Source organism: Citrobacter sp. GW821-FHT02E08 (genome assembly GCF_059421685.1).
This window is the reverse complement of the sequence record NZ_JBWKVL010000013.1, coordinates 113528-155081: the sequence shown is the minus strand read 5'-3', so window position 1 is coordinate 155081 and position 41554 is coordinate 113528. Positions and strand designations below refer to the sequence as shown.

The following is a 41554-nucleotide window of genomic DNA, read 5'->3' as shown; positions in this document are numbered from 1 at the left end:
ACAACGGTGGGTTGACACCCACCGAGATGGAAAGACAAAGAACCTCTGGCTGTGTCCAAATTAAGTAGACCACTTCATGCCCGACCCGGTCGCCTGGAGGAATAAACGGAGGGGACCGCGAAGCGGCAATTTTCCTGCCGGGAGCCGGGATTGTTAAGGGGGCGGCGATAGCCCCCTTAACCCGTTCACGGGACATGAAATACCAGAGTAGCTAAGAACATAAGGTGAACGGAACCCTTCGCCAGAGTGACAGATTCTCCCTAATTTCTTAACCGACCATCATGACTAACCACACCTACCAGAATTAATACTCTTTGAACGCCAGCTCCAGACGGGCAAGCAATGGTTTAAACAGGTAGCTCAGAAAGGTGCGCTCACCGGTTTTAATCGTGACGCTGGCGGGCATCCCCGCTTTAATTTTGTAATTTCCCAACAGATGCACCCCTTCCGGGGAGACCCGGACTTCAGCGAGATAATAGGGCTGCTGAGTCACTTTATCGATAAGACGGTCGGCCGAAATGGTTAACACCTGCGCCGGCACCGAAGGCAATAACGCATGGTTGAGCGCCGGGAATAGCACATCGACGGTCAGTCCCGGCGTCATTTTATCAATGGCATGTACCGGAATTTTGGCGTCGATTTGCAGCGGTTGCTCTGCGGCGACAATATCCATCAAATGCTCACCCGGTTGAATGATCCCGCCGACGGTACTGACTTTTACGTCCAGAACGATCCCGTCGATCGGCGAGCGGATCTCCGTGTTATTCAGCTCGTGTCGGGTCGACGCTAACTCATCTTCCAGCATGGCGACCTCTTTTTGTTTGAGGGTCAGCTCCGATTCCACTTCCTGGAGAAACTGGTGCTGTACCTGATACGCCTTAATCTTCATTTCATTTTGCTGAGACTTGAGTTTGGCAATATTAAGAATATCTTCTGAGACATTACTGGATATTTCGGCGGCCTCCCGCTCAAGCACCAGTAACTGGGCCTTGGGATAGTAGTTTTTTTCGCTCAGTGCGCGAATGGCGCCCAGTTCTCTGCTAATCAGCGTAAATTGATGCTCGCGAAACCCTTTTATCTTGGTTAAATTTTCGGTTTGCCCGGTCAGACCGTCCAGGGTTTCCTGAATCATGGATAATTCATCCTGAATATTTTTTCTGCGGGTTTCAAACAGCTTTTCTTGTAATTGACGGACTTCGACAAGGCGCTTATTACTGGAAAATTGGCTTATCAATTCCTCGCTATAGACGATGGTATCGCGGCCGTCTCTTTCTGCCAGTAATCTGTCCTCATGGGTTTTTGCCGAGATATATTGTGCAATCAATGCGCTGTAACGCATATCAAGCTGCATTTTATCCAGGCGAACAAGGATTTGATCTTTCTTAACCCGATTGCCTTCCTTAATCAGAATATCGGTCACGCGTCCGCCGCTTAAATGTTGAATCGTTTTTCGATTACTGGAGACGGTAACCGTACCGTCAGCGACCACACCAGCGTCCAGTGGCGCACCTACCGCCCATAATATAAAACCACCGACCCCCAGAATAATCACAGCGATACCTCTGATTAAAGGCGGCCATATATTTGTATCGACACTCTCCGTCTTTGGCTCTGTCGTATTCTCTGTCTGCTTTTTCATGATAAAGCCTCTCGTTGTGGTTCATTATTCTGGGCAGGTGGTGGGGTGGTTGATGCGTTGGGAACCGATTTTAAAATATTTGCCTGACGCAAATTGGCAAACACCTGGTCGCGCGGACCGAATTCCTGAATCGCCCCTTCGTTGAGCAATAACACTTTATTGACGACGCCCAGCAGCGTCGGTCGGTGCGAGATAATGATCACCGTTTGTCCCTGTGTGCGTAGTGTATTGATGGCCTTGATGAGGGCCTGTTCACCCGCGTCGTCAAGGTTAGCGTTGGGTTCGTCCAGCACGATGAATGCCGGGTTGTCATAGACCGCCCGCGCCAGCCCGATACGCTGCCGCTGGCCGCCCGACAATTGATATCCCTCGGCACCGAGCGGGGTATCGTATCCCTGTGGCAGACGTAAAATCATGTCGTGTACCCCTGCAAGTTGCGCTGCCGCCACGATCAGTTCGCTGTTATTGGGGGTAAAGCGTGCGATATTCTGCGCGATGCTACCGTCAAACAATTCAACATCCTGCGGCAGGTAGCCGAGAGACGGACCAAGCAAGGCTTTGTCCCACTGGCAGATATCTGCGCCATCGATACGGACCTTACCGGAAAGCGGGCTCCAGACGCCGACCAGCAGTTTTGCCAGCGAGGTTTTTCCGGAGGCAGAGGGGCCGATTATCCCCAGGATTTCTCCCTGTTCGAGTTGAAACGTGATATTTCGCAGCGTTGGCGTTTTTTGGCCTGGAGGTGCCGCGAAGACGCCTTCTACGCTGATATTGCCTTTTGGACGCGGAAGCGTCAGCACATCTTTCTGTTCCGGAAATTCCCGTAACAGTGTGGTGGTCTGATGCCAGGCGTTGCGAAACTGCACAAACTGTTTCCAGCTACCGATGACCTGTTCGACCGGATTCAACACCCTGCCGAGGATAATGGAGGCGGCAATCATCAGGCCGGGGGTGATTTTCCCGTCGATCACCAGTAAGGCACCCGCACCCAGCGAAACAGATTGCAGTAAGATGCGAACAAAGCGGCTCAGACTGCTTAATGTGGCGGTTTTGTCCGCAATTTGTGTTTGCAGAACCAGCACTTTACTGTGCTGTTCCAGCCAGTGTTTTTTCAGCGTTGCCAGCATTCCCATCGCTTCAATGGTGTCGGAGTTTTGCAATTGCTTATTCAGTTTACTGGTATTGTTGATGGTTAATGCGTGCGCCTGCTGAATCGGTTTTTTGGTTGACAGTTCTGACACCAGCGTCAGGGTAAATAAGATGAGTATCCCGATAATGGAAAGATATCCCAGCAGCGGGTGGACAATAAACGCAATCAGTAAATAGAAGGGTGTCCACGGAATATCTAACAGGGCAAATAAACTGTTGCCTGCCAGAAACTGGCGGATTTGCGCCAGGTCGGCCAGCGCCTGCGCCGGGTTATTTTCACGGGTGGAAACCCGGCGTTTAAACGCGGCATTAAAAACTAATTGATTTAATTTCACATCCAGTCGGTTGCCAAATCGCGTCATCACGCTGGTGCGGGCATATTCAATCATTGAGATAACTGTATACAGACCGATTATCAGTAATGTCAGCATTAACAATGTGGTGGTGTTCTTACTGACCAACACGCGATCGTAGACTTGTAACATATAAATTGCCGGCGCCAGCATTAGCATATTAATCGTACTGCTAAAAAACAGTAACATCAGAAATGCAGGCTTACATCCTTTCAACGCATTTTGTAGCTCAGTTGGCTTTTGCTGGCGCGGCATAATAGGCTCCTTACTCGTTAATCAAATGTTCAACAGTTCGGCTTTTCTTATTCCAGACGTTTAAATAATAAAGTCAGTAGAGTTAACGGTATTGGCCGCAACACCCGTCAGCGTAATAATATCGCCGCCGATGGTGATGATCGTTTGGTTATTATTTCCCGAAATCAAAACCGTAGAGGTAAAGTTTGCGGTAGTCACTCCCATTCCAGAGATATTAATCAGATCCTGTCCGGCGGTAGCATTACTGTCGAAACCAGAAATGCTGTCCTGTCCGAACCCGCTTGAGAAGATGAAGCGGTCGTCACCGGTACCGCCGTCCATGGTGTCGTTACCTGTACCGCCCGTCAGCACGTCATTGCCGAGACCGCCAGAGAGCACATCGTTGCCTGCGCCACCCAGCAGGGTGTCAACGCCGTTTGCCCCTTGCAGGTTGTCGTTGCCGTCGCCACCGTCGAGAATGTCGTTGCCAACACCACCCAGCAACTGGTCATTCCCGCCCATCCCGGATAAGTTGTCATTGCCATTACCCCCGGTGATGGTGTTCGCCAGCGCGTTACCAGTGCCGGTGAAATTCCCTGTACCGGTGTATTCCAGGATTTCGACGTTGTCCGTCAGGACATAAGTGGCGAGGCTGGTCTCGACAGTATCAGTCCCCGCATTTGCCCCCTCGATCACCACGTCACCCGCGTTATCAACGATATAGAGGTCATTCCCGGCGCCACCGTCCATGGAGTCGGCATCCAGTCCACCATCCAGTTGATCGTTGCCGGCCTCGCCAATCAGCGTATCCCGACCACTGCCGCCTTCAATGTCATCATCACCGGCTCCGCCGTTCAGCAGATCGTCACCCGCCTGACCGAGCAGGGTGTCATTGCCGCCTTGCGCAAGGATGACGTCACTCCACGCTGTTCCCGAATGGGTGTTTGATGCGTTGGTGCCGACGATCATATCGCCAATCGGTTGAGTGGCGGCGGAGGTCAGGACGACGGATGGGTTCCCCTCATCATCGGTGACCGTTACCACGACCAGCAACGTACGACCAATCATGTTTGCTGGCGGGGTGTAGGTCGCTTGCGTCGCCCCGGCGATATTGGTGAAAGTGCCGTTTGGCTGGTTTACTCTCCATTGGTAGGTGAAGTTATTCCCGGTTAAACCGTCTGCATCCGCAATGCCGGAAACGAGGGCGGTCAGCGTGACGCTTTCCGTTGGCGTCAGATCGCTAATGACCGGCGAGCCGGTGGTGGGCTGGTCGCGTACCATCACGGCACTGGTTTGCGACGACACCAGTGTTTCAGCATCGCCCATGCGGTCGGTAAAGCTGGCAACAACCCGCAGCGGCGCGCCCAGAATATTCCCCGGAACCCTGAACTGCGTACCTGTCGCCTGATCGCGCCATTGACCGTTGACCAGCGCCTGCCAGGTCATGGTGATTGGTGTATCTGCGGCAATACCATTCCCGTCGAGCAGATTAGACAGATTGACCTGCAACAAATCGCCCACTTCCGGTGTTCCGTCGCTAATGGCCAGATTGCCGGTGGCTCTTTGCGCCGTCACCCAGAGCTGATCGCCGTTACCAAACTCCAGTTTTTCAATGTTGAGCAGGCGGTCTACGCCGTCATTGAACGCCAGTCCTGCCGCCGGAGTGGCATGATTGACGGTAAGACTGCCGTCGGCATTACGCTGGAATTGATAGTTGCTGCTGAGATCCCGGTAAACGGCAACGTCGGTTTCTGTGCCATTACCGTCGCGGAGGATTTCCCGCACAATCGACAGCTGGTTCGGTTTGAGCGTGCCAGCCTGCATGTAGGATTTGAGCTCATTCATGCTGTCTGCGCTGGTTAACCCTTGCATCCCGGAGACCGCGATACGCACGTTCAGCCACGCATCACCGTCGATGATGTCGTTGCCGGCCTTACCGGTGATGCGGTCGCTGCCGCCGCCGCCGAGCAAAATGTCGCCACCGTTGTCCGGATTAAACAAGACGGCATTGCCCGATGCTGCGCGTGGAACACCCAGAATCGACTGGAGTCCGGTGATTCTGTCTGCGCCCTCCTGGGTCAGGTTGTTGGAAAGCGGCGTGCCCTGAACCGGCGCGGTTCCGATAGGTTGCTCTGTGCCTACCAGCACATCGTTAAATTTCCAGCCCGAAAGGCCTTCCACCAGGTCAAAGCGATCGCGCAGGATAAACTCTTGCTGGTTGACGAAAATCGGGATGCCCAGATCCGAGTTGGCGGCGTTTGGGTCACCTTTGTGGATGGCCCAGTCAAAACCAGACATGCCGTTGTTGCGCTGAATGCCCGCGCCCTGAACCATAATGTCGTCACCGGCTTCGCCATCGTAGTCGGTGTCGTTACCCTGACCGTTCAACACGTCATGACCAATGATGGTACTGTTAAAGAACAGTTCGGAGTTATCGCCGGCCAGGGTATCGAAGCCGTCACCGCCTTCTAACCAGTCGTCGCCTTCGTTACCCATCAGGGTGTCACCGCCAGATCCCCCCAGCGCGAAGTCATTATCGCGTCCGGAAAAGACTTCCTGAGCATCTTCGCCGATCACCATGAAATCACTGCCGCTGCCGCCGAAGATCAGGTCGTTACCGTTACCGGAGAAAATGACGTCGTGTCCCGCATCGCCATGCAGGAAGTCAGCGCCGCCGATGGGGGTTCCGGTGTCTGTAATGATGTCGTTGCCATCACCACCGTGCACAACGTCGGCTTCATCGCCACCGTCGAGACGGTCGTCACCGGCATCACCCCACAGGCTGTCGATACCTTTGCCGCCAATTAAGGTGTCGTTGCCCGCCGAACCGCCGAGCACCACGTGGCCATCACCGGTATATTTCAGGTAGGCACCGTCAGCCGCGCCGTCATTATCGACATCCGCTCCCGCCGCGCGGCGCACCACCAGTGGGAAGAGGAGGTCTTTCAGCGCATTGTTCCATTTCGGATCGGCATGCGTCTGCAAGGACTGGTTGACTTCGAAGGTGTAATCCGGCGTCTGGAACAGGTGGGCTGGCAGGTGAGACGAACCCGGATCGCCCAGATCGCTGTTACGCATCACCAGGGCAGAGAAGGAGTTTGCCTCCAGTTCGTTCAGCATGTTGAGACCCTGAACGCGGCTCAGATAGTAGAACCGGTCACCGTCCTGCAACATCTCCATCTGGGTTTCAAAGACAAAGTTAAAGGTAGAGCCGAGCATGCCGCCGAACTCATTTTTGCGTTCCGCCAGCCCGCCAATCCAGAAATCAACCATATTGAGGCCGGTTTCTTTGTTGGCCCAGGCACCGGTTCCCATAAAGAAATCGAGCGCATCGGCACGTGCCGGGTCCTCTTCTGATCCAAACAGGAGGAAGTTCACCGCCGCGCGTTTCCCTTCCAGTGTGGTCGCGTTTTTAATCAAATCATGCTGACCGTAGGCCGCCATAAAGTTGATGATCGACGCCGGGTTTTTCAGGAAGGAGCCAAAATCGGCCCAACTGGTGTAAGGGCGCAGCTCGCTGTTGCCAGTTAATTCGTAGAATTGCTCACGCGCCTGATTGAGGGTGGGCATTAAGGTGTCGCGCCCGCGTGCGATGTTGAGTGCGCCCAAATCCAGCGGCAGCCCGACCAGGTTATTGCGCAGCGCCTCGGTAATGAACTCGTCAATTTCGTTTCCGACCTGACGGGTCATCCCGCGAACAATCGCGCCGACAGCCTGATCGCTGGAGATGGTTTGGCCGTTAAGCTCATGGAACGCGACAGGGTTAAGGAAAGCCTCAATCAGCCCGATGTCATCGTCTTGCATGTCGGCATCGGTACGGGCGACGGTTTCGGTCAGCATCGAGTGACCAAAGCGGTAAACCACGTGGGCAAATTCAGCAAAAATGGCCGGGTTGATGTCCGCCGTGTTGGAGAAGACGAACGGATCGACCGCCGGTTGCACGGCACGGGCGAACTCCTCAAACACCAGGTGCTGATATTGCATTTCCGTCGCGAAACGACCGGCCTGGAACAGATATTCCCCGTTCCATTGCAGGGCGTTGAGATCCTCTGGCAGTTCGGTAATCTGATGGTTTGGCATCAGCCATTGGTTGATCAGATCAATATCGTTAGTTTCAAGGATGGTGGTCTTGTACTGCTCGACCAGTCGGTTATGTTCACTGTGGAACACAGAGTGTACGGCGGTCAGACCGATGTTTTCGTTGCCGCGACCGTCGCCGGTAATGAAGTGTCTGTCGAGCAGTTCATCGTCATAGGTTCCTGCCCCCGGTGCATTACCCACTTCGCTATCACTATCGGCTACCAGATTGGCTTTCGGCACGGCTGTGTGGGCAATATCATCGAGGAAGGCGTGCCCGGTTCTCAACGTATCGGCAGGTAAGGCCTCGCCATTGGCTTCAACCAGTCCACCTTTGGTCACGATTTGGACTTTGCCATCCTCGCTTAAAATCAGGTTGCCGTAGCGGTCGGTCGCCAGCAGCGGTACGTTGAAAACGTCCTGATTGGTCAGCTTAATGCCCAGCAAGGTTTCGGCCTGATGTTTGATATCCGCCCAGGTTGCCAGCCCGCCGTTGCTCCCTTCCAGCAAATGACCGGTGGGCACCGGCTTACCATCCACCATCACATATTCACGGATAAAGATTTGATGAGAAGGGTGGGAGGTGTAGGTCTGGTTCTGATCAATCCACGGGGTGGTGGTGTTGATGGTTTCATGATTGGCATCGACTTTCGCGCGGGTGAGGATCATGAAGTTAGTATCAGGCTCCCCCTCTACCGGCTCTTTATACAGAGGATCGCCCGGCATCAGCGGAATAAAGACAATGCCATTGCCTTCCTTGGGGATCAGGTCCAGGCCGTGGTCGAAGAACTGGCCGAAAAAGGTCATCCAGCCATTAAACGCCGGTGATAAACCGATGTCAGGCGAGAGGTTCGGAATCGATAAACTGCCGTTGTCGGAAACCGCACCGCCGCCGGGTACGTCAGCCAGTCCGTCATGGGCATCCTGAGCCGCGGGGTTAGAGGCGGTTTGATCCGAAATCAGGTTACTGATAATACGCGGATCGGCATCGGTCACCATCTGATTTGGATTTAAGGTGAGGTACTTTGCCAGCGCCTCCATATCATTCAAATCCAGAGCGACCATTCTGGGCATCGCCTGGTCGGCAGAGCCGTACAGCTCCTGGCCGGGCAAAAGGTTGTTCCATGAGCCATCTACGGTACGCAGGCCGTAAGGTAAAAGAGGGCTGGAGACGAGCTCGCGAAGCAGATCGCCATTCACGCTACCATCCGGATTGGTTGCCGCTTCTGATATCTTGATTTGCTGAAGAATAAACGCCAGGTCGTGCAACGTTACTGTGAAGTCGTATTGTGTAGCCATAGATAATTGCCTCATTGCTTGAATAAGCATTCTCATTCGCATCTACCAAAATAAAGGCAGAAGAAATGCACTGAGTCCAACTTTCAAAATTATCTGATTAATAATTACGCATCTAAGTTCTTTTCTAATGGTAAATGACAATACCTTTTGACCTCCATTTTTTGCCGATACTTAAATTTACTTTGTCCGCTAAGTTTATTTTTATCTTGAAGAAATAATAAAACCAGCAATCAAAATTGAGATAATGCATTGAAAATATTGAATTTTATAAAATATTTCCATTTGTGAGATAAAAATACATTAGCGTTGTTTATAAATATTAAAGAGTATTTCAGTAGTGTTACAAATGCGTAATGTTCATAACTATGAAAGGTCATGGTTTTAGAACCATCATACTTTTTCATGAACCGAAATATTTTTTCTAAACTGTTACGCGGCTAATAAAAATGGCAGGGGAGATAAAAAGAATAAACATTCATCAAATGAATAAATAAAAGGCTTATTAAGATTGTGGTTTTGTGGTGAAGGTAAGGAATAAGTAATACAAAATACGATGGGGGGATTTTGGGATATAAAAGAAAGACAAAACCCTCTCACCTGGCGGTGAGAGGGTTAATTTTTAAGCGGCAACGACGCTGTCGATGGCCGCTTTGGCGTCGGATTGCGCTTTGGTCGCGACATCCGGACCGTAGGCAATCCCTTCGGCAAACACAAAGTTCACGTCGGTAATACCGATAAAGCCGAGGAAAACTTTCAGGTACGGCGCAATCAGATCAGTCGGGGTATCTTTGTGAATACCGCCACGGCTGGAGAGGATCACCGCGCGTTTACCGGTAACCAGACCTTCCGGACCTTTCTCGGTGTAGCGGAACGTGACGCCAGCACGCGCAATCAGGTCGAAGTAGTTTTTCAACTGCGTCGGGATGTTGAAGTTATACATGGGCGCAGCGATGACAATCACATCATGGGCTTTCAATTCCGCAATCAGTTCATCGGAGAGCGCCAGCGCTTCCTGTTGACGCGGCGTCAGCGCAGCATCGCTCGGACGCAGTGCGCCAACCAGTTCACCATCCAGTACCGGAATGGGGTTAGCCGCGAGGTCGCGAACGGTGATTTCGTCTGCGGCGTGTTTTTCACGCCATTGTTCAACAAAATAATCAGACAACTGACCAGACTGAGAGTACCCTGCCAGAATACTGGATTTGAGGACTAATACCTTGCTCATAGGTGTTTCCTTGTATGTGTTTGAAGGGGATGCCCCGTTGCTTGCAGACACTTTATTCACAATCCTGCCGCAGTGATAGCGCAATATATCGAAGCCTATGTTCGAAATTATTGAACAACACACGGTTAGCGCCGATGTGGTAATCTATACCTAACATCGAAATGAGATTTGATCAGGCAGAGCACTGCCCTCTAACGTTATGACAGAACAACAAAAATTGACTTTTCACACCCTACAGCAACAGCTGGAATCGCTGATGTTGCGTGACCGACAGCGCTTTGCTCGTCGTCTGCACGGTGTGAAGAAGGTTAAAAATCCTGATGCACAACAGGCCATTTACCAGGAGATGGCGAAGGAGATTGAACAGGCGGCAGGTAAAGTCCTGCTGCGTGAAGCGGCACGTCCTGACATCACCTACCCGGACAACCTGCCGGTGAGTCAGAAAAAACAGGACATCCTCGAAGCCGTTCGTGACCATCAGGTGGTGATTGTGGCGGGGGAAACCGGCTCCGGGAAAACCACGCAGTTACCCAAAATCTGTATGGAACTGGGGCGCGGCATTAAAGGATTGATTGGTCATACGCAGCCGCGTCGTCTGGCAGCGCGTACCGTCGCCAACCGTATTGCTGAGGAACTGCAAACGGAGCCGGGCGGCTGTATCGGCTATAAAGTTCGTTTTAGCGATCATGTCAGCGACAACACGATGGTCAAGCTGATGACCGACGGTATCCTGCTGGCCGAAATCCAGCAGGACCGTCTGCTGATGCAGTATGACACCATCATTATTGATGAAGCGCACGAACGCAGTCTGAACATCGATTTTCTGCTCGGCTATCTGAAAGAGCTGCTGCCGCGTCGCCCGGATTTGAAAATTATCATCACCTCCGCGACCATCGATCCGGAGCGTTTTTCTCGCCACTTTAATAATGCGCCGATTATCGAAGTGTCTGGCCGAACCTATCCGGTTGACGTGCGCTATCGCCCGATTGTCGAAGACGCGGACGATACCGAGCGCGATCAGCTGCAGGCGATTTTTGACGCGGTGGATGAACTGGGACGCGAGAGCCCCGGCGATATCCTGATCTTTATGAGCGGAGAACGTGAAATCCGCGACACCGCCGATGCGCTCAATAAACTCAATCTGCGCCATACCGAAGTGCTGCCGCTGTATGCCCGGCTTTCCAATAGCGAACAGAACCGGGTCTTCCAGTCGCACAGCGGGCGTCGTATTGTGCTGGCGACCAACGTGGCGGAAACCTCGCTGACAGTGCCGGGTATCAAGTACGTGATTGACCCGGGTACCGCGCGTATCAGTCGCTACAGTTTCCGTACCAAAGTCCAGCGGCTGCCGATTGAACCGGTGTCGCAGGCCTCCGCTAACCAGCGTAAAGGCCGCTGCGGACGTGTGTCGGAAGGGATCTGTATCCGCCTCTATTCGGAAGACGATTTCCTGTCGCGCCCGGAATTTACCGATCCGGAAATCCTGCGTACCAACCTGGCGTCCGTCATTCTGCAAATGACGGCGCTGGGGCTGGGCGATATTGCCGCGTTCCCGTTTGTTGAAGCGCCAGATAAACGCAACATCCAGGATGGCGTACGCCTGCTGGAGGAACTGGGCGCGATCGCGACCGATGAGCAGCAGACCGCGTATAAACTGACGCCGCTCGGTCGTCAGTTATCGCAGTTGCCGGTGGACCCGCGCCTGGCGCGGATGGTACTGGAAGCGCAAAAACATGGCTGCGTGCGCGAGGCGATGATCATCACCTCCGCGCTGTCCATCCAGGATCCGCGCGAGCGCCCGATGGACAAAAAGCAGGCGTCCGACGAAAAGCATCAGCGCTTCCACGATAAAGAGTCCGATTTCCTCGCCTTTGTGAATCTGTGGAATTACCTCGGCGAACAGCAGAAAGCGCTATCGTCGAATCAGTTCCGCCGTCAGTGCAAAGTCGACTTCCTTAACTATCTGCGCGTACGCGAGTGGCAGGATATCTACACTCAGCTGCGTCAGGTGGTGAAAGAGCTCGGTATTCCGGTGAACAGTGAACCTGCAGAGTATCGTGAGATTCATGTCGCGCTGCTCACCGGTTTGCTTTCCCATATCGGTATGAAAGATGCCGATAAGCAGGAGTTTACCGGCGCACGTAACGCTCGCTTCTCTATCTTCCCCGGTTCTGGCTTGTTTAAAAAACCGCCGAAGTGGACGATGGTTGCCGAGCTGGTGGAAACCAGCCGTCTGTGGGGACGCATTGCCGCGCGGATCGATCCCGAGTGGGTGGAGCCGGTTGCCCAGCATTTGATCAAACGCTCGTATAGCGAACCGCACTGGGAACGGGCGCAGGGCGCTGTGATGGCGACGGAAAAAGTCACCGTTTACGGCCTGCCGATTGTCGCTGCGCGTAAGGTCAACTACAGCCAGATCGATCCCGTGCTCTGCCGTGAGCTGTTTATCCGCCATGCGCTGGTGGAAGGCGACTGGCAGACGCGCCACGCGTTCTTCCGTGAGAACCTAAAACTGCGCGCCGAAGTGGAAGAGCTGGAGCACAAATCACGCCGCCGCGATATTCTGGTGGACGACGAGACGCTGTTCGAATTCTATGACCAGCGCATCAGCCATGATGTGATCTCCGCGCGCCACTTCGACAACTGGTGGAAGAAAGTCAGTCGCGAAACCCCGGATCTGCTCAACTTTGAAAAGAGCATGCTGATCAAAGAGGGGGCGGAAAACATCAGCAAGCTGGATTACCCGAACTTCTGGCATCAGGGCAATCTTAAGCTGCGCTTAAGCTATCAGTTTGAACCCGGCGCGGATGCCGACGGCGTCACCGTCCACATTCCGCTGCCGCTGTTAAATCAGGTGGACGAGAGCGGCTTTGAATGGCAAATCCCTGGCCTGCGTCGCGAACTGGTTATCGCACTGATTAAATCGTTACCGAAACCGGTACGACGTAACTTTGTCCCCGCGCCAAACTATGCCGAAGCGTTTTTAGGCCGCGTGACGCCGCTCGAGTTGCCGCTGCTGGATTCGCTGGAGCGTGAACTGCGCCGGATGACTGGCGTAACGGTTGACCGCGAAGCCTGGCAGTGGGATCAGGTGCCCGATCACCTGAAAATCACCTTCCGGGTGGTGGATGACAAAAACAAGAAGCTCCAGGAAGGGCGCTCTTTGCCCGATTTGAAAGATGCGCTGAAGAGCAAAGTGCAGGAAACGCTCTCCGCGGTTGCCGATGACGGTATCGAACAGAGCGGTCTGCACATCTGGAGTTTTGGTCAGCTACCGGAAAGCTATGAACAGAAACGCGGCAACTACAAGGTGAAAGCCTGGCCCGCGCTGGTGGATGAGCGCGACAGCGTCTCCATCCGGTTGTTCGACAATCCACTGGAGCAACAGCAGGCGATGTGGTGCGGGTTGCGCCGCCTGTTGCTGCTGAATATTCCGTCGCCGATCAAGTATCTGCACGAGAAGCTGCCGAACAAAGCCAAACTTGGCCTCTACTTTAACCCGTACGGCAAGGTACTGGATCTGATCGACGACTGCATCTCCTGCGGCGTAGACAAGCTGATTGATGCCAACGGCGGGCCGGTGTGGACGGAAGAGGGCTTTGCGGCGCTGCATGAGAAAGTTCGCGCCGAGTTGAATGAGACGGTTGTCGACATTGCAAAACAGGTCGAACAGATCCTGACGGCGGTTTTCAATATCAACAAACGCCTGAAAGGGCGGGTAGATATGACCATGGCGCTGGGGCTTTCCGATGTTAAAGCACAAATGGGCGGGCTGGTGTATCGCGGTTTCGTCACTGGCAACGGCTTTAAACGCCTCGGCGACACGCTTCGTTATCTGCAGGCGATTGAAAAACGGCTGGAGAAACTGGCTACCGATCCGCACCGCGACCGGGCGCAGATGTTGAAAGTCGAAAGTGTACAGCAAGCCTGGCAGCAGTGGATCAACAAACTGCCGCCAGCGCGTCGTGAAGATGAGGATGTCAAAGCGATCCGCTGGATGATTGAAGAACTGCGCGTCAGCTACTTTGCCCAACAGCTGGGAACACCGTATCCCATCTCGGATAAGCGTATTCTGCAAGCGATGGAGCAGATTAGCGGCTAGTGTTTGTCACGCCAGCCAGTGAATAAAACGGCCAGCATTTGCTGGCCGTTTTGCTGATTACAGGGTCGACGTTTGCGCGTCCATGACGGCTGTGCGGCGGCGTCGACTGGCGAAGAAAATCGCCGTCAGTGAAATGGCGACGGTGGTCATCAGATAGATAGCGACAGGTACCCAGTCGCCGTCGTATTTTGCCAACAGGCCGGTGGCGATCAGCGGGGCGGTTCCGCCCGCCAGCGCCGCGCCAATCTGGTAACCGAGGGTGATGCCAGTGTAACGTACGTTAGCGCTAAAGATTTCAGAGCACAGGGTGCCCAGAACGGCGGTCACCGGCGCCCACAAGATGCCAAACATGATGACCGTGGCGACCACAATTCCCCAGGTGGTGCCGGTATTGAGTAACAGGAACCACGGAACAATAAACAGCCCCAGCGCAAACACGCTGATAGCGTACATTTTTTGGCGTCCCACCTTATCTGAAAGCAGCCCCATGAGCGGGATCATCACCGTCGCAACAAGCGCGCCCAGCGTGACCGCTTCCAACACCTGGGATTTTTGGTAGGTCAGGGTGGTGGTGGCGTAGCTGACGACAAAGGTCGAGAAAATATAGAAAGGTGCAGTTTCAACCACTTTCAACCCGGCTGCGATCAGTACTTCACGCCAGTGATGCGTCAGTGTATCGCGCAGCGGCGCTTTGGCGACCTGGCCGGACTGTTTTACTTTCTTAAACTCCGGCGTTTCATCGATATCTTTGCGGATCCACAGTCCTAACAGCACCAGTACAGAACTTAACAGGAACGGGATGCGCCAGCCCCAGGAGAGGAAGTCTTCTTCACTGAACAACGTCATCAGCGAAACAATAAAGGTGGCCATCAGCATACCGATGGTGACGCCTGCCTGCGGGATGCTGCCAAAAAAGCCTTTTCGTTTTTCGGGCGCATATTCATACGCCAGTAACAGGGCGCCGCCCCATTCGCCGCCGATGCCCATCCCCTGAATGACACGCATCAGAATCAATAAAATCGGTGCCCAGATACCGATCATTTCATAGGTCGGCAGCAGGCCAATCATCACGGTTGCGCCCCCCATCAGCGACAGGGTCAGCACCAGCGTTTTCTTACGCCCGATACGATCGCCAATGTGGGCAAACAACACCCCGCCGATGGGACGAATGAAAAAGGTGAGCGAGAAAGAAAGATAAGAGAGAATCAGCCCAATGACCGGATCAACCATCGGGAAGAAGATTTTGTTAAACACCAGGGCGGCGGCGGTGCCATATAAAAAATAATCAAACCACTCTATCGCGCTGCCGGTCAGACTGGCGATGAGTACTTTTTTGTTTTTCTTCAAAATAGCCGTGCTGCTTTCATGCGTTGTCATTACTGGGAACCTCGCCACAGAGAGTGTGAGTCAGGTGATACCCGAAACGGTGTGGGTGCAACCTGCTGCGTTACAAAAGTTGTTAAATTGTTAATCAAACTAGAATTGTTTGTAATGTTTAACAAGTAACAAGACCAGTAAAAGGGCTAAACAGGTAACATTTTTGCAGCATTATTCACTGCTATTCATTGTAATAACAAGTAAATGCTTTATCGGAAGCGAAAGTGACAGGATAATCTCCAGGTGCAACCGCAGCTTTTTTAGTTATTTCGTGTTATTTCACCGAGATGATAAAAAAGTGCTGAAATTCAACAGGCCGTCTTTCAGAGTGATCCGCTATTTTCGCGAAGTGAGTTCGGTACCCTGCAGTGAACAATGAGGAGGAATCATGAACATGCGTCAATTTCCGCCACTGTCCGAAGTGACGTTACAGGCAGTGAACACCGTTGGCCAATGGCTGGCGCAAAACGATTTCTCAGCAGAGGAACCCTTTCAGGCTGACTGCGTCGTACTGGCGGGAAATGCCGTCATCCCGACCATCGATGCGGCTTGCAAAATCGCGAAAGAGCAGCGTATTCCGTTGCTGATAAGCGGTGGGATTGGTCATTCGACGACGTTCCTCTATTCGGCGATCGCAGAGCACCCGCGCTATAACACGATACGTACCACCGGGCGGGCGGAAGCCGCGATTCTGGCCGACATTGCCAATCAGTTTTGGCAAATACCCGGCGAATCCATTTGGGTGGAAGATCAGTCAACAAACTGCGGCGAGAACGCCCGTTTTAGCTGCGCATTACTCCGTCAGGCGCCGGTGACCATTAACACGGCGATCGTGGTGCAGGACCCCACCATGCAGCGACGTACGCTGGCGACCTTCCGGCGTGTGACGCGCGATGATCCGGACGCCCCGCGTTGGCTCAGTTTCCCGGGTTTTACGCCGGAGCTGCGTCATCAGGAAGAGGGGGTTGATTTTACGAATGCGGGACAAGGAGTGTGGCCTGTTGATCGTTACCTGTCATTAATTGCGGGAGAACTCCCACGGGTGCGTGACAATGAGGGCGGTTACGGACCGCGTGGACGTGATTATATTGTCCACATCGACATTCCCGATGAGGTTGAAGCGGCCTGGCAGATCCTGCAAAACGATGATGTTCTGAATGAGGCAATCGATAGCCGTTCCCTGCGTTAACCGATTATTTTTGCCCGTTTGTGACGATCTACGCTCAAACGGGCATGATTTTTCGTCTTCGTTGTCCTTCCTGCGCCCCTTTCGGGGCCTCTTTTATGAACTGCTTCACAAAGTTGCTAACCTGACGGCAGTATCTGCTTCACGATTGATATTAATTAACAATGATTTTACTTGTTAAAAACAAATCAATTACAGGAGCAGCGCATGTCAGCACCCGTACAACACCCGATGTATATCAATGGCCAGTTTGTGAGCTGGCAGGGAACGTCATGGATTGATGTGGTTAATCCTGCAACGGAAGAACTGATTTCACGCATTCCTGATGGCAGCGCAGAAGAGGCGCGTCAGGCCATTGATGCGGCGGTACGCGCCCAGCCTGGCTGGGAGGCATTGCCCGCCATACAACGGGCGGGATGGCTGCGAAAAATTGCGGCGGGTATTCGCGAGCGTGCAGAAGAAATCAGCGCCTTGATCGTGGAAGAAGGCGGAAAAATTCAGCAACTGGCGCAGGTGGAAGTCGCTTTCACCGCCGATTACATCGACTACATGGCGGAGTGGGCGCGCCGCTACGAAGGCGAAATTTTGCAAAGCGACCGTCCGGGTGAAAATATTCTGCTGTTCAAACGCGCGCTGGGTGTGACCACCGGGATCCTCCCGTGGAATTTCCCGTTCTTTTTGATTGCCCGTAAGCTGGCACCGGCGCTGCTGACCGGGAATACCATCGTAATTAAACCCAGTGAATTCACGCCCAATAATGCCATCGCCTTTGCGCAGATTGTGCATGAAGTCGGTTTGCCAGCCGGAGTCTTTAACCTGGTGTTAGGGCGTGGAGAAACCGTGGGGCAGGAGCTGGCGGGCAACCCGAAAGTGGCGATGGTGAGTATGACCGGCAGCGTGGCGGCGGGTGAGAAAATCATGACGGCGGCGGCGAAAAACATCACCAAAGTATGCCTTGAGCTGGGTGGCAAAGCGCCTGCGATTGTGATGGACGATGCGGATTTGGAACTGGCCGTGAAAGCGATTGTTGATTCACGGGTGATCAACACCGGGCAGGTATGTAACTGCGCAGAACGCGTCTATGTGCAAAAAGGGATCTACGATCGCTTTGTTAATCGACTGGGCGAGTCGATGAAAGCGGTACAGTTTGGCGATCCGGCACAGCGGGATGATATCGCCATGGGACCATTGATTAACGCCGCAGCGCTGGCGCGGGTAGAGCAAAAAGTGGCGAAAGCGGTACAGGAAGGGGCCAGAGTGGTGCTGGGCGGCAAAGCGGTTGAGGGGAAAGGCTACTATTATCCGCCAACCCTGCTGCTGGATGTCCGTCAGGAGATGGCGATCATGCACGAAGAAACATTCGGACCGGTACTGCCTGTCGTGGCGTTTGACACGCTGGAAGAGGCGTTACAGATGGCAAATGACAGCGAGTATGGTCTCACGTCTTCTATTTATACCCAGACTCTGAGCGTTGCAATGCAGGCTATCAAAGGGCTGAAGTTTGGTGAAACCTACATCAACCGTGAAAACTTTGAAGCGATGCAGGGCTTTCACGCCGGTTGGCGAAAATCGGGGATTGGCGGTGCCGACGGCAAGCACGGGCTGAATGAGTATCTGCAAACGCAGGTCGTCTATTTGCAGTCCTGACAGGCGAGTAGAAACAAGCAGGCCGGGTGAGCGTGAACGCGACCCGGCCACACCCTCATCGTTTAAAGTTTGACGAATTTCTCCAGGGTACGAATCAGTTGGGTGACGAATCCGTACTCGTTATCGTACCAGGCGACCGTTTTCACCAGTTGCAGATCGCCGACCTCAGTAATCTCTGTTTGCGTGGCGTCAAACACCGAACCAAAGTGAGAGCCGATGACGTCGGAAGAGACGATTTCTTCATCGGTGTAGCCAAAGGATTCATTATTTTCCGTCGCCTTTTTCAGCGCGTTGTTGATCTCTTCAGCGGACACTTTTTTACCCAAAATCGAGACCAGTTCCGTTACCGAGCCTGTTTTTACCGGAACTCGCTGAGCATGACCTTTGAGTTTGCCGCTCAATTCCGGTATCACCAGGCCAATCGCTTTTGCGGCTCCGGTGGTATGAGGGATGATATTTTCCGCCGCCGCCCGCGATGCGCGCAGATCCTTGCCACGCGGACCATCGACCAGCGACTGCGTACCGGTATAGGCGTGAATGGTGGTCATGGTGCCGACCTGAATACCGAAGTTGTCATGCAGCGCTTTGGCCATCGGTGCGAGGCAGTTAGTGGTGCAGGAGGCGACAGAGACAATCTGGTCGCTGGCATTCAGCGTCTCATCATTGACGTTAAAGACAATGGTTTTCATCTCGCCCGCCGGTGCTGAGATCAGCACTTTTTTCGCACCGGCGTCGAGATGTGCGCGGGCTTTTTCTGCGGAGGTATAGAAGCCTGTGCATTCGATGATGAACTCCGCGCCGGGGGTTTTCCAGGGGATATTTTTCGCCTCTTTTTCTGCGTAAACGGCAATTTTCTTGCCATCGACAATCAGCGCATCCTCAGTGAAATCAACGCTCCAGGGGAACGGGCCGTAGTTAGAGTCATGCTTTAACAGATAGGCGAGTATTTTGGGGGAGGTGAGATCGTTAATCGCCACCACATCCACATTGCTCTTCACTTCCAGCAGACGTCGCAGCACCAGGCGACCGATACGACCAAAACCGTTAATGCCAATTTTACTCATGATTTTCTCCTGTCAGGGTAGGGCAATACGCCACATTTTTTCCCTACCAGGCTTAGTCCACTCCGCCGTTGCGGGCAATGACCATTGTTGCGACTTACCGTAACCGATTGAAAACGGGGGAACAAAAGTTAATGAATTTTTAACAAAAGACCGCTATGTTGGCGCTTTATTGTTTTTATTCAGGAATTGTTATGGGCAATAAGTATTCAAGCCTGCAAATTGGTATTCACTGGCTGGTTTTTTTACTGGTGATAGGCGCCTACTGCGCCATGGAGTTACGCGGGTTTGCACCGCGCAGCTATCGTCCGTGGTTCAATGTGGTCCACGTTTCATGCGGTATCTCGATTCTGGTATTGATGGTGGCGCGTCTGTTAGTCCGGCTTAAGTATCCCGCGCCGCCGATCGTACCAAAACCGAAGCCGATGCTGACCGGTCTTGCCCATCTTGGGCATCTGGTTATCTACCTGCTGTTTATTGTTCTGCCGGTCATTGGCCTGCTGATGATTTACAACCGGGGAAATCCCTGGGTTGCCTTCGGGATTGTGATGCCACATGCCGCCGAAGCCAATTTTGACCTGGCGGATACGCTGAAATCCTGGCATGTCACGCTGGCAAACCTGGGCTACTTTGTGATTGCTCTGCATGCTGCCGCCGCGCTGATGCATCACTATTTCTGGAAAGATAATACGCTGTTGCGCATGATGCCGCGAAAACGTTCCTGACGTCACACATCGCCCCGCATCTGCGGGGTTTTTCTTTGAATGGGGGAGAGAAAGCACCTGCGTCTAACCAGACCCGTACGCAGGTGAAAACAACGGGTCTACATCGGAAGCGACTATTATATTCATTTGTATGACAAATATAAACCGGTTTGTTATCCCGCTGGCAGGTGCGCCCACACGGGATCTCTGCACCTCTTTATCCTTAAAGTGAACATGGATAAAGCCCGTTCTGCGAACTACGCTTAAAAGGATATAGATATCGGGAGGGATTATGCTGACTCACTCTGAAGCCCGACGCTGGGCGACGCTCATGCTGAAATCGGCGCTGTGTGATGGTATGAAGGGGGATGAGATCTGCAGACAAGTGCATCTGGTTTGCGACAAACACGGAAAAGAGTGCCTTGAAGAGCTTATCGAAGAGATATTGATTGAAGCAGGACGCATTGGTCCTCAACACAGTACCGGAGAATACCGGCATCATTAAACCACCGCCAGGCGATACGCTGCCTGCGTGAAAGAAACCCCGAAACCATAACACCTGACGGTTCGGGGTTTTGTATACGTTCCCCGTTGTATCATTCACATGAATTATCCATTCACGACATCATCGTTTTACAGCTGCTATCAAACGTTGTTACTATACCCCCCTATAGTATGGAGGGCATATGCCGCATTCCCCTGAAGATAAAAAACGTATTTTGACTCGCGTTCGTCGCATTCGCGGGCAGGTTGATGCGCTGGAGCGGGCGCTGGAGTCCGGCGAGCCTTGCCTGGCTATCCTGCAACAAATCGCGGCGGTGCGTGGGGCATCTAATGGCCTGATGGGCGAGATGGTCGAGATCCACCTGAAAGATGAGCTGGTCAGTGGGGAAACCACGCCGGACCAGCGTGCGGTGCGCATGGCTGAAATCGGCCACCTTCTTCGTGCTTATCTAAAATAAATACATCACCTGACTATAAAGGGAAGAGACAAATGAAATCACGTGCAGCAGTTGCATTTGGCCCCGGCCAGCCGCTAAAAATTGTTGAGATTGACGTCGCACCGCCAAAGAAGGGTGAAGTGCTGGTGAAAATCACCCACACCGGGGTTTGCCATACTGATGCGTTTACGCTTTCTGGCGATGATCCGGAAGGGGTGTTCCCAGCGGTGCTGGGGCACGAAGGCGGCGGGATCGTCGTTGAGGTTGGCGAAGGGGTGACCAGTCTGAAGCCTGGCGACCACGTTATCCCGCTGTACACGGCAGAATGCGGCGAGTGTAAGTTCTGTAAGTCGGGTAAAACCAACCTGTGCCAGGCCGTTCGCGCCACCCAGGGGAAAGGTCTGATGCCGGACGGTACCACCCGTTTCTCTTACAACGGTGAACCCATTTATCACTACATGGGCACCAGTACCTTCAGTGAGTATACGGTTTGCGCAGAGATCTCTCTGGCGAAAGTGAACCCGCAGGCACCGCTGGATAAAGTGTGTCTGCTGGGCTGTGGCGTAACGACCGGTATCGGTGCGGTGCATAACACGGCAAAAGTGAAAGAGGGCGACACTGTTGCCGTATTTGGTTTGGGCGGTATTGGTCTGGCGGTTATTCAGGGAGCGGTACAGGCGAAAGCCGGACGCATTCTGGCTATCGATACCAATCCAGAAAAATTCAAACTCGCCGCTGACATGGGTGCGACTGACTTTATCAACCCGAACGATCATGACAAGCCGGTTCAGGATGTGATTGTTGAACTGACCGACGGCGGCGTCGATTTTAGCTTCGAGTGCATCGGTAACGTCAATGTGATGCGCGCCGCGCTTGAGTGCTGCCACAAGGGATGGGGCGAAAGCATTATTATCGGCGTGGCGGGAGCGGGTCAGGAGATCAAAACCCGTCCATTCCAGCTGGTGACCGGGCGTGTCTGGCGTGGTTCGGCCTTTGGCGGCGTCAAAGGGCGTTCACAGCTTCCGGGGATGGTGGAAGAGGCCATGAGCGGGAAAATTCAACTGGATCCGTTTATTACCCACCGCTTGCCGCTGGAACAGATCAATGAGGCGTTCGATCTCATGCATCAGGGCAAATCTATCCGCACCGTTATCCATTTCGGCGATAACTAAGTATTCCGCCAGCGGTATCCGCCGCTGGCACTTTCCTGAATTTTCCGGAATGAATTGTTCTGAAATGTGACGAGTATGGCGCTTTTCAGGGTAAGCCATTGTCGGGAAATGCCGATGATCCTCTTACGGGCGTTTTTTGCGCATTCACCTACAAGAGAGTCGACGGTCATGGACAACACATCATCGATGCAAGCACCGCATAAGCTGGGCTTTTTGCATCATATCCGGCTGGTTCCGCTGTTTTCCTCCATTCTTGGTGGCATCCTGCTTTTGTTCGCGCTCAGTTCGGGGCTGGCAGGCTATTTTCTGTTGCAAGCCGACCGCGATCAACGCGATGTGACGGATGAAATCCAGGTGCGTATGGGGCTATCCAATAGTTCTGACCACCTGCGTACCGCACGTATCAGTCTGATCCATGCCGGTGCTGCCAGCCGTATTGCCGAAATGGCAGACATGAAAGCCAATATCGCCGAGGCGGAAAAACGTATCAAACTGGCGCAGGAGGGGTTTAACGCCTGGATGGCGCGCGCCGTGAAAACGCCTGCGGATGAAGCGCTGGACGATACGCTACGCACCCGCTTTAACGCCTATGTTGACGGTTTGCAGCCGATGGTTAAATACGCCAAAAACGGCATGTTCGAAGCCATTATCAACCATGAAAATGAACAGGCGCGGCAGCTGGACAGCATGTATAACGCCACGTTGCTGAACGCGGTAGAGTTGCGAACGGAACGCGCAAACCAGCTGAGTGGTCAGGCGCACCAGCGTAGCCAACTGGGGCTGATGTTTATGATTGGTGCATTTGCGCTGGCGCTGGTATTGACCCTGATGACGTTTATCGTGCTACGCCGCACCGTGATTCAGCCATTGCAACGTACCGCCCGACGAATTGAACAGATCGCCTCTGGCGATTTGACCCTACAGGATGAACCCGCCGGAGGCAGTGAAATTGGTCGACTGAGCCGTCATCTGCAAAAAATGCAGCACGCGCTGGTCCAGACCGTCGGCACGGTTCGTCAGGGCACGGAAGAGATCTATCGCGGCACCAGTGAAATTTCGGCGGGCAATACCGATCTCTCTTCCCGCACAGAACAGCAGGCGGCGGCGATCGAACAGACTGCCGCCAGCATGGAACAGTTAACCGCGACGGTGAAACAAAATGCGGATAACGCACATCACGCCAGCAAACTGGCGGAAGACGCGTCCGACAAAGCCAGCCGGGGCGGTCAGATGGTTTCTGGCGTGGTGAAAACGATGGGCAATATCTCCTCCAGTTCGAAGAAGATTTCCGAAATCACGGCGGTGATTAATAGCATTGCGTTCCAGACCAATATCCTGGCGTTGAATGCCGCCGTGGAAGCCGCACGCGCGGGCGAACAGGGGCGCGGATTTGCCGTTGTCGCCAGTGAAGTTCGCACCCTTGCCAGTCGCAGTGCGCAAGCGGCGAAAGAGATTGAAGGACTGATCGGCGAATCCGTCAGATTAATCGATCAAGGGTCGGGTGAAGTGGTGGCCGCGGGCGACACAATGACGGAGATAGTTGATGCGGTTAAACGGGTGACCGATATTATGCTGAACATCGCTGCAGCCTCTGATGAACAGAGCCGCGGCATTGTGCAGGTCAGTCAGGCCATTTCAGAGATGGATAAAGTGACGCAGCAAAACGCGTCGCTGGTTGAAGAGGCGTCTGCTGCGGCCGCCTCTCTGGAAGCGCAGGCCGCCCGATTAACCGACGCCGTAGGGACGTTTCGTTTACAGGGCAGAAGCCGGGTGAAAAGTGTTCCGGATGCGTTTTCACCGCGAGCCGCCACAACCCATAGCGATAATTGGGAAACGTTCTGAGCAACAGGCCGGGGTTACCCGGCCTTACTTTCGGTGAATGTCCAGCCGGGTGTCTAAAACGGGATTACAACGCGAGGCGTCAGAGCGGCATGGATTTGCGAATCGTTGAAATCAACGTTTGTGCTGCACTGGAAAGGGTTGTATCGACCCGAGTGAGGATCCCGATAGGTTCACCGGCTCCCTGAGACGGAATCGGCAGCGACACCAGCGTCGCCTGACGTAAATCATCCCTGACGGCGCCGGAAGGCACAAACCAAACGTAGTCATAATCGACGGTAAGCTGACGCGAGAGGGACGCTGAAAGCGTTTCGATACAGCCGGAAGGCATTTTGCAGCCCTGGCTTTGCAGTAAGGCTTCTGCGTTCTGCCGGGGGACGGTTCCCTTGGGGGAGACAACGACCGGCCAGTCCGTGACGCGACTCAGCGTCACCGTCTCCTGCAACAACGGGTGATTGGGGCGCACAACCAGTTTCAGGGATTCGAGAAACAACAGCTCATAATTGAGTCCGCTCATCAGTTCGGGGTCGGACATTCGGCCAATCCCCAGATCGATCTCACCCGACTTCAGGCCTGCCAGCAGCATGGGATTGTTCATGGTCGCCACTTGCAGGGTCGTCTCTTTTTGTTGCTGATGAAATTGTCCAATAACGGCGGGGAGGATCCCCAGTGCGGCGGTGGGCAGGGCGCCAATGCGCACCACATCATGGTTATGGCCTTCCTTGCGGTTCAGCGCCTGTCCTGCGGTGTTTAGCGCATCAAGCACTTTCACTGCATGGGTAAGAAACTGCTCGCCAGGTAGCGTGAGTTGCGCGCCGAGGCGTCCACGCTCAAAAAGACGGGTTCCGGTCAATTGCTCCAGCTCGTTAAGGGTTTTGGAGAGGGCCGGTTGACTCAGGTTAAGGGTTTCAGCCGCGCGCCCCAGTGTTCCCTGTTGGGCGACGGCTACGAAAGTATGAAGGTGGCGCAAACGAATGCGCTGACTGAACAAACCATTTTTTTCCATAATAGATGTTAAAAACAAAGCAGTGTTGGTGACAAGTAAAGTTATTTGTTTTTGATAACCTGTAAGCAAATTATTATTAACATTTAAAGCATTTAAGTTACAACTGTTTTGTTTTGCTTATGTTTTGTACTGTCTGGCGGTGTTTTTTCGTCCTGATACACGTCGCCCCTATGAATGGCTGGCATAAACGAGGGAGGGGATGAATTCAGGCGAGATCACACTTCGTAAATTCTTCCCCCCAGAGTGAATAGCGTTTTCTACACTCCAGGTAATATTCACTGGAGGCATGACATTATGGCGAACACCATCACGGCAGATGAAATTCGGGAACACTTTTCGCAGGCAATGTCAGCAATGTACCAGCAGGAAGTGCCGCAATACGGGACATTGCTGGAACTTGTCGCTGACGTGAATCTCTCGGTACTGGAAAATAACCCGACGCTGCATGAAAAACTGGCCAACGCCGATGAACTGGCGCGCCTGAACGTGGAGCGCCACGGCGCGATTCGGGTGGGTACCGCAGAGGAACTTTCCACGCTACGCAGGATGTTCGCCATTATGGGAATGTATCCTGTGAGTTATTACGATCTTTCCCAGGCGGGCGTCCCGGTGCATTCCACCGCCTTTCGCCCCATTGATGATGCGTCGCTCTCCCGCAATCCGTTCCGCGTGTTTACCTCGCTGTTGCGACTCGAACTCATCGAGAACGAAGACCTCAGAAAACAGGCGGCGGAAATCCTGGCGAAACGCGATATTTTTACACCGCGTTGTCATGCACTTTTGGATGAATTTGACGCGCAGGGCAGTTTTACCCCTGCACAGGCGCGAGAGTTTGTTCAGGAAGCGCTGGAGACTTTTCGCTGGCATCGACATGCCACCGTTGATGAGGCGACATACCATGCGCTGCATAACGAACACCGCTTGATTGCCGACGTGGTGTGTTTCCCCGGTTGCCATATTAATCACCTGACGCCGCGTACGCTGGACATCGACAGGGTGCAATCCATGATGCCGGAGTGCGGAATCGAACCCAAAATTTTGATTGAAGGCCCGCCGCGCCGCGAGGTGCCTATCTTGCTGCGCCAGACCAGCTTTAAAGCGCTGGAAGAACCCGTGCTGTTTGCAGGCGAAATGCAGGGAACCCACTCGGCGAGGTTTGGTGAAATCGAACAGCGAGGCGTGGCGCTGACCCCGAAAGGCCGTGAACTGTATGACACGCTGTTGCAAAAGGCCGGGACCGGTAAAGATAATCTCACGCACCAGCTTCACCTACAGGAGGTGTTCAAATCCTTTCCCGACAGCGAATTTCTCCTGCGCCAGCAGGGGCTGGCCTGGTTTCGCTATCGCCTGACGCCATCGGGCGAAGCACATCGTCAGGCGATCCACGCGGGGGATGATCCGCAACCGCTGATTGAGCGCGGATGGGTGGTGGCGCAACCTATTACCTACGAAGATTTTCTGCCGGTGAGCGCGGCGGGGATTTTTCAGTCAAATCTTGGTAATGAAACGCAGGCGCGAAGCCATGGCAATGCCAGCCGTGACGCCTTTGAGCAGGCATTGGGCTGTCCGGTCCATGATGAGTTTGCGTTGTACCAGCAGGCGGAAGAACGCAGCAAGCGGCGTTGCGGCCTGCTCTGAACACGGTATCCTGTTGGGATGTAAAAGAAGTCGTGTCAGGATGTTGTTATGAAAATCCCTTCCATTCCTCTGGCTGAAACACAGCAGGGGAAAATTATGGGTGTCGCACAAGGCGACATCCACCTCTGGCGTGGGATCCCCTATGCTGCGCCGCCGACGGGCGAGCTGCGCTGGCGTGCGCCACAACCTGCGTCTGCGTGGCAGGGCGTCCGCCAGGCGAACGCCTTCTCCTGCGCGAGCTGGCAGGATATTGAGTACTGCAAAGCGCTTGGCGGCGGTGATCCGGGGCGGTTTTCGGAAGATTGTCTCTATTTGAATATCTGGGCCCCGGCGACGCGTTCCCGGCCATTACCCGTTATGGTCTGGCTGCACGGCGGGGGTTACACCATCGGTTCTGGGTGCCTGCCACCTTACGACGGAGAAGCGCTGGCCAAACGAGACGTGGTGGTGGTCACGCTCAACTATCGCCTCGGTCATCTCGGCTTTTTTGCGCATCCGGCGCTGGAAGGCGAAGAGGGCGAATGCCTCAACAATTTTGCCTTATTAGACCAGATTGCGGCGCTGCGTTGGGTGCAGGACAACATTGCCGCGTTCGGGGGCGATGCGCAAAATGTCACCTTGTTTGGTGAATCCGCCGGTGCGCGCAGCGTCCTCTCATTAATGGCCTCGCCGCGCGCCAAAGGGCTTTTCCAGCGGGCGATGATCCAGAGCGGGTATACGTTGCCCGATACGCCGCGCGAGATTGCGCTCGAAAACGGCGTTGCCGTGGCGGCGCATTTTGGTCTGCAAAACGCCACCGCTGAACAGCTACGGGCCATTCCGGCGCACCTGTTCTGGTCGCTCGGCGCGCCATTGAAAATTGCGCCGACGCCCATTTTTGGCGATGCGGTTCTCCCGGAACCGATGCTCGACGTCTTTTTCGCGGGTAAACAGCACCCGATGCCGGTACTGATTGGCTCAAACAGCGATGAAGCCAGCGTGATGCCGGTATTTGGCGTAGATCTCGCCGGGCAAATCGAAAAGTTACGCCGAGAGCGTCGACTGGGCCTGGGGCTTATCAAACTGTTGTATCCCGGCGTTAAAGGGGATGAAGAGCTGGGACGTCAGGTGTGCCGGGATATGGCGTTCACCACGCTGGGATATGTGGTCATGCAGGCGCAGCAGCGGGTCGGCGAGCCCTGCTGGAGGTACTGGTTCGATTATGTTGCTGAAAGTGAGCATGCCACCTATGCGAAGGGGGCCTGGCACGGCAATGAGGTGCCTTATGTTTTTGATACGCTGATGCTGGCGGAACCGTCGCGCTATTACGCCAATGGCAACGATCGGGCGTTTGCCTCGCACATTGCGGATTACTGGGTGAGCTTTGCCCATCATGCCAGCCGCTCCTGTGATGTTTTGCACGGCCCGGTACGCTGGCCCGCCTCAATTCAGGGACGCGATCGTCTGTTGCGGATTGGTCTGAACAAATTTGCCGGTTTTAAAGTTGAAAACCGTTTTATGCGGGCGCGGATGTCACTGCTTAAACGGGTGATGAAACATCATGTCAGCCTGGATTAACCTCCGTGAAGATGTTTCAACCCGGTAATACTCCTGTGCTAACTTTACATTGGAATCAGTCTGTTCCGATCGACAGAAAATATTTTCATTTTTGTACAGATTATCGGCGGGCAACAATTGGATTATTAATCGAATTTGTCTAGAGTGAGCGCTCAGAAACGTGCACTCTCTTGCCGCTGTTACGTACCAGCGCGGGACCATTCACACGACCAGAAGGACTTACTTTCAGGTATGGATCGTAGACGATTTATTAAAGGTTCAATGGCAATGGCCGCCGTGTGCGGTACCAGTGGTATTGCATCTCTCTTTTCTCGCGCCGCCTTTGCGGCCGAATCAGACATTGCTGATGGTCAAACCGTCCGTTTTGACTTCTCTGTTCTGCAATCCATGGCGCACGATCTCGCGGAGAAACCGTGGGGCGGCGCACCGCGCGCACTGCCGACCACGCTGGCGAATCTGACGCCACAAGCGTACAACAGCATCCAGTATGATGCCGAACACTCGCTGTGGAATAACGTAGAAGGGCGCGAGCTCGATGTGCAGTTCTTCCATGTTGGGATGGGATTCCGCCGTCGCGTACGGATGTTCTCCGTGGATGCGGCGACGCATCAGGCGCGTGAGATCCACTTCCGTCCTGAACTGTTTAAATACAACGATGCGGGCGTCGACACCAAACAACTGGAAGGACAGACCGACCTCGGTTTTGCCGGTTTCCGTGCGTTTAAGGCCCCGGAACTGGCGCGTCGCGATATTGTGTCGTTCCTCGGCGCCAGCTACTTCCGCGCCGTCGATGACACCTACCAGTACGGTTTGTCTGCGCGCGGTCTGGCGGTCGATACCTACGCGGATAAGAAAGAAGAGTTTCCTGATTTCACGGCGTTCTGGTTTGAAACGGCGAAGCCGGGCGACACCACGTTTACGGTGTACGCGCTGTTAGACAGCCCCAGCGTCACGGGTGCCTATAAGTTTGTCATCCATTGCGAGAAGACCCAGGTGATCATGGATGTGGAAAATCACATCTATGCCCGTAAAGACATTCAGCAACTGGGTATTGCGCCAATGACCAGTATGTTCAGCTGCGGCAATAACGAACGCCGCATGTGCGACACTATTCACCCACAAATCCACGATTCCGATCGCCTGGCCATGTGGCGCGGTAACGGTGAATGGATCTGCCGTCCGCTGAATAACCCGCAAAAACTGCAGTTCAACGCCTACACCGACAACAACCCAAGAGGGTTTGGTCTGTTGCAGCTTGATCGTGATTTTACCCACTATCAGGACATTATGGGCTGGTATAACAAACGTCCAAGCCTGTGGGTAGAGCCGCGCAATCAATGGGGCAAGGGAACGATTGGCCTGATGGAGATCCCGACCACCGGTGAAACGCTGGACAACGTGGTCTGCTTCTGGCAACCGGAGAAAGCGATAAAAGCCGGTGATGAACTGGAGTTCAAATACCGTCTGTACTGGAGTGCGCAACCGCCGGTACGCTCGCCGTTGGCGCGTGTCATGGCAACCCGTACCGGTATGGGCGGGTTCCCGGAAGGTTGGGCGCCGGGCGAACATTACCCGGAAAAATGGTCGCGTCGTTTTGCCATTGATTTCGTGGGCGGCGATCTGAAAGCGGCAGCGCCGAAGGGCATTGAGCCGGTGATTACGCTCTCCAGCGGTGAAGCGAAACAGATCGAAATTCTCTATGTTGAGCCTTTCGACGGCTATCGCATTCAGTTTGACTGGTATCCAACCTCAGACTCTACCGACCCGGTGGATATGCGCCTGTTCCTGCGCTGTCAGGGCGACGCCATCAGCGAAACCTGGCTGTATCACTACTTCCCGCCAGCGCCGGACAAACGCCGGTATGTTGACGATCGCATCATGCGCGAATAATGTTTAGCACGGCTCTTCCCGCGTGGAGGAGCCGTTTTCACCTTTCCTGCCATTGATACCTGTACACGATTTAAACACGATCCCGTTCGCATTATTCTCTGCGCCAAATGCGTAAGCTGGCTGTGTGTATTTGCTATACACATTTTTGCCACTCACAGGGAGAGCGTATGTTTCCAGAGTACAGAGATCTCATTTCCCGACTGAAAACCGAGAATCCTCGCTTTCTGTCCTTGTTTGAAAAACACAATAAACTTGATCACGAGATTGCCCGGCTGGAAGGTTCAGATGGCCGGGGATACAATTTGGATATTGTTCGCCTGAAGAAACAGAAACTCCTGTTGAAGGACGATCTGCTTAAAATGTTGCAAAAAGAAAGCGTTGAATAACGCATGTTCTCAAGGGCTTCACCCGCGGTGAGGCCCTTCATCTGATACTATTCTGGCCATCTTGATTTTTTATAAGGGAATGGCCTGAAATGTCCGACATCATCACTCTCGACGACACCTTACAACTGCGGGCGGTAGACGAAAGTCACGTTACGGCTCTGCACCAGTTGGTCCTCAAAAATAAAGTGTGGCTGCAAGCGTCGTTGAACTGGCCGCAATTCGTGAATTCTGAAGATGACACGCGCAAAAACGTGCAGGGCAACAAGATGTTGCACGAGCGTGGATACGCCAAAATGTACCTTATTTTTAAGCATTCCGATGTCGTGGGCGTCATTTCGTTTAATTTAATCGAACCCCTGAACAAAACAGCCTATATCGGTTACTGGCTTGATGAAGACCATCAGGGGCAGGGGATCCTTTCGCGTGCGCTACAGGGCATTATCGATTGTTATGCGCAGCGCGGCGAGATCCGGCGGTTTGTCATCAAATGCCGGGTCGATAATGCAAAAAGTAACCGCGTGGCTATCCAAAATGGATTCACGCTGGAAGGTTGCATGAAACAGGCTGAATTTCTCAACGGTGATTATCACGACGTCAATATGTACGCCCGTATTATCGATACCGTTTCACAGTAAACCCGCCAGGGGGGTACGCGTAATATGCTGCTCCCCGTTAATGGTCTTCGGCCCGCGCAGGTGGATCATGTCGCCGTCAAAGGCTTCCACCGTCGCCCGGTCGGTGATCTCAACGCGGTGTTCTATCAATACTTCGCCGATGACACGGGTGTCGCCCTCAATTAAGACATGATCATCGAGCAGAATGGGCCCGCCGCTGAGATGGGCGCGCCCACCAACCAGCACGTGATGTTTCAACACACAATTGCCTTCCACGGTGGCGTGTTCGGCCACCTGCGAGCTGTAGCGTAGAGTGGGAATGGCATCCTCCTGGCTCCCGGCGATGATGCGGGCGTGGCCGTACACTTTCGCGCAATCGCAAATCCAGACATTGTTTTCGGCGTTACCTTCGATCAGGGCAAAATCAAACACTTCAGCCCGGTGCTCTATAAACGCTTCATTGATGATCGCGTCGCCATAGATTTGTGCCTGGTGCACCACCCGCGATCGGCTCACAGTGGCGCGATCATAGATTTGCAGCATCAGGTCGTTAGCGTGGGTTAACCCAATCGCGGCGATAATTTCAGACTGATGCAACACGCGGGCATCGCCAAAGAGGTGACAAATACCGCGAACCACGGAATGCTGCACGGTGACGTTGTCACTTATTCGGGCGCCATGGCTGATTTCCGCCCGATCAATCCAGCTATTGCCACCGACCTGCGCGTCATCATTGATCACACAATATTGGGTAATTCGGGCATTCCCTGAAATCCGTGCGCCGGCAAAGGCCACACTGTTTTCATCGTAGATCCAACAGTGGCCTTCCTGCGCGAGAACAGAATCCGCGTCCACCCAACCGCCGGGCGTGCCGGCTTTGACGTCGTTAAAGTCTTTCAGAGCGATTATCTGGCGCAGGGGTATGCTTTTTTTACTGCCATTCTCCTGAAAACTAAACGATCGCTGTTCTTCACTAAGACGGTATTTGGTCATGGGTTATTTCCACTCAGTCGCTTAAGATAACCGTAGCAAAGATTTCGGCTCTGGATAAACCCGCTGAAATTCCATAAAATGCATTTCAAATATACTTTATAAATTAAACAAAATGAGTAAGAAAAAGCAGAGCGACCGGGTGCTTAATCTTCCGGCGGGATATTTTGGCATGGTTCTGGGCATCATCGGTATGGGCTTCGCGTGGCGCTATGCAAGCCATATCTGGCCTGTAAGCCACTGGATTGGCGATGGACTGGTGATACTGGCGATGATCATCTGGGGATTGCTGACGCTTGCGTTTCTCAGTCGCCTGGTGCGTTTTCCCCACAGTGTGCTGGCCGAAGTGCGCCATCCGGTGATGAGCAGCTTTGTGAGCCTGTTTCCCGCGACCACCATGCTGGTGGCCATTGGCTTTGTTCCCTGGTGTCGCCCGTTATCCGTGGTGTTATTCAGCATCGGGGTCGTCATTCAGTTGACCTACGCCGCGTGGCAAACGGCCGGGCTGTGGCGGGGCTCGCACCCTGAAGAGGCCACAACGCCGGGTTTATATTTGCCAACGGTGGCGAACAACTTTATCAGTGCGATGGCCTGTGGGGCGCTCGGCTTTAATGATGCCGGACTGGTCTTTTTAGGTGCTGGCGTGTTCTCGTGGCTTAGCCTGGAGCCGGTCATTTTGCAGCGTCTGCGCAGCGCCGGAGAGTTTCCGACGATGTTACGCACCTCCCTTGGCATTCAGCTTGCGCCCGCGCTGGTGGCCTGTAGCGCCTGGCTGAGCGTCAACGGCGGAGAAGGCGACATTCTGGCGAAGATGCTGTTTGGCTACGGTCTGTTGCAACTGCTTTTTATGTTGCGACTGATGCCCTGGTATCTGTCACAACCGTTTAATGCCTCGTTCTGGAGCTTCTCGTTCGGCGTTTCTGCGCTGGCCACCACCGGATTGCATCTGGGGCACGGCGCGCCGACAGGTTTTTTCCATACCTTATCGATCCCACTGTTTATTTTCACCAATTTAATTATTGCGTTATTGCTGGTACGTACGGTTGCATTGCTGATGCAGGGAAGGCTGCTGATTCGCGCTGAACGTGCAACATTACAGAAATCTGAGGATAAAAAATGACTCTTCGCGACGAAAATTACTTTACGGAAAAATACGACCTCACCCGCACCCATTCTGAAGTGTTAGAGGCGGTTAAGGTTGTAAAACCAGGAAAAACACTGGATCTGGGGTGTGGCAACGGCCGCAATAGCCTTTATCTGGCGGCTAACGGTTTCGATGTGGCGGCGTGGGATAAAAACCCGATGAGTATCGCCAACGTGGAACGCATTAAAGCGGCGGAAGGGCTGGACAATTTGCATGAAAAAATTGTTGATCTCAACACGCTAAGCTTTGATGGCGAGTATGATTTTATTCTTTCTACCGTGGTGTTGATGTTCCTTGAAGCCAACACCATTCCCGGTTTGATTGCCAATATGCAGCGTTGTACAAAACCGGGAGGGTATAACCTGATCGTGGCGGCAATGGATACGGAAGACTTCCCGTGTACCGTGGGTTTCCCATTTGCTTTTAAAGAAGGCGAATTATGTCGTTATTATGAAGGCTGGGAACTGCTGAAATACAATGAAGATGTTGGGGAATTACATCGTACGGATGCTAACGGTAACCGAATTAAATTACGTTTTGCGACAATGCTGGCGCGAAAAAACGGCTAAATCTGATTGATTTACGATGATTATCATCCATTCTGCATTCGATAAGGGTTTTATCGGATGCAGAGATCAAATTTGTGCGGACGATACCATTTTTGGTACATCGTATTTATTTTCTCTTTGCTATTATTTCAGATGCATATCTTCAAAACTAAGGGATCGTTTCATGTGTGCTCAAACTTTAATAAAAGTTGCAGTGCTTACTGGTTTACTGGCGTTATCAGGCTGTGCGTCTAAAGTCATTCAGCCAGATAAATACTCGGGTTTTTTAAAAGACTATTCTGGTCTTCAGGAAACAAAATCTGCTACGGGGCATCCGGTTTTACGTTGGGTCGATCCCAATTACAATGCGTCTAAATACGATAGCATCGTTTATAACCCGGTTACCTATTACCCGGTTCCTAAACCTAGCACTCAGGTTGGACAGCAAGTTCTCGATAAACTGCTGAACTACACCAACACCAAAATGAAAACCGCTATTGGGCAGCGTAAACCGCTGGTCGCGACCCCTGGTCCGCGTAGCCTGATCTTCCGCGGTGCAATTACCGGTGTGGATACCAGCAAAGAAGGACTGCAATTCTATGAAGTGGTTCCTGTAGCGTTAGTTATTGCAGGGACACAGATGGCAACGGGCCACCGCGACATGGATACCAGCCTCTACTTTGAAGGCGAGCTGATTGACGCGGCAACCAATAAGCCGGTGATGAAAGTGGTCCGTAAGGGTGAAGGTAAAGATTTGAACAACGAAAACACGCCGATGGCGTTCGAAACGTTGAAGCAAGTTGTTGACGACATGGCGACCGATGCCACCATGTTTGATGTCAATAAACCGATCCAGAAATAAGATTGCTGCGCCATCTTCGGATGGCGCAATTTTTTATACTCTCCGATGTATCAGACGTAACGCGCCATAGCAAATCCCCCCAGCGATGAGTCCCCAAAATGCGGCACCGATCCCCAGCAACGTCACTCCGCTTGCGGTCACTAAAAATGTGACGATAGCCGCGTCGCGCTCTGTGGCATCAATCAACGCCTGATGTAAACTTCCGCCGATGGTGCCTAACAGGGCAAGTCCCGCCAGCATCTGAATCCAACTGGTGGGCAGGGCGGCCATCAGGCTGGTCACGGAACCGCCAAACACACCGGCCAGCAGATAAAATGTCCCCGCCGACGCTGCCGCCATCCAGCGACGTTTGGCGTCCGGGTGCGCCTCCGGGCTTTGGCAAATCGCCGCCGTAATGGCAGCAATGCAAATGGAGTAGACACCAAAGGGGGAGAAGAGCAGAGCCAGAAGCCCGGTGAAAACGATCAATGGTGAAACCGGCAACGCATAACCCGAGGCTTTCATGGTGGCGATGCCGGGGGCATTTTGCGACGCCATCGTCACCAGAAACAGCGGTAATGCTACACTAAGCGAGTGCGCAAAGGAAAACTGCGGGGCGATAAAGGCAGGGAGTACCGGTGAAAACTGAATACTTTGCGTGACAATGTCACCTTTTAGCAGCGCAATCACCATTCCCACCACCATCGCGGCGATAATGGCGTAGCGCGGCGCGATGATTTTCATCATAAGCCAGGCGAATAACATACCGGCACACAACACAAACTCACCGTCAAAACGGGCAAAGGCCTGCAAACCAAAACGCAGCAGGATCCCCGCCAGCATGGCCGCAGCGAGAGAGTGTGGAATTATCTGCATTAGCCTTGCAAACAGCCCGGTAACCCCGCACAGGACAATCAGCAGATTGGCGACAATGAAAACGCCGACCGCTTCCTGAAGCGTTAATCCCTGCAGTCCGGTGACCAGCAACGCCGCGCCAGGGGTCGACCACGCTGTCAGCACCGGCGCGCGATACCACAACGTCAGCGCGAGGGTACTGACGCCCATAGCGACGCCGAGCGCCGTCATCCACCCGGCGATTTGCCCGGTGGTGGCTCCGGCGGCAATAGCCGCTTGCCAGATAATGGCTGCGGAACTCGCGTAGCCCACCAGAACGGCGACAAACCCGGACAGCACCGTCGGCAGAGGAAGAGAAAATGAACGCATGGGGACCCTCTTGTGCGTTATAGCGGTCGCTCACTGTAGCATTTGTGCGTTATAGCGTACAAGTGATAAGCTAAGTCTTTGCGGGAGGAGAAATATGGACAATCTGACCCACTATCTGGCCACTACCCTGAAAACGCTGCGCCAGCAGCGTGAATGGAGTCTGTCACGTCTGGCCGAGGCGACGGGGGTCTCAAAAGCCATGCTCGGGCAAATAGAACGCAATGAGTCCAGCCCCACGGTGGCGACGTTATGGAAGATAGCGACCGGGCTGAATGTGCCGTTTTCAACCTTTATTTCGCCGCCGGAATCCGGGACGCCGCCAGCCTTTGACCCACAACAGCAGGCGATGGTGGTCACACCGCTGTTTCCCTGGGATCCTGAGCTCTGTTTTGACCATTTTTCTATTCTGTTGGCGCCCGGCGCGCTCAGTGAATCAACCCCGCATGAACGCGGTGTTATCGAGCATGTGGTGGTCATTTCGGGTCAACTGGATATGCGCATCGACGGTGAATGGAAAACGCTACAGGTCGGAGAGGGCGAGCGCTTTGCCGGGGACGCCGCCCACGCGTATCGCAACAGCGGTGGGCAAACCGCGCACTTTCATTCACTCATTCATTACCCACGGCGTTAAAGGGGAAAAGTATTCCGTAAATCGGTACTTCTGACTACAATAGCCGCCATTTTGCTGTTATCGGATGGTAATCACTGTATGCGCCAGCAACCTCATCACCTCGAACTGTTAAGCCCGGCCCGCGACACGGTCATCGCCCGTGAAGCGATTCTGCATGGCGCTGATGCCGTCTATATCGGCGGCCCCGGCTTTGGTGCTCGTCATAATGCCAGTAACAGCCTGAAAGATATCGCTGAACTGGTGCCATTCGCTCACCGTTATGGCGCGAAGATCTTTGTAACGCTTAATACCATTTTGCATGATGATGAGCTGGAACCCGCGCAGCGGTTGATTACCGATCTGTATCAGACCGGTGTGGACGCACTGATTGTGCAGGATATGGGGATTCTGGAACTGGATATCCCGCCCATTGAACTGCATGCCAGTACCCAGTGCGATATTCGCAGCGTTGAGAAAGCGAAGTTTCTTGCTGATGTCGGTTTTACCCAGATTGTGCTGGCGCGCGAGCTGAGTCTGAGCCAAATTCAGGCGATCCACCAGGCGAGTGACGCCACGATTGAGTTCTTCGTCCACGGCGCGCTCTGTGTTGCGTACTCCGGGCAGTGCTATATCTCTCATGCGCAGACCGGACGTAGCGCCAACCGTGGCGATTGTTCCCAGGCCTGCCGACTGCCGTATACGCTGAAAGACGATCAGGGGCGGGTGGTGTCCTATGAAAAACACCTGTTATCGATGAAAGATAACGACCAAACGGCCAATCTGGGGGCGTTGATTGACGCCGGTGTGCGTTCCTTCAAGATTGAAGGGCGCTACAAAGACATGAGCTACGTGAAGAACATCACCGCCCATTACCGGCAGATGCTGGATGCGATTATCGACGATCGTAGCGACCTGGCGCGGGCGTCAGCGGGACGTACTGAACATTTCTTTATTCCCTCGACGGACAAAACGTTCCATCGCGGCAGCACCGATTACTTTGTGAATGACCGCAAAGGCGACATTGGCGCTTTTGACTCACCGAAATTTATTGGTCTTCCGGTCGGTGAAGTTCTTAAAGTGGCGAAAGATCATCTGGACGTCGAAGTCACGGAACCGCTGGCCAACGGCGACGGATTAAATGTGCTGATCAAGCGTGACGTAGTCGGTTTTCGCGCCAATACCGTTGAAAAAACGGGGCAGAATCGTTATCGCGTCTGGCCAAATGAGATGCCCGCGGATCTGCACAAGGTGCGCCCACATCACCCACTCAATCGTAACCTGGATCACAACTGGCAGCAGGCATTAACGAAAACCTCCAGTGAACGCCGCGTGGCGGTTGATATTGAACTGGGCGGCTGGCAGGAACAACTGATCCTGACGCTGACCAGCGAAGAGGGCGTCAGCATCACGCACAGTCTGGACGGTCAGTTCGACGAAGCCAACAATGCTGAAAAAGCGCTGAGCAACTTAAAAGACGGTTTAGCCAAACTGGGGCAGACGATGTACTTCGCCCGCAACGTTGAGGTAACGCTGCCCGGCGCGTTGTTTGTGCCGAACAGCGTGCTTAACCAGTTCCGGCGGGAAGCCACCGAGATGCTCGACACCGCGCGTCTTGCCAGCTATCAGCGCGGTCACCGTAAACCGGTCGCGGAGCCTACGCCGGTCTATCCGGAAAGCCATCTCAGTTTCCTGGCGAACGTCTATAACCGCAAGGCGCGTGAGTTTTACCACCGTTATGGTGTGCAACTGATTGATTCGGCCTATGAAGCGCATGAAGAAAAAGGCGACGTACCGGTGATGATCACCAAGCACTGTCTGCGTTTTGCGTTTAACCTGTGCCCGAAACAGGCGAAAGGCAATATCAAGAGCTGGAAGGCCACGCCAATGCAACTGGTCCACGGCGATGAAGTGTTGACGCTGAAGTTTGATTGTCGTCCGTGTGAAATGCATGTCATCGGCAAGATCAAAAATCATATTCTGAAAATGCCGATGCCGGGGAGTGTGGTGGCGTCGGTCAGCCCGGAAGATCTCATGAAAACGCTGCCGAAGCGTAAAGATTAAGTTTTAGCGAAAATGGGTTTCAGGCTTGCGTGATTTTTGCCAGTAGTGGTGCTCGCGCAAGCCTTCCGCAGACTCTTCCGCCACCATACGAAGTTCATCGCTGTCCGCTTCATGGCGAAGCTGATGATCCACGTTCTTTACCCACAAAAATGTGTGCCCTTTGTGTCCCGCCATCAACTGACCCGAAAACAGCGCGCAGGTCAGTAACATCACTGATAACGCTTTCGTAAACATCATGCCACCGTCTGATTACCTTTTGCGGCTATCATGCCCACGGTTTCGTCGGGTTATTATTCAAAAATTCAAATTTGCGAAAAGACTTTGTCAGCGTGTGCTGAAGAATGGCAAGTGCCGGGAGCGGGCGGCCCCCGGCAGATGGACTAGTGCGCTTTAAACCCGGCTGCCGCCATCAATACGCGAAAGAACATGCCCACGGCGGCCAGCGCCAGCACGCTGCCTCCCCACAAGATAACCAGCCACATCAAGCGTTTCCAGACTGAGTGTTCCATCAATGATACCCCTCGCCATGTTGAACTTTTCCACGAAATACGTAATAGCTCCAGAAGGTGTAAACCAGGATGACAGGGATAATCAGCAGCGCGCCAACCAACATAAAGCCCTGACTTTGTGCGGGCGCTGCCGCCTGCCATAGGGTGATAGACGGCGGAATAATGTGTGGCCAAATACTGATCCCCAGACCACTGAAACCGAGGAAAATCAGCCCTAATGTCAGGACAAACGGCAGCGCATGGCTTTCAGGCTGGTTCAGCGATCGCCACAGCCACAGGCTGCAAAGCCCAACAAGCACCGGCACGGGTAGCAGGAACCACAGATTCGGCAGGCTAAACCAACGGACGGCAATGTCACTGTGCGCCAGCGGCGTCCAGAGACTGATGATGGCAATCACCAGCAATAACGCCATCAGCCATTTTTTCGCCGCCGCCCGCATTTTATCCTGCAAGGGATTTTCGCTCTTCATGACCAGCCAGGTGGCGCCCAGTAACGCGTAGGCCACGACCAGTCCGGCACCGCAAAACAGCGTGAAGGGCGTCAGCCAGTCGAATGGCCCTCCGCTGTAACTGCGTCCTGTGACGGAAAATCCGTTGATCACCGCGCCGACGACAACCCCCTGCGAAAACGTTGCGAGTATCGATCCGCCCAGAAAGGCGTTGTCCCAGAACGGTCGGTGCGCAGGCGTGGCCTTGAAACGAAACTCAAAGGCGACGCCGCGAAAGATTAATCCAATCAGCATCAGCGTGAGCGGGATGGTCAGTGCGTCGACAATCACCGCATAGGCCAGCGGAAAGGCGCCGAATAATCCCGCGCCGCCCAGCACCAGCCAGGTTTCATTACCGTCCCAGACCGGGGCGACGCTATTCACCATCACATCGCGATCGTCGGCATCCCGGGTGGCGGGAAACAGGATGCCGATCCCCAAATCGAAGCCGTCCATCACGATATACATCAGCGTGGCGAACACGATGATAACAAACCAAATTACTGATAAATCAATACCCATTAGCGATGTGCCTCTTGTTGAGAATCGAGGACAGCAGCAGAAAGCGGCCGTGCAGGCGTACCGGTTGGCGGAAGGGTTGGATCATCGTCCTGTGGTCCTTTGCGGATAAGGCGGATCATGTAGCTGTAGCCGACGCCAAACACGGAACTGTAGACCACGAAGAAACCCAGCAAACTGATGCTCATGTGCAGATCGCCGTGAGCGGAGACGGCATCGGCGGTGCGTTGCAGACCATAAACCACCCAGGGCTGGCGACCGACTTCAGTCGTTACCCATCCGGCCAGAATGGCGATTAATCCGGAGGGCCCCATCCATAACGCAAAGCGCAGGAACGGTCGCGAGCTGTACAGCCGTTCTCTGTAACGCAGCCATAGCGCGAGGGCGCCCAACAGAATCATCAACATGCCCAGCCCGGCCATAATGCGGAACGACCAGAACACCATGGTTGAATTCGGACGATCCTGTTTTGGAAACTCTTTCAGCGCGGGGACCTGTTTATCCAGACTGTGCGTGAGGATCAGGCTACCCAGCGCGGGAATCGCCAGTCCGTAGCGGGTACGTTCCTGCTCCATATCCGGCCAGCCAAACAGAAGAAGTGGCGTGGGCTCGCCGGGAGGATTCTCCCAGTGACCTTCGATGGCGGCGATTTTCGCCGGTTGATGCTTCAGGGTGTTCAGCCCGTGCATATCGCCGATCAATGCCTGGATTGGTGCGACGATTAAGGTCATCCACAGCGCCATCGAAAACATTGCACGTATGGCCGGCGTGTTATTACCGCGCAACAGGTGCCAGGCTGCAGAAGCGGCCACGAACAACGCGCTGCTCAGGAATGCCGCCACCGACATATGCAACAGGCGATAGGGGAAAGAAGGATTGAAAATGACGGCAAACCAGTCGACCGGCACGACCTGGCCGTTGACGATTTCATACCCTTGCGGCGTCTGCATCCAGCTGTTTGAAGCGAGGATCCAGAAGGTAGAAATAATGGTGCCCAGCGCCACCATGCAGGTAGAGAAAAAGTGCAGGCCGGGGCCGACTTTGTGCCAGCCAAACAGCATCACGCCGAGGAATCCCGCCTCCAGGAAGAAGGCGGTTAGCACTTCATAGGTGAGCAACGGGCCGGTAATACTGCCCGCGAACTCGGAAAAACCGCTCCAGTTGGTGCCAAACTGGTAGGCCATCACCAGCCCGGAGACAACCCCCATACCAAAGTTAACGGCGAAAATTTTTGACCAGAAATGGTACAGCGAACGCCAGGTGGGGTTTTTCGTTTTCAGCCAAAGGCCTTCCAGTACCGCCAGATAACTGGCGAGCCCAATGGTAATCGCGGGGAAAATAATGTGGAAAGAAACCGTAAACGCGAACTGGATCCGCGCCAGGTGAAACGCATCAAGACCGAACATGCCTAACTCCACAGGGAAAATTGATTCAGCGCAATTTTAAGCGCCCGGCATGTTCAGTGGCAGAAACAGAATCCGCTTATTTAACCATAACAGTTGCACGCTGTTATGAGTTGTGGCG

31 protein-coding genes are annotated in these 41554 nt (G+C 53.7%); 18 read left to right on the top strand and 13 right to left on the bottom strand.

The window, feature by feature from the left end:
- Positions 1 to 304: 304 nt before the first annotated feature.
- From AC07UY_RS16745 to azoR, 4 genes are all read right to left on the bottom strand, one after another.
- A complete protein-coding gene (locus AC07UY_RS16745) occupies positions 305 to 1639 on the bottom strand; it encodes an HlyD family type I secretion periplasmic adaptor subunit (RefSeq protein WP_203361117.1) in 1335 nt (444 codons plus the stop codon).
- A complete protein-coding gene (locus tag AC07UY_RS16740; protein WP_494660097.1) occupies positions 1636 to 3396 on the bottom strand; it encodes a type I secretion system permease/ATPase in 1761 nt (586 codons plus the stop codon). The genes AC07UY_RS16745 and AC07UY_RS16740 overlap by 4 nt, the downstream gene beginning before the upstream one ends.
- Before the next feature lie 60 nt (positions 3397 to 3456).
- Positions 3457 to 8751, bottom strand: a complete 5295-nt coding sequence (locus AC07UY_RS16735) for a peroxidase family protein (RefSeq protein WP_494701609.1) — start codon at positions 8749 to 8751, stop codon at positions 3457 to 3459.
- Positions 8752 to 9370: 619 nt separating this feature from the next.
- Positions 9371 to 9976 carry an FMN-dependent NADH-azoreductase gene (azoR, locus tag AC07UY_RS16730; RefSeq protein ID WP_494701608.1) on the bottom strand — a complete coding sequence of 202 codons (606 nt, stop codon included), beginning with the start codon at positions 9974 to 9976 and terminating at the stop codon, positions 9371 to 9373.
- A 199-nt stretch (positions 9977 to 10175) separates the two neighbouring features.
- On the opposite strand from azoR, the gene hrpA reads away from it, so the two are divergent.
- The gene (hrpA, locus tag AC07UY_RS16725) at positions 10176 to 14078 is read left to right on the top strand and encodes an ATP-dependent RNA helicase HrpA (RefSeq protein ID WP_494701607.1); all 3903 of its coding nucleotides are present in this window, start codon (positions 10176 to 10178) and stop codon (positions 14076 to 14078) included.
- A gap of 57 nt (positions 14079 to 14135) precedes the next feature.
- Here the strand turns inward: hrpA and AC07UY_RS16720 are convergent, their stop codons facing one another.
- Complete coding sequence (locus tag AC07UY_RS16720; protein WP_494701606.1) at positions 14136 to 15455, bottom strand: MFS transporter; 1320 nt, start codon at positions 15453 to 15455, stop codon at positions 14136 to 14138.
- Positions 15456 to 15843: 388 nt separating this feature from the next.
- Between AC07UY_RS16720 and AC07UY_RS16715 the strand changes: the two genes are divergently transcribed.
- Together AC07UY_RS16715 and aldA are read left to right on the top strand one after the other, a co-directional pair.
- Positions 15844 to 16644 (top strand): YdcF family protein, encoded by an 801-nt coding sequence (locus AC07UY_RS16715; protein ID WP_494701605.1) that lies wholly within the window; start codon positions 15844 to 15846, stop codon positions 16642 to 16644.
- 204 nt (positions 16645 to 16848) lie between these two features.
- The gene (gene aldA, locus AC07UY_RS16710; protein ID WP_494701604.1) at positions 16849 to 18288 is read left to right on the top strand and encodes an aldehyde dehydrogenase; all 1440 of its coding nucleotides are present in this window, start codon (positions 16849 to 16851) and stop codon (positions 18286 to 18288) included.
- Positions 18289 to 18350: 62 nt separating this feature from the next.
- Here the strand turns inward: aldA and gap are convergent, their stop codons facing one another.
- On the bottom strand, positions 18351 to 19352 hold the full coding sequence (gene gap / locus AC07UY_RS16705; protein ID WP_494701603.1) for a type I glyceraldehyde-3-phosphate dehydrogenase: 1002 nt from the start codon (positions 19350 to 19352) through the stop codon (positions 18351 to 18353).
- Between the two features lie 191 nt (positions 19353 to 19543).
- Between gap and cybB the strand changes: the two genes are divergently transcribed.
- The 5 genes from cybB to AC07UY_RS16680 all read left to right on the top strand — a co-directional run bounded on the left by cybB (position 19544) and on the right by AC07UY_RS16680 (position 24008).
- Entirely contained in the window at positions 19544 to 20074 is a 531-nt protein-coding gene (gene cybB, locus AC07UY_RS16700) for a cytochrome b561 (RefSeq protein ID WP_494701602.1), read from the top strand.
- A 271-nt stretch (positions 20075 to 20345) separates the two neighbouring features.
- Positions 20346 to 20558, top strand: coding sequence for a hypothetical protein (locus AC07UY_RS16695; protein WP_162382219.1), 213 nt, complete (start codon positions 20346 to 20348; stop codon positions 20556 to 20558).
- A gap of 181 nt (positions 20559 to 20739) precedes the next feature.
- Entirely contained in the window at positions 20740 to 21015 is a 276-nt protein-coding gene (locus tag AC07UY_RS16690; protein WP_003833178.1) for a metal/formaldehyde-sensitive transcriptional repressor, read from the top strand.
- Between the two features lie 32 nt (positions 21016 to 21047).
- Entirely contained in the window at positions 21048 to 22166 is a 1119-nt protein-coding gene (locus AC07UY_RS16685) for an S-(hydroxymethyl)glutathione dehydrogenase/class III alcohol dehydrogenase (RefSeq protein ID WP_494701601.1), read from the top strand.
- A 168-nt stretch (positions 22167 to 22334) separates the two neighbouring features.
- Entirely contained in the window at positions 22335 to 24008 is a 1674-nt protein-coding gene (locus AC07UY_RS16680) for a methyl-accepting chemotaxis protein (protein WP_494701600.1), read from the top strand.
- A 79-nt stretch (positions 24009 to 24087) separates the two neighbouring features.
- On the opposite strand, the gene AC07UY_RS16675 is transcribed toward AC07UY_RS16680, so the two are convergent.
- Positions 24088 to 25011 (bottom strand): LysR substrate-binding domain-containing protein, encoded by a 924-nt coding sequence (locus AC07UY_RS16675; RefSeq protein WP_192612277.1) that lies wholly within the window; start codon positions 25009 to 25011, stop codon positions 24088 to 24090.
- 294 nt (positions 25012 to 25305) lie between these two features.
- Here AC07UY_RS16675 and hglS point away from each other — a divergent pair, with 294 nt between their 5' ends.
- The 5 genes from hglS to rimL all read left to right on the top strand — a co-directional run bounded on the left by hglS (position 25306) and on the right by rimL (position 31117).
- Positions 25306 to 26649, top strand: coding sequence for a 2-oxoadipate dioxygenase/decarboxylase HglS (gene hglS, locus AC07UY_RS16670; protein WP_494701599.1), 1344 nt, complete (start codon positions 25306 to 25308; stop codon positions 26647 to 26649).
- A 48-nt stretch (positions 26650 to 26697) separates the two neighbouring features.
- The gene (locus AC07UY_RS16665; protein WP_494701598.1) at positions 26698 to 28206 is read left to right on the top strand and encodes a carboxylesterase/lipase family protein; all 1509 of its coding nucleotides are present in this window, start codon (positions 26698 to 26700) and stop codon (positions 28204 to 28206) included.
- Between the two features lie 231 nt (positions 28207 to 28437).
- Positions 28438 to 30096: a glucan biosynthesis protein D gene (locus AC07UY_RS16660; RefSeq protein ID WP_494701597.1), complete on the top strand. Its 1659-nt coding sequence runs from the start codon at positions 28438 to 28440 to the stop codon at positions 30094 to 30096.
- A gap of 167 nt (positions 30097 to 30263) precedes the next feature.
- Entirely contained in the window at positions 30264 to 30482 is a 219-nt protein-coding gene (locus AC07UY_RS16655; RefSeq protein ID WP_192612273.1) for an HP1242/YdcH family protein, read from the top strand.
- An 89-nt stretch (positions 30483 to 30571) separates the two neighbouring features.
- Positions 30572 to 31117 (top strand): 50S ribosomal protein L7/L12-serine acetyltransferase, encoded by a 546-nt coding sequence (rimL, locus tag AC07UY_RS16650; protein ID WP_203361132.1) that lies wholly within the window; start codon positions 30572 to 30574, stop codon positions 31115 to 31117.
- Here the strand turns inward: rimL and ydcK are convergent.
- The gene (gene ydcK, locus AC07UY_RS16645) at positions 31109 to 32089 is read right to left on the bottom strand and encodes a YdcK family protein (protein ID WP_494660109.1); all 981 of its coding nucleotides are present in this window, start codon (positions 32087 to 32089) and stop codon (positions 31109 to 31111) included. The two genes, rimL and ydcK, sit on opposite strands and share 9 nt — an antisense overlap.
- Before the next feature lie 112 nt (positions 32090 to 32201).
- Between ydcK and tehA the strand changes: the two genes are divergently transcribed.
- The 3 genes from tehA (at position 32202) to AC07UY_RS16630 (ending at position 34640) form a co-directional block, all read left to right on the top strand.
- Entirely contained in the window at positions 32202 to 33206 is a 1005-nt protein-coding gene (gene tehA / locus AC07UY_RS16640; protein ID WP_494701596.1) for a dicarboxylate transporter/tellurite-resistance protein TehA, read from the top strand.
- Positions 33203 to 33799, top strand: coding sequence for a tellurite resistance methyltransferase TehB (gene tehB, locus AC07UY_RS16635; protein WP_494660111.1), 597 nt, complete (start codon positions 33203 to 33205; stop codon positions 33797 to 33799). Before tehA ends, tehB begins: the two co-directional genes overlap by 4 nt.
- A 163-nt stretch (positions 33800 to 33962) precedes the next feature.
- Positions 33963 to 34640, top strand: a complete 678-nt coding sequence (locus tag AC07UY_RS16630) for a DUF3313 domain-containing protein (protein WP_494701595.1) — start codon at positions 33963 to 33965, stop codon at positions 34638 to 34640.
- Between the two features lie 33 nt (positions 34641 to 34673).
- Here the strand turns inward: AC07UY_RS16630 and AC07UY_RS16625 are convergent, their stop codons facing one another.
- Positions 34674 to 35864 carry a benzoate/H(+) symporter BenE family transporter gene (locus tag AC07UY_RS16625; protein WP_494701614.1) on the bottom strand — a complete coding sequence of 397 codons (1191 nt, stop codon included), beginning with the start codon at positions 35862 to 35864 and terminating at the stop codon, positions 34674 to 34676.
- Between the two features lie 73 nt (positions 35865 to 35937).
- Here AC07UY_RS16625 and AC07UY_RS16620 point away from each other — a divergent pair, with 73 nt between their 5' ends.
- Complete coding sequence (locus AC07UY_RS16620) at positions 35938 to 36474, top strand: helix-turn-helix domain-containing protein (RefSeq protein WP_494701594.1); 537 nt, start codon at positions 35938 to 35940, stop codon at positions 36472 to 36474.
- Between the two features lie 78 nt (positions 36475 to 36552).
- The gene (locus tag AC07UY_RS16615; protein ID WP_494701593.1) at positions 36553 to 38514 is read left to right on the top strand and encodes a peptidase U32 family protein; all 1962 of its coding nucleotides are present in this window, start codon (positions 36553 to 36555) and stop codon (positions 38512 to 38514) included.
- A gap of 3 nt (positions 38515 to 38517) precedes the next feature.
- Here AC07UY_RS16615 and AC07UY_RS16610 read toward each other — a convergent pair whose 3' ends face one another.
- The 4 genes from AC07UY_RS16610 to AC07UY_RS16595 form a co-directional block, all read right to left on the bottom strand.
- Entirely contained in the window at positions 38518 to 38748 is a 231-nt protein-coding gene (locus AC07UY_RS16610; RefSeq protein WP_494701613.1) for a DUF2554 family protein, read from the bottom strand.
- Positions 38749 to 38894: 146 nt separating this feature from the next.
- The gene (locus AC07UY_RS16605) at positions 38895 to 39023 is read right to left on the bottom strand and encodes a DUF2474 domain-containing protein (RefSeq protein ID WP_192612264.1); all 129 of its coding nucleotides are present in this window, start codon (positions 39021 to 39023) and stop codon (positions 38895 to 38897) included.
- Positions 39023 to 40033 (bottom strand): cytochrome d ubiquinol oxidase subunit II, encoded by a 1011-nt coding sequence (cydB, locus tag AC07UY_RS16600; RefSeq protein ID WP_494660116.1) that lies wholly within the window; start codon positions 40031 to 40033, stop codon positions 39023 to 39025. Before cydB ends, AC07UY_RS16605 begins: the two co-directional genes overlap by 1 nt.
- Positions 40033 to 41436 carry a cytochrome ubiquinol oxidase subunit I gene (locus AC07UY_RS16595; protein WP_494660117.1) on the bottom strand — a complete coding sequence of 468 codons (1404 nt, stop codon included), beginning with the start codon at positions 41434 to 41436 and terminating at the stop codon, positions 40033 to 40035. The genes cydB and AC07UY_RS16595 overlap by 1 nt, the downstream gene beginning before the upstream one ends.
- Positions 41437 to 41554 lie beyond the last annotated feature (118 nt).

Coding starts and splice junctions, on each gene's coding strand:
- AC07UY_RS16745 (WP_203361117.1), bottom strand. CDS start 1,639: ATGAAAAAGCAGACAGAGAATACGACAGAGCCAAAGACGGAGAGTGTC.
- AC07UY_RS16740 (WP_494660097.1), bottom strand. CDS start 3,396: ATGCCGCGCCAGCAAAAGCCAACTGAGCTACAAAATGCGTTGAAAGGA.
- AC07UY_RS16735 (WP_494701609.1), bottom strand. CDS start 8,751: ATGGCTACACAATACGACTTCACAGTAACGTTGCACGACCTGGCGTTT.
- azoR (WP_494701608.1), bottom strand. CDS start 9,976: ATGAGCAAGGTATTAGTCCTCAAATCCAGTATTCTGGCAGGGTACTCT.
- hrpA (WP_494701607.1), top strand. CDS start 10,176: ATGACAGAACAACAAAAATTGACTTTTCACACCCTACAGCAACAGCTG.
- AC07UY_RS16720 (WP_494701606.1), bottom strand. CDS start 15,455: ATGACAACGCATGAAAGCAGCACGGCTATTTTGAAGAAAAACAAAAAA.
- AC07UY_RS16715 (WP_494701605.1), top strand. CDS start 15,844: ATGAACATGCGTCAATTTCCGCCACTGTCCGAAGTGACGTTACAGGCA.
- aldA (WP_494701604.1), top strand. CDS start 16,849: ATGTCAGCACCCGTACAACACCCGATGTATATCAATGGCCAGTTTGTG.
- gap (WP_494701603.1), bottom strand. CDS start 19,352: ATGAGTAAAATTGGCATTAACGGTTTTGGTCGTATCGGTCGCCTGGTG.
- cybB (WP_494701602.1), top strand. CDS start 19,544: ATGGGCAATAAGTATTCAAGCCTGCAAATTGGTATTCACTGGCTGGTT.
- AC07UY_RS16695 (WP_162382219.1), top strand. CDS start 20,346: ATGCTGACTCACTCTGAAGCCCGACGCTGGGCGACGCTCATGCTGAAA.
- AC07UY_RS16690 (WP_003833178.1), top strand. CDS start 20,740: ATGCCGCATTCCCCTGAAGATAAAAAACGTATTTTGACTCGCGTTCGT.
- AC07UY_RS16685 (WP_494701601.1), top strand. CDS start 21,048: ATGAAATCACGTGCAGCAGTTGCATTTGGCCCCGGCCAGCCGCTAAAA.
- AC07UY_RS16680 (WP_494701600.1), top strand. CDS start 22,335: ATGGACAACACATCATCGATGCAAGCACCGCATAAGCTGGGCTTTTTG.
- AC07UY_RS16675 (WP_192612277.1), bottom strand. CDS start 25,011: ATGGAAAAAAATGGTTTGTTCAGTCAGCGCATTCGTTTGCGCCACCTT.
- hglS (WP_494701599.1), top strand. CDS start 25,306: ATGGCGAACACCATCACGGCAGATGAAATTCGGGAACACTTTTCGCAG.
- AC07UY_RS16665 (WP_494701598.1), top strand. CDS start 26,698: ATGAAAATCCCTTCCATTCCTCTGGCTGAAACACAGCAGGGGAAAATT.
- AC07UY_RS16660 (WP_494701597.1), top strand. CDS start 28,438: ATGGATCGTAGACGATTTATTAAAGGTTCAATGGCAATGGCCGCCGTG.
- AC07UY_RS16655 (WP_192612273.1), top strand. CDS start 30,264: ATGTTTCCAGAGTACAGAGATCTCATTTCCCGACTGAAAACCGAGAAT.
- rimL (WP_203361132.1), top strand. CDS start 30,572: ATGTCCGACATCATCACTCTCGACGACACCTTACAACTGCGGGCGGTA.
- ydcK (WP_494660109.1), bottom strand. CDS start 32,089: ATGACCAAATACCGTCTTAGTGAAGAACAGCGATCGTTTAGTTTTCAG.
- tehA (WP_494701596.1), top strand. CDS start 32,202: ATGAGTAAGAAAAAGCAGAGCGACCGGGTGCTTAATCTTCCGGCGGGA.
- tehB (WP_494660111.1), top strand. CDS start 33,203: ATGACTCTTCGCGACGAAAATTACTTTACGGAAAAATACGACCTCACC.
- AC07UY_RS16630 (WP_494701595.1), top strand. CDS start 33,963: ATGTGTGCTCAAACTTTAATAAAAGTTGCAGTGCTTACTGGTTTACTG.
- AC07UY_RS16620 (WP_494701594.1), top strand. CDS start 35,938: ATGGACAATCTGACCCACTATCTGGCCACTACCCTGAAAACGCTGCGC.
- AC07UY_RS16615 (WP_494701593.1), top strand. CDS start 36,553: ATGCGCCAGCAACCTCATCACCTCGAACTGTTAAGCCCGGCCCGCGAC.
- AC07UY_RS16610 (WP_494701613.1), bottom strand. CDS start 38,748: ATGTTTACGAAAGCGTTATCAGTGATGTTACTGACCTGCGCGCTGTTT.
- AC07UY_RS16605 (WP_192612264.1), bottom strand. CDS start 39,023: ATGGAACACTCAGTCTGGAAACGCTTGATGTGGCTGGTTATCTTGTGG.
- cydB (WP_494660116.1), bottom strand. CDS start 40,033: ATGGGTATTGATTTATCAGTAATTTGGTTTGTTATCATCGTGTTCGCC.
- AC07UY_RS16595 (WP_494660117.1), bottom strand. CDS start 41,436: ATGTTCGGTCTTGATGCGTTTCACCTGGCGCGGATCCAGTTCGCGTTT.